The organism is Paenibacillus algorifonticola, assembly GCF_050481745.1.
Lineage (GTDB): Bacteria > Bacillota > Bacilli > Paenibacillales > Paenibacillaceae > Pristimantibacillus > Pristimantibacillus algorifonticola_A.
Map to the genome: position 1 here is coordinate 57,672 of NZ_JBCNGR010000035.1, position 57,671 is coordinate 115,342.

Genomic DNA, 57,671 nt, shown 5'->3' on the forward strand with positions numbered 1-57,671 from the left:
CCCAACACTTTCCCTATTTCTAGCATTCCTTGGGTCAGCTTCACAGGCTTTAATTTGAACATCTATAACGAGGGAACCTTTTTGCTCCCCATCTTTACTATAGGGAAATACTTTCAACAGGATGATAAAATACTGCTGCCATTATCCGGACAATTTCACCATGCTGTATGCGACGGTTACCATGCCGGGATGCTGTATAATGAGCTGCAATTACGTGCTGATACCTGTAAGGAATGGCTGCCTAACGATACTCCATTCCGCTAAGGGACACGTTATGGAATAAGGAAGCGACAACCCGGTGATGCCTTTCTCGATCATCGGGTCTTCTTTATGTGTAAAAGTCAGCCCACTCCTAACTTCGTGCAGTAAGCCGGTTTTGGCTAGGAATAGCTTGCCGACTCTCTCGAACTGCCGTCTTTACTTAAAGTAAAACATTAAAGTACGTATGTTAAGTTTTTTGAAATGAATCGTGCGGTAAATCAAAGGATTGAAGAACCCATCTTAGTTATTGCATCAACGTTGTACAATTAAATTAAAAACGAAAGTTGGAGATTTTTTTGGAAAATGTTAATTTTGCCTGCACGCAGTTTAGGAGCGCAGAGCCCGGCGCAATCATTACTTTCGGCACATATCCTCAGACGGCGAGCGGTGCAGACAGAACGCCGATCAGATGGCGGGTGCTGCAAAATTCAGGCAGCGAGCTGTTCCTGTTGAGCGAGTATATTCTGGACTGCAGGCGGTATCATGGTGAATTTGTTGATATCTCATGGCGTGATTCTGATATGCGCAAGTGGCTTAACGATGAATTTTATAACACGGCATTCAATGACTCCGAGAAGCGGTTCATCAAGACTGCACATTGCGCTGACAACGGAGAGGGGAGTGCGGACACGGACGACAAGGTTTTTCTGCTCAGTGTATCGGAGGTGAAAGAACTGACCTCTAAACGTGATGAAGTCGCTTTAAACGTGAAACGTCGGGCAATAGGAACAGAATTTTCCAAACTAAAAAAGGAAGATGGCTGTCACCTGTATGTGTATGATAAAACCGTTAAAGCTGACTATATCATCGAGAATGGTGAGGAATCAGGCTGCTCTTGGTGGTGGCTGAGAACCCAGCCGTTTAGTTGTTCACGTGCTTATTTTATTGGCCCACGCAGCAGTATACGCAGTTATGGTCGTGTTAACTTAGCTCGTGACGGCGTGCGCCCCGCTTTAAAAGTGACAGTTCCTTAGTTTTTATCAACGAATGTCCGCTACTGCTCATATATCGCTTAAACAAAAAAGATCGGTTTTGGATCACTTGGACGTGATCTGAAACCGATCTTTACTCGTGAATGATACTGTTGAATACCTACTTTCGTAGTTAGGTTAATCTTCAAGTGTAACGGCTGATTAGGCCCAAGTTGTAATCGTTTCAACCGGGAGGCGGTAGGAAGGATAGCCCTCTTTGGCAGCTTTTCCTATAGAAATCAACATGACGGGTTGGAACCGATCCTTGTCCAGACCAAAGGCTTCAGCGATCTGATCCTTATCATAGCCAGCCATCGGGTTGGTATCATAGCCGTGAGCACGGGCAACAAGCATCAGCTGCATCGAAATGAGGCCCGAGTCAATCAGGTTCATATCACGCAGGTCGGATGCGGCCATATTCGCATAATGAGGTTTCACTTGTTGCAATTGCATATCCATAATGTCCTGGGGCATGTATCCAAGCTTCACGGCTTTGCCGAAAATTTCGTCCATATATTCAATATTGTTTGCATCGTAAAATACCGCAATGACAGCCGAGGAGGTTAGAGCTTGCGTCTGGTTGAAGGAGGCCAGCGGTGCAAGCTTTTCTTTGCCTTCAGCACTGTCGATGACAAGGAAACGCCACGGCTGCATGTTAATGGCAGAAGGGGCGCGGGAAGCTTTCGCCAATATTTCGGTCATTTCCTCCCGGCTGATTTTCACTTCAGGATCGTAAACTTTAACGGATTGGCGCTCCAAGACGATTTGATTAAAATCGTTTGTTTTGTGGAATTTGCTGGTGATTTTGCTCATGTGAATTTCTCTCCTTTATCTATTGTTTTCAAAATTGTACTGCAGCTTATCTGCACTATGAGGATTGTAAACTATGAAGTATACTTTATAGCAAGAGCAAAAACGGGGTGTTTAAGTTGAAAATTAGTGAAGTAGCAAAAATGGTTGATCTTCCGATATCAACTATCCGTTACTATGAGAAAATAGGCATTATTACGGATGAGTATATATGGAGAGAACAGAATAACTATCGGAATTACGCTTTAGAAGTTGTTAATCATCTAAATACGGTTAAAAATTGTTTAGCTGTTGGATTTTCAATTCACGATATAAAATCCATGATTTCAAAAAAAGGAATATCAAAAGAGGAACAAACACGCATTATTAAAGGGAAAATTTCAGAAATTGAAGAAGCTCAAAAAAAATTAGAGAATTCCAAACAAAATCTATACGATATTCTTGAATTGGATATTGCGTGTGACGATGGATTTGGGAAACACTAATAGTAGGTCTGCCAAAACGATTTGGCAGGCTTTTTTTTGCTTTGGCGTCATAGGAGGGCGGCAGCTTTAAAATGAGCGGGTGTAATTATAAAGGCAGCATCTACATGATCGAGGTGTTATAAGCAAAGAATTGATATAGTAAACGCTTTCAATATATTGTAATATATCGGGTGAAGTGTAATTACGAAGCAAGGATTCGGGGCTGGTGTTTGTTGCTGCATTCGCAACGGGAAGCAGCAGCAGCTCGGTCATCAGCCCGACGACCGCTGTCTTTGACAAGAATGCCGCCATGTAGGCGAATATTCCAGTTACGCTGACGTTGAACGGCAACACGCTTACTAGTATTAAGAATGGCACAGCTACCCTTATTGCCGGTACGGACTACACCGTATCGGACACAACGGTGACGATTCAGAAGGCTTATCTAGCCGCCCAGCCGGTTGGAACAACGACGCTGACGTTCAACTTCAGCGCGGGAGCGAATGCGGCTCTAACGGTATCCGTGATAAATACCACCTCCAGCGGAAGCGGGGCCATCAAGGTGCAGCAGTATAATTCCACCGTTACGGCAACGAGCAATACGCTGAACCCGCGGATCAAGCTGACGAACACCGGCACTTCCGCCATCAATATGTCCGACGTGTTGCTGCGTTATTATTACACGATTGATGGGGAGATCGCTCAGAACTTTTTCTGTGACTGGTCGCATGTCGGCAGCAGCCATGTAACGGGCACCATCGTCAAGCTGGCGACTTCCCTGACCGGGGCCGACCACTATCTGAAGATTGGCTTTACGAGCGGAGCCGGAAGCTTGGCTGCGGGAGCCAGCATTGAGATTCAGATCCGCGTGTCCAAGTCCGATTGGTCGAACTACTCGCAGACGGGGGATTACTCCTTCGACCCGACCCATACGGCTTACGCCGATTGGAGCAAAAAGACCGGCTACATCGCAGGTGCTCTCCAATGGGGAACGGAACCGTGAACGGCGTAGGGCTGAACTCTTGTCGGGAGGGAAAGAGCCTCTTAACGAAGTCGGAGTATTGAACCTCCGCTTATTTAAATAGCCTCTCTGCATTCGCCAAGGCTGCTTTCCTCCTACTTCTGTAGGGGGAATTTTTATTAAAACCGCAGCTTGAATTGGAAAAAGTATTTTAAATTTAATGAGATATAGGTTCTATTGTCAAGAAACGCTGAGCCTCTCATTTGGTTGGCGTCTTTTGTAAGCCAAGCATTTTCTTCAGCAGATGAATGGCAACCACGAGCAACAGAGGAATTGTAAATCCGGTCAACTTCCAAATTGGAAGAATTACCGTGATGTGCTCGGCCAATTTTGCTTCGCTTCTTTGTAAAAGAAAAGCACTTATCATATTGATAAAAGTCAGAGGTAATATAAATACGTTCTCATCCTTTAATTTACATATACGTACAACTAAATGATTTAATATGAAAATTATAATGCAAGCTTTCATGTAGGAACCGACGATTAAAGCTATCCCAACAATGAATTCGACCCGTTGAATAGGTTGTAGATCAATCATTCGTGCAACCTCTACCATCGAATACTTTCTTTCCCCGGCCAAGGGCCCGAAAACAAGAATGGTTGCTATAGCGACCGCAATCAATAGGATGATGCTGATACCAAACACAATAACCAGCTTTTTATGTAAATTCGGGGTCGGCCGACGAACAAAAGGCAGGAGTAGGGCGAGTAACACCGGTTCTGCGTGGGTGAAACCATATGAAAGGTAGGCGCCATGTAATACAGGTTTTATTCCGTCAGGAAGAATAGGAAAAAGAAATTCTGTGTGATAATTAGGAATAGAAAACAACAAAGTCAAGACGATGAACAGCATCATGATAAAGATGAGAATGGTAAACATTCTACTCATGACTTCAATTCCTGCTCGTACTGTTATGGCGACTGTGGTGAAAATAAAGATATCAAATATGTACTGAGGAGTTTGCCTCATTAAAGAACTGTTAACATATTTACCTACTTCATGTACGATATCAGTACTCATTTCAAATAAGAGCGAAATAAACGGGATCACAATCACAATGGTGGGCCAGGTTCCCAAAACAGCTTGACTGTATTCACTAAAAGATTTTCCGGGATATTCCTTATCCAAGTAAAGAACAAGCAGCAATTGAATCATGGCAACCGTGCCGGAGAGCAGCAGAGATATCCACACACCGTTATGGGCGAATCCAATTAACGGACCGGGAAGGTTTACAATAACTGAGCCAGTCAAATAAACAAAAAACAATACGATCAATTGATCTTGACTAATGGTTTGTTTATTCATAAAGATTATGCTGCTCCTTTCTAAGAATCTTAGTCTAAATACTCAACAATATGTTGAGCCCAATCTTTATACAGCCATGATGCGATGTCATGAAGAAACGGCATTCCAAACCCTCCAACATACTCAACACAAAGATAAATAGAGACAAAAACGATCACACCATATGCGATCTTGTCGCGCAGCACCATATTCTTTATTTTTGAAAGATTATAGAACGTCATTAACAAATAACTCGAAATCACAACAATCATTTTTTCAGCCATCCGTTCTTGCTCCCTCATTGCTGGTCTATGGAAAGCGGTTTTGGTATTGCAGTTCCGCTATTCTTTATTTCAACTTTTACTTTAATGTCGATTTGAGTATTAGCGAAACGCTCTCCCCAATTTTTCTTCCACCGTTTCCATAGGGCTGGATCTTTACGATATATCCGATCTCCTAAACCAATTAGGTCTAATTCCTTTTTTTTCATTCGATTGAAAGTTTCTCTTAAAGATTGTTCAATTGTCCGAGCCACGGCTTCGTTAAATTTTTTTTCATCTTCCGGCGTTTTTAATGTCATGCACCTCATCTCTCCAATAGCTCCTGATACTTGAACGAATACTTGAAGCTGGGCTGCTTCACCTGCAATTTGTGGTTTTAGTTTGGAATGGAAGGATAATATTTCCAGGGAATTATTGCTTGCATCGCCCGAATCGTTTGGAGTTTCGCACGGCACGCGGATAATTCCACTCTTGAACTTATTATTTAACATATGTATCATTTGCGTATCTTGAGGAGAAACGATTCCCTTCCATTTTCCCTTTTGTAAGACTGCCATTCCGGTGGCCACCAGATGCTCTCCTTTGTCTCCGCCTTTAGTGATGTAAGGAGCTAACGAAATCCCCGTCTGGCTGCGTAGACCGATGAATAGTTCAAGTAACGAAGTGTTGGTCGTTTTGTAATTGTGTTGATTGGATTTTTTGGTAACTTGCCACAACTGTTGACTTACTGTTTTTTCGATTAAAGGCTTCATTTTTAAATATTGCGATGCTTTCCCGTGGGAAATAAAAAACGAAGAGCTAAGTCTAGCCTCATGATCCCGGTAAAAGAAATCCAAAACCTCACCGATAGGATATAGTTGTACTAACTGATCTTCTACAATGATAGTCCGCAAATGGCTCCATTGTGCTTTGCGTCCAATTTGAAGGATAATATCACGAATCCCATCAAACATCGTATTACTCTTAGTTTGCACATTGATATAAGAAACATCTCCGCTTTGCTTTCCTTGTGAACCGCCGGAAAGTCCCGGCTTGTATATTTGCACGGTAAGCTCAATCATTCCGTTATCGGCCTTGTCGATGGCAAGGCCTAGGATTAAGGACCGATCTGTAAGTTCTGTCTTGTCCCAGCAACCCGGCAGCAATAGAATGCAGACCATCATACAGGCGGCAAATGCGGTTTTTCGCATAAAAGAGCCTTCTCTCAAAAAAATTGCCTTTTATTTTTTAGATCCGAATAACTTATTGCGCGGTGAACGCAGTAAAATTTTTAACGGCGCACGAATGAGTGTATCCAGTAATTGCTTAGGTTGAAGAGGCGCTAGAGGGGTTAGATAGGGCTGCCCAAGGGATCTGAGACTTGTTAAATGTAGCAAGATCCAGAGAAAACCTATCATCAGACCGAATCCACCCAGGAATGTGCTTAAAATCATGAGCGGGATCTTTATAATTCTTAAAGCAGTAGCCATGTTATATTGAGGAATGGCAAATGAAGCAATTCCGGTTAAGGAAACGACCACGACCATCGATGGAGAGGCAATACCTGCGGATATGGCTGCTTCACCAATAACGAGAGCGCCAACAATACTTATAGTGGAGCCAATTTGTCTTGGCAATCGCGCTCCGGCTTCCCGAAGAAGTTCAAAGAAGAATTCCATTATCGCGGCTTCATAAAATGCAGGGAAAGGAATGCCCTCACGCGCATTCATAAGGGCAAGTAAAAGGACAGTAGGAATCAATTCTGGATGAAAAGTCGTTAAAGCAATATATATGCTGGGCAAGCTTAAAGCAATAAAAAATGCAATTATCCTCATTATGCGAACTAAGGAGGCAATTATACTTCTTTGGTAAAAGTCTTCCGAGGATTGATACATTTCTGTAAAAAGTCCCGGGCATAGTAAAATCGAACCTGTGCCTTCGACGAGCACGATGATTTTACCATCCAACAAAGCTGCAGTAGCGGTATCTGGCCGTTCTGTATAGCGGTATTGAGGGAATGGAGAATAAGTCGAATCCTCAATCCACTCTTCAATAAAAGAGGTGTCAAGAACATTAATTTCCTTCATTCTGGAAATTCGCTCTTTTAACTCAGCTAAGACTTCCAAGTTAACTGCATTTATCAAATAGCCGATATTGACTTCAGTTTTGGTTTCTACCCCAAGCGTGAATTTTTCTAATTTAAAATTAGGGGTTTTTAACCGCTGCCTTAACATACCGATATTCTTTTGCAAGTTTTCAACTGTACTCTCACGTGGACCATGAACTACGGATTCTGCACTCGGTTCGCTTACTTGCCTGGTTGTTATTGAAGCAACTTTGTAAGACAAAGCTTGATTCCAGCCATTAATGAAGATAACAAGATGCCCTGTAACAATATCATCACTAGCTTCTATTAGATCGTGTACAAGCTTGGAGGATTGCGAGGAAACACCGTGGTTGCTGAAAAAGCGAATGACATCTTCAGGAGTGACAGAAATGGCAGGGCCTACTTCATGGGGGACAAGGTCCTGTAGCGATGCTTTCATATAATTTAATGCTTTATTTTCAAATAACGAATCGAAATAAACGGAAAATGCTGTGGATTGGAGCTCTGGTCCAAAGTGCCACTGAAAAACGGACAAGTCTTCGCAGTATTCAAAATGCGTTTCGAGCCATTTTAAATTAGATTCCAATACGGGTGAAATCGGCTGGATATCCGTTTCTGAGCGGGTACTGGCAAAGCTCATTTGGTTCATGCTGTTAACCTCCAGAAGTAAGAACTATGCTTTAATGGTCTTCAATTCTAATAAGATTTATTCATGCTTCGCAGTTTTTTGTTTATATATCGGATGGATTCACGTAAAGAAATGTTAAAAGGGTTTACCTACTGTTCTTCCTTATTTGACACAACATCAAGAAGATTATGCAAACAAGCGATACCGCGCATCTGTTCAACCAATGCATTATCAATGTATTGAAGAGACTCTAGGGCAATTAGCTTAACTTGAGCAATGTTTTTTTTATCAAGACCTGACAATACTTCACGAACAATATCCAAGGAGTACGCTACTCTTTGAACCGTGCGGATGATAAGCACCTTGCGAATATCAGAAGGGCTATATATACGGAATCCACTCTCCTTTTGGCGCTCGGGCCTAATTAACCCTTCCTTTTCCCAATGCCGAATTGCGGAAGCAGATACATTCGCTTCTTTAGCTACATCTCCAATCGTAAACGAATGTTTATTACGATACTTTGGGAAATCTGTCCACTCTTTTAAATCAAGCATCTCAACTGTTCTTTGTACGGTTTCCTTTTCTGTATGAAGGTTTACTTGTGCCTTGTTAATTATCCATAAAGCATCGAGTTTTTCCCCATTTACGATGCGTGGCATAACCTCTCGAATTATATTCATTCCAAAACCAGCGTACATCGCACGTATACATTGAAAATAAGCCTCATGTTCCTTTGTATAGTTGCGATACCCATTTGCCATTCTCTCGACTTTAGGAATAAGTCCCCAAGCTTCATAATGCCTTAATGCACTCGTGCTTATCTTCAATTTCTTTGCTATCTCCATACCTTTCATCTCGATTCCCTTCTTTCAACCTGTAATTAATAGTTAAACCACATGACGGCTTTTTATCTAGAATCAGTATAATACATGGATAAATCTATATGAACATTAGCATTTGCACTAATGTTGTACGATAAAGAGGTAATTGGGTTAATAAGACCTATAAATGAGGAGGTTGAGCACTTGTCAACAAAACGCTTCGGAACCGCGATCCCTATTTTACCCAGCAGATCTATTGACGAACAGTTGGATTTCTACCAAGCGCTAGGCTTCGAAGTGACCTATCGTCAAGCCAAACCAAACCTATACGCTTGCGTCCGTCACAGTATCGTGGAACTGCATTTCTTTGTACTCAAGCAATTGAATCCAGCAAATTCTTATAGCTTGTGCTACGTTCACATTCCTGACGTGGATGCCGTGTATAAGGAATTCAGCGAAAATTTAAAAAAAGCGTACCGGAAAATCCCCACCAAGGGATATCCCAGAATTTCTAAACCGAGCAACCTGATGGAAGATCGCAGATTCCATATCATCGATCCTGCCGGTAACCGCTTGTTGATTGGAACTAAGCATGCCGCCCCAAAGCTAATCGTGGAAGAGAACTCCAAATTTGCTAGCGCGTTCGAAACCTCATACCGGTTGATGTACGCCAAGGACGAACCAGCGGCTGCGGCCAAAGTGCTGGATCTTGTTCTTCCAAAAGCCGAAGAAGCATCGGCAAAGCTTCGATATAGAGCGTATGTATTACGTGCCGACATCGCCCTCTCCATGGATGAACGAGCTATTGTAAATACTTTCGTCCAAGAAGCAGACCGGATGTCGTTATCCGGTACAGTACTTGGAGATGCGACTGAAGAATACGAAAAACTAAAGGAACTTAGAGCCTACTTGGAAGGTGGGGACACGTGCTAAGAGGAGGCGGAGGCGATTAGCCTCCAGTTTCATTCCAATCTAAGGGCAGAACTTAATCCGTTAAGTTGAGTATTAGCCACGCCTTGGTTCTATTCCTACACAAGCTGAAGCCGCTGCTTCTGCAGCGGCTTCAACATAGAGAGGCCTCGTTATAAGCTAAGGCTTGCCTGAAAACGCCAGAGCAAGACTAAAAGAAGCTTCGTGCTTAAGATTGTTTGACAATGCTGTCCCACGATGCAAGCATTTGCTGGCGCTCGCGATCTGACGTAATTAAAGCTTTGAGCTTCTGTATCGTTTGGGGAGCATTCCATTCCGTACGTTTATTGAAGTATTTGCTCGATAAGCCATAGAAAAGATGAGGGAATAGCAGATCCGCATAGATGACGCTGCATTCCTCGGCGCTTAAAGGATGAACCTCACGATAAGCACGCAGCATGGATATGGCTTTAGATGAGCTCCAGCCATGCTTCTTCATCACCTTGTTGAATATTTTGCGAATATCCCTTGCGGGCAAGTCAAAGGTTAAGGAATCCATATCGATAATGGCAAGCCCTTGCCGGGTCTTTATCAAATTGGCTGCTGCAAAATCCTGATGGCAAAGGTTTCTTTGCACGGCTACTTTATTGACCCAGTTGGTGTATGGGCTGCTTTGAATCAAGTGCAGTGCAGCTTTTCCTTGGTCAATAAATTTGTCCACATGCAGAAGAAACAGCCTTTCAAATTCGCTGCTGCTACTGCTAATGCTGCCGCTCTTACCGCTCCTGCTGCTGAGGGCCATTCCCTTGAACCGCTCTAATTGATCGAGATGCTTCGCATAGCTCCGTCCCCAGCTGCCAAGATGCTCCCTTTCATTCGTCGTATAGGTGGATTGAAAACCTCGGGAAGCCATATGAAACTTTCCAAGCTCCTTCATAATGAGAAGGAGATCTCCCGTTGCATAGGAGGGCGATTCGCCTTCCGCTGCGTCTGACAAGACGTAGCAGCTGCCGCTGCTGTCCTCCGCGTAATCCTTTCCATCCGTGGTAGCTACCATGCGAGGGATAGGTGCACCATTTTTCTGCAAATGTCTAATCGCTTGAAGGAGGAAGAGGAGCCTTTGCTTGGAGACGGGCGCCTTCTTCAAAATTTTAGTTCCCGCGCTTGTCGCAAGGCTCCAGGTTGCCTTCTTTCTTTTATCCGAGATGAGCTTAATACTCTTCACTTGAAGCGGATATTGGGACATCAGTCCAGTTATCGTTTGCATAATCGTTACCTGCCCCTTTGCGGAGTTCGTTTGATGCTAGAGCGGCGTTTGATTTTTTCGCGAAGGGGCCTAGTGAACCGGCTTTTAAGTTTGGTAACCGTAATTTTTGATAATGGGGTAGGCTCGCTTCTGTAAGCGTCCAAGTAAATTTTATTTAAACGATCCGCAACATGCTTGAATGTGAAAAATCCTTCGACCATTTCCCTTCCTCTATACGCCATCGTTCGGGCTTCGTCCCTATAAGTAAGCATATAGTTAATAGCATCGGCAAATGAATCTGCACTGTTGTAGGTGCGAACAATATAGCCATTGCGCTTATGTTGAACGACTTCGGCATTGCCGCCACGATCGGTTGTAATGACGGGGACTCCGGCTGCCATCGCTTCATAATGAACACGAGCGAGCGGTTCCTGCCATTGGGAGCTGCAGACAAATACGTCGCCCATGGAAAAATAATTTTGAATTTCGTCAGCTTGAACGAATTTGGTGAAGATGACTCTGCTGCGATAAGGCTCAGCCAGCTTCAATAACCATTGTCCATAGCTATCCACGGTGTTGTCGCTGAACCATTTGCCGCCGACGATAACAAGGACCGCATCCGGATGCTCATCAAGGACACGGTCCATTGCCTCAATGAGCAGGTGAGGTCCTTTCTTGACGCTGAGCCGTCCAACAAACAAAATAACTTTTTTGTTCTGAACGCCGTATTTTTCACGCATTTGATTGCGTAATTGCAAGCCGCGGGAGGTCCAAATGGGATGGTAAGAATCAGGGTCAATTCCGGAGAAAATCGGTTCTGTTTTCTCCTCGGCAGCGGGAATACGCCTGGTAATCGTTGATTTAATATAGTTGCTTACCGTCGTTATTTTGTGCACATATTCCACACAAAGCTCGGCATCGACGTCGGATATTTTGTTGCGCTCAAACATTTCGTTATGCAGGCTGACGACAAAACGGCTAGTCGGGGAGGCTTCCTTATAGTCATTTCTGGGCAACAGATTCAGGCTGGGGTATACCGGCTTAATTCCATTGTCGAGAAGCCCAAGTTGAACCCGCCATCCCGGCTTGCGGTCATGGGCAGATATATTTTGACATCGAAAATATTTGCAGCTCTTGACCAATTGGAGACTGACAGAGGGGAAGAGCTTCAGCTAACGGATGCGTTGAACGTTCTGTGTCAGCAGGATGAAGCGTATGGCTATGTTTTTAAAGAGAAATGGTATGATACTAGTATTGAAAGTGAGTATATTCATGCACAGCGTCATGCTTACAAAATGAACAAGCAGTCTTAAGGGGGATAGGAAGGACCTTCAAACGACGATGAAGCTCGTTTAGGGTTCTCTTTACTCTCTTTTTTCTGTTTTTTGTGTAGACAAAAAGAGCCGCCTTCAGCAGAAGGCGACAGTCAGTACCCAGTGTGAGGATTGCTTAGCTGCTTACTCGAAATCGTCGTCCGAGTTTCTATTGAATTGCTCAGCCCGATTGCAGTTACCATGCGAGCGATGATGATGACCATGCGAACGATGACCATGTGAACGATGACCATGGCAATTGTCATGTGAACGCTCCCCGCCCGTGCGGTTACCATGGGAACGATTGCCGCCGGTGCGATTGCCGCCAGTACGGCTGCCTCCAGTGCGGCTACCGCCAGTACGGCTGCCGCCAGTACGGCTACCGCCAGTACGGCTGCCTCCAGTGCGATTGCCGCCCGTACGGTTACCACCTCTACGATTGCCGCCAGAGCAGGAGGATGAATTGAAGTTTGACATATGCAAACCCCCTTTCTCGTTTATCCTACAATATATGACCGCAATCTATTATTTGTAACGAGGCATTTGATTGTTTTCATAGTCTAAATAAAATTAAATATACGTCGGAGTCTAATATAATTTGGTCCTACTAGAAAATAGCCGGCGGCACCTTAAGACGCGTGTTCCGAAGAATAGACTTGTTTCTTGAGCATGGTATCATAAGATCAAACGGACGGCTGCACAGGATGAAGGAGGATCAGCTATGTATAAGGTGCTTATTGTGGATGACGAAATATTTGTGCGAAAGGGCCTGATCAATTTAATGAATTGGGCCGCCATGCAATTCGAAATATGCGGAGAAGCAGAGAATGGAAAGCAAGCTATTGAGCTAATTGAGCGACTGAAGCCTAATCTGGTTATTGTGGATATCAGGATGCCTATGCTCGATGGTCTCGAGCTGATCAAGCATGTGAAGGAGGAGGGAGACCACCAGCCTCTATTTATTATTATAAGCGGCCATCATGATTTCACTTATGCGCAGCAAGCCCTGCGCTACAATGTATCGGATTATATTTTGAAGCCAGTTGACAAGAAAGAGCTGGGCGCCACTTTGAAAAAGGTGGAAAATACGCTGAATCAAATGCAGCTATTGTCATATACAGGAGAGAAGCCGCTCGCTGATACCATTATCGCAACCTTGCTGCAGACAGAGCCCAACGACCAGGTCATTCAGCAAATTTCCCAGATATTGAAGCTTCCAGCCGCTGCTTCTTACACTTATGTCATTGCAGAAATACAGGATATGCGGCTGCCCGGATCCTTCGATTATTTACCGGCCATACAGACGGCGCTTCAACGGTATATGCAGAGCGAAGGGACGCTTCCGCTCCTTCATGTGCGCGAGAACAATCAGTATGGACTTATTGTCCCACAAGCCTGGCTAATGCAATGGGGCGAAAACGAGCATACGGCCTATGCCTGGCTGCTGGATATGCTTGAGAAAGAGCTGGGAACGACGATAAGCTTATTCATCGGAAGCAGGGAGGAGCATCTTAAGCGCATGGACCAATCCGGAAGCCATGCAAACCAATGCTTGAATTACCGTTTTGCTGCAGGCTCGTGCAGTATTATAATGGCCTCTGAAATGCTTCCGCTGTCCTTATATTATTTTGACGTAGATGAAGAATTGCACAGCAAATTGATTACCGAGATGGAAGAGAATGTGCGTGAGGGCTACGAGACGGTCATCCATACTATTTTTGAACAATTTCAGCAATTGCGTTTTGCTCCAGACGCAGTCGCCAATACCATTAGAAGGTGCATTATTGCAGTCATAAACACCATCAGACAATTTGAAGGGGATGAGAAGGAGCTGCTGCTGCTGAATGAACTGCTGGATTGGCCAAACAAATATCGCAACCTGAAGCAGCTTCGGCATATATGCTTGCGTTTTGTAGAAGAATCGGCTGGCTATATAGCTGCAAAGCGAAGTGAAAAAGGAAAGGGCAGCATTGAAAAAATAAAAAAATATATTGATGCGAATTTTACGGAAAATATAAATTTGAAAGGAATCGCAGCAAAATTTTATATGAATCCTGTTTATCTCGGCCAGCTCTTTCGCAAAAGCTATGGCGTTTATTTTAATGAGTATTTGCTTTCACTGCGCATTGAAGAAGCCAAGCGTCTGCTGCGGCAAACGAACAATCGTATGTATAAAATCGCAGAGCTCGTGGGATTTCCGAATTCAGATTACTTTGCGACACAATTTGAAAAATTGGAAAAAATGACTCCGACGGATTATCGCAATAAGATCATTGGCAGAAAATAAGGAGGCTATGCAGGGTGTTCAAATTTAGTCTGCATCATTTAAAGCTGCGAAACAAACTGATTTTCATCTATATCGTCTGCGTATTTATCCCCATTGTGCTGACGAATATTATGTTTTATAACGTCATGACCAATAAGATAAAAAATCAGAAGAAGGCAGACGCGGAACTGGCGATTACGCAGTTGAAAAAAGAACTGGGCGTCGCCATTGATGATGCGGCAGGCATTACCTATTTGTATTCCATTGATAAATCGCTCATCCATCATCTGAATACGGAATATAAAACCTACGATCAATATATCGAGTCGCTTGCATCCATTTCCAACATTTTCAATCGATCGGACAAGGAATATAAAATGTTGAGCTCGGCTGTCATCATGAGTGATAATCCGACTATTTTGGTCTCTGGCGATATAGTCAAGCTTGATGATGCGATCCGGGCCAGCGACTGGTATCAGCATGTGGAGGATTACAGCAATACGTATCCGTTTTTGCATGTAACGCCGGAAAACATCAGTGTCATTCAAAAAATAGCAGATCAGCGTGATCAAGCCTACGAGCATATTATAAAGATTGATCTTAATATGGAGTACATTGCTCAATTAATAGCACTCTCCAGCTTTGAGGGCGATATTTATATTTTGGACCCAAGCAACGAGGTTCGCTACAGCCATCTTGTTAATGGGCAGTTGGGCGACCAGCTAGCGGCAGGCGACAAATGGACGGTCAATGAGATTAAAAAGCCGGATGAGCCGATTGTTATCCAAAAGCAATATCATGATAGACGTTATATGGAAGGCTGGACGTTATATGGCGTAATGGATGAGAAGAAGATATTGTATGAGGTGCGGCAGTCAGGGCAGTTTATTCTGTGGTTCGCGATCATCAATTTTCTTGTTCCTACCCTCATTATCACAATGGTATCCCGTTCGATCCATACACGAATAAAGGATATTTTAGTGCACATGAAGTCAGTAAGGAACAAAACGATTGGAAGAATCCCCTATAATCGGGAACGGGATGAGATAGGCGAGCTTGCTGTTGAATTTAACCGGATGAGCGAGCGAATAGAAAATTTAATTAATGATGTTTATGTAGCGGATATCCAAAAAAAGGAGCTGGAGATACGTCAAAGACAGGCACAGCTTCATGCGCTGCACAGCCAAATCAATCCGCATTTTTTGTTTAATGCACTGGAAACGGTCCGTATGCGAAGTCTGATGAAGGGGGAAGCAGAAACGGCCAACACCATTCATAATATGGCAAAAATATTTCGCAAGTCGATTTCGTGGAAGCGCAGCTTCGTTACGATACGTGATGAACTGGAATTGATTGAAAGCTTCCTGGAAATCCAAAAGTATCGCTTTGATGATAAGCTTCAGTTCCAAATTGCGGTTGAACAATCATTACTGGAATATGAAATACCGAAAATGACTTTGTTGCCCTTCGTAGAAAATGCCAGCATTCACGGCGTTGAAAGCAGTCCCGGAATCGGCTTTATTACCATTCAAATTGGACAAGACAAGGGCCGGATTTTATTTGTTATTGCCGATAATGGCGGCGGCATGAGCGAAGAAAAACGGGAGGAGCTGCATCATTACTTTTCCGAGGACGTGACAATGGGCGATTCGGTAGGCATGAAAAATGTATTAACACGTTTGAAGCTTTGTTATGGAAATTCGTTTGATTATACGATAGACAGTCATGCGGGGAAAGGCACGCGAATTATGCTGCGTTTGCCGATGGGAAATGAAAATCATTAAACTGGCGGATCAGATCCTTTACTTTACAAAGAACATTCTAAGGTTTGCGGTATAACATTGCTCCCTCAATTCTTTTATAATGAAAGTGCTTACAATTATTGTTGCAAGAGAGGGGACAAAGTGATGATCAACAAGAAATGGCTAAAGACAAGTATGGCAATTATAATGGCTTCGGCATTGCTTATTGCAGGCTGCAGCAATGGTGGAGAAAAGAACGCTGGAAACAATGAAGCAGGTAAGACGGAGGGCTCCGAAGTGAGTACAGAGCCGGTGACCTTTACCTACTTTGGCTTCGGCTCGAACAAGGATGTGCTTGCCAGCGACACGACCATCGGCAAGGTGCTTGAGCAGCAAACAGGTGTTGACTGGAAGATGGAATTTGTCGTCGGCGATGCGAGCACAAAATCTGGCGTTATGATTGCCGGGGGAGAATATCCCGACGTTATATCCCCAGTTGCGGAGCTTGAGAAGCTGATTGATGCAGGAGCACTTATTCCATTAAATGATTTAATCGAGAAGCATGCCCCGAACATTAAACGGGTATATGGCGATTACATGGATAAAATCAAGAGCGAGGACGGAAATATATATATTCTTCCGTACACTGCTAATGTCAACGGATATTTGACTGAGCCTGACATTGGGCAGGGCGCCTTCTGGATTCAACGCCGTGTATTGAAGGAATTTGGCTACCCTGAAGTGAAGACACTCGATCAATATTTTGATCTGATTGAGAAATATCAAGCCAAATATCCTACGATGGACGGTAAAAGTACAATCGGATTCATTACTTCCGCAGGTGTGTCGGGTGATTTCTATTCCATTACAAACGTGCCTATGCATTTAGCCGGGTATCCAAACGACGGCAACGTAATGGTTGATATGAACACCCATGAAGCTAAAGTGTATGCAGCTTCGGAGTTCGAGAAAAAATGGCTGACTGCACTAAATGATATAAACAGCAAAGGCTTGCTTGATCCAGAAACCTTTACAGCTAACAAGGACCAATATCTTGCCAAGCTTACTTCCGGTCGTGTGCTTGGGTATTTCAACTATGGATGGCAGACAGGAGATGCAACCAACAACCTTAAAGCTGCCGGCAATGACGATCTTCGTTATGTAGGGCTCCCAATCGTATTCGACGAAAGTATTAAAGATGCTTATATTGATCCTCCTGCATTCGTCAACAATCGCGGGATCGGGATTTCCGTCAGTGCAAAGGACCCTGTCCGTATTATTAAATATTGGGACAACCTGCTGACCGAAGAGAATCAGAAGCTGGTTCAATGGGGGCAAGAAGGTGAAACCTATTCCAAGAACGAAGAAGGCCGCTTTGTGATGGATAAGCAGCAGCTTGCCAATCGTAATGATAATGAGTTTAAACGTTCGTACGGATGGGCGTATTTTGATTATGAATGGCCGCGTTATGGCAGCAACTCTGTATTTGAGGATGGCAATTCCTATACTGTAGGCAATCAGCCTGAGGTAGCGGCTGCGAATTATACAGAAGGCGATCTCAAATTGCTTGAAGCCTATAAAGTGGAAACCTTCTCCAAAATGTTTGCGCAGCCGGTAGAACGACCATGGTATCCTGCTTGGAGTATTTTGAAGGAGCAAGGCTCTCCCGAACAGATTTATAATCAAAAATCCGAGGATTTGCAAAAGAAATATTATCCGAAGCTGGTGTTTGCATCCAAATCAGCCTATGAATCCATCTGGAATGAGTATGTGAAGGAATTCAGCAAGCTGGACGTTGCTGGCTTTGAAGCCTTTATTACAAACAAGGTGAAGGAACGTGTTGCAGGTAAATGGTAAGCTAGAATAAGCAGCTAATGGGAGATGAGGCGAGTAAAAGGTGGAGCTAGCTTCGCTTTTTACTTCCAAAATATTTCATTATTAGAAATTTATATATAAAGGAGGCGTCTGGAGTGGGGAAACAGACTGAGCTAATTGCAGCAACGGCTACTGGCCGCTTGCACAAAACAAACTTATTGAAAAGACTATCCAAGCAGAAAATGCTAATGCTGATGTCGTTGCCCTTTTTAGCTTGGGTCATTTTATTCAAGTACGTTCCGCTTTGGGGCTGGACAATCGCTTTTCAGAAATTCAAGCCGGCTAAGGATCTTTTTGATCAAAAATGGGTTGGGCTTGATAACTTCAAATTTTTATTTAAAGAAGAGGCCTTTTATCTCGTACTGCGCAACACGATTGTCATGAGCTCCATTAATCTCGTATTAGGATTCATAACAGCTATTGTATTAGCACTGCTGCTTAATGAGCTTCGCAACGTTTATTTCAAAAGAACGGTGCAAACGATTAGCTACTTACCCCATTTTATTTCCTGGGTTGTTGCGGCAAACATTGTGCAAACCGCACTTTCTCCCGAGGGTATTGTCAACATCCTGCTGCTGAAGCTGCAGCTGATTGATCAGCCTATTCTCTGGTTAGGTAAAGGAGAATATTTCTGGGGCATTCTAGGGGTATCTGAAATATGGAAAAATGTAGGCTGGAACACGATTATCTATCTCGCTGCCATTTTAACGATCGACCCTGCGCAATATGAAGCGGCAGAAATGGATGGTGCGTCACGGTTACAGCGTATTTGGCATATTACACTTCCAGGCATGAGACCTGTCATCGTTATTTTATTAATTATGAACCTTGGCTTTATTCTTGAATCAGGATTTGAGCCGCAATACTTGCTTGGCAATAGTATGAACGTGGACTATTCAGAAAATCTGGATATATTCGTTTTGAAATATGGCATGCAGATGAATAACTATGGCTTGGCAACGGCCGCCGGTATGTTTAAAACGGTTGTCAGCTTTATCTTTCTGATCGCAGCGAACCATATTGCGAAACGGTTAGGTCAAAGCAGGCTCTACTAATCCATGTGCAAGGAGGCAAACATTATGAGTCAGGCCAAATCAACGCGTAAAGCATATTTCTCTTCCCCGGATAAAATATTCGATGTGTGCAATATCATTTTTATGCTATTGCTGATCGTTGTAACGCTGTATCCTTTTTTGAATATGTTTGCTCTCTCCTTTAATGATGCCAATGATTCCATTCGTGGGAGCATCTATATTTGGCCTCGTGAATGGACGCTGCGTAATTATGAATACATCTTCAATGAGTCCGCTATTTTTCATGCAACCTTTATTTCTATAGCCCGCACGATCGTAGGGACGGCAGTCTCTGTATTTTGCACAGCGATGCTGGCCTACACCATTAGTCGTCCTGAATATGTTTTCAAAAAGTTTGTGACCATCGTTTTTATTTTTACGATGTATTTTAGCGGAGGCTTAATTCCGAACTACTTGCTGACGAAGGAACTGGACTTGCTGAACACCTTTTGGGTCTATATTATTCCCGGGATTATCGGTGTGTTTAACATGATTGTCATTCGTTCCTTTATAGAAGGCTTGCCCGAAGGAATTATGGAGTCGGCAAGAATAGATGGTGCTGGGGACTTTACGACGTTTATGCGAATCGTTCTGCCTCTCACCGTGCCAGCTCTCGCGACGGTTTCACTATTTGTAGCGGTTTATCAATGGAACTCCTGGTTTGATGTTTTTCTATATAACTCTTCCAATCTTAATTTGAGCACACTGCAATACGAGCTGATGAAGGTACTCTCAACATCAAGCACGACTACCAGCTCGGGCGGAACAGCAGCTGATGCCTTTGCCAATGCACAGGGCAATGTAACGATGGTAACACCGACTTCCATTCGAGCAACGATGACGATTGTTGCCAGTCTGCCGATTATTATTGTGTATCCATTTCTGCAAAAGTATTTCGTGCAAGGGATGACTGTCGGCGGTGTGAAGGGATAACGGAAATCTTTAGACTGCAAGCCAAGTAAAATCAGGCATCCAGGCCTGATTTTACTTGGCTGTTCTTTTTTTTCTGGCAGAGAAGCTATATAAAAGAAACGCTGACTTTACAAAAGCTTAGTATATTCGTTGTTGATTATATAAGTGGTTAATTATATGCTTATGAAAAGGGAATCAGATAACCAGATTTATCAGGAGGTGCCGCATATGGATCAAAAAATTAGACAGATGGCGGAAGCCTATAAATTGTTAGCAGATAAAACGAGGTTAACGATATTGGCTTTGTTAAGAGAGCGAGAGCTTTGTGTCTGTGATATAACCGAAATGATTGGGATGTCTCAGCCGAATGCCAGCCAGCATCTTCGAAAGCTGAAAGCAGCAGGGCTGCTGAGTGAGAAGAAAAAAGGACAGTGGGTCTATTATTCTTTAAACCCGGAGGCAGAAGCTTATGTACAATGTGTTTATGAATATTTGCCTTCCATGAAAGCACAATTAGCAGGCTTGAAAAATAACGGCTGCGGCATTCAGGGGGAAACATGACTGTCATTGCCGTTGTCATTTTTCTGCTCACCCTTGTATTTGTCATTTGGCAGCCGAAGGGGCTAAGCATTGGCTGGTCGGCAACGGCTGGAGCGGTGCTCGCGCTTCTCATGGGAGTGGTGAGCTTCGCTGATGTTGGGGCTGTTGCAGCGCTTGTATGGAATGCGACCCTTGCCTTTGTAGCGATCATTTTAATTTCCCTGATTTTAGACGAAATTGGTCTTTTTGAATGGGCAGCGCTGCATATGGCCCGTCTCGCCAAAGGGAATGGCAAGCTAATGTTTGTGTATATCATTTTGCTTGGAGCTGCGGTCGCTGCATTATTTGCAAACGATGGTGCCGCATTAATTATGACTCCGATCGTGCTTTCCATGGTGAGGGCGTTGAAATTTGAACATAAAATGATTTTGCCTTTTATAATGGCGAGCGGGTTTATTGCAGACACGGCTTCTTTGCCTTTAGTTGTGAGTAATTTAGTTAATATTGTATCTGCCGATTATTTTGGAATCGGGTTTGCTGAGTATGCCAGCCGTATGATCATTCCGGGTTCCTTCTCCATTATGGCAAGCTTAATTGTGCTCTACCTGATGTTTAGAAACAGCATACCGATCAATTACGAGCTGGCTCCATTAAAGAAGCCAGCCGATGCCATCAAGGATAAGAGACTATTCAAGCTTTCCTGGATCATTTTAGCTGTATTACTGCTGGCGTATTTCGGCAGCGAATTTTTCTCCATTCCGGTTTCAATTGTAGCAGGTATGGCGGCTATTGGATTTCTTATTGCAGCCCGTAAAAGTCCAGTTATCCATACGGTAAAGCTTGTTAAGGAAGCTCCATGGACGATCGTCATTTTCTCCTTGGGCATGTATATTGTCGTATACGGCTTGCGAAATGCAGGGCTGACGGATGCCCTTGGAAATGTGATTCAAACGGTTGCGGATGAGGGAATGTTTGTCGCCACGGTGGGAATGGGCTTTATTGCCGCGATATTGTCTTCCTTGATGAATAATATGCCGACGGTCATGATTGACGCGTTAGCTATAAAGGGAACCCAAACGGAAGGGATGCTCCGTGAAGCATTGATTTACGCTAATGTGATTGGCTCTGATTTAGGACCGAAGATTACCCCGATTGGTTCACTCGCCACGCTTCTATGGCTTCATGTGCTTTCGCGCAAAGAGGTGAAGATTAGCTGGGGGTACTATTTTAAGATCGGTGTTTTATTAACGGTACCGACCCTATTTATGACGCTTGCGGGGTTGTCTGCATGGCTATATTTCATCTACACCGTAAACCTTAACGTTTGGATTTCCACTGTTTTGGTAGCAGCCGTCCTCGTGTTGCTTACAGTGATCATGGTGAAATGGCTGGGTAAAAAAAGGAAGTCGCCTATAATGAAAAAGGGGATAAGAAAATGAAAAACAAGCCACTTATTTATTTTTTGTGCACAGGGAACTCTTGCAGAAGCCAAATCGCCGATGGTTTTTTGAAAGCGCTTGGCGGGGATAACTATGAAGTGAAAAGCGCGGGGCTTGAAGCTCATGGCTTAAATCCTCGTGCCGTTCAAGTAATGAAAGAAGCGGGTGTCGATATGAGCAGCCATACGTCCGATGTCATTGACCCTGAAATTTTAAATCGTGCAGATTATGTGATTACTCTTTGTGGACATGCAGCCGAGCATTGCCCTGTCGTTTCTAATCCGAATGTGACCAAATGGCACTGGGGCTTTGATGATCCGGCAAAAGCAACAGGAACAGAGGAAGAGATCATCGTTCAGTTCCGCAGGGTTCGCGATTCAATTAAGCATCGCATTGAACAATTCGTACAAGAAGGCAAGTAGTCCGTTTGATCCATCTTGAAAAAAAAGGAGGCAGCCAAATGAACAGAACAGCTGTAGTGGCGGGCGCCACAGGCTTAATTGGCAAGGAGCTGGTTCAATTGTTGCTTAACGATGCTGCATACAAGGCCGTAACGATTCTTGTTCGGAGGCCAACAGGCATGGAGCATCCCAAGCTCGTGGAGCAAATCATCGACTTCGAGCAACTGCAGCAAGCGGGTGTACAGATGGACGGTGCAGATGTGTTTTGCACACTCGGTACGACAATCAAGAAGGCAGGGAGCCAGGATGCATTTCGAAAAGTAGATTATCAATATCCGCTATCGCTCGGACAATTGGCGAGCAGGCAAGGAGCGAGGCAGCTATTGCTTGTATCTGCAATCGGGGCCAATCCATCATCGCGTACCTTCTATAGTCGTGTGAAGGGGGAAGTCGAAGAAGCGCTGCGGAGCCTTGAGCTTCCGGCGTTGCATATACTCCGTCCTTCGCTGCTGCTTGGCGAGCGAGAGGAGTTTCGGTTTGGGGAACGAATCGCCGCAGCATTGTCAGGCCTATTTTCCCCATTGTTTTCGGGACCGCTCAGAAAATATGCGCCTGTGCAGGCCAGTGCGGTTGCCAAAACGATGATTTTTGCAGCGAAAAGCAATCAGTCAGGCATTCATATTCATGAGAATGAGCATATCGTAAAGCTAAAGCAGGAAAAATAAAACAGCTGCGGTCCAGGACGTTATTTTCAGGTCCGGGGCTGCAGCTGTTTCTTTATTCCAAGGCTGCTCTATAGTTGACTAAGCAGAATACTTGGATAATAATTGAGGTCCTTCACGCTGCCAGATGTTCATAAAGGCTTTGACTACGTCGGGATCAAATTGTGTCCCTGCATTTTTTCGAATTTCCTCTACCGCAAACTCAACATCGAGCTCTCCTCTATATACCCTCTTGGAGGTCATGGCATCGAACGTATCTGCAACAGCCATAATTCTAGCTGCTATTGGAATTTCGGTATGTCCAATACGGCTCGGGTAGCCGCGTCCGTCAAATCTTTCATGATGATGAAGAATCATATCCAGAATGCCGGACCGTTTAAGATGGGAGATATGACTTAGCATCTCATAGCCCGTATTAGGATGCTCCTTAATAATTTCAAACTCTCCGTCCGTTAATCGGGATGGTTTGAGGAGAATATGCTCAGGCACGCCGATTTTCCCAATGTCATGAAGGATGCCGCCAATATAAATGCGTTCGCACGCTAGCTTGGACAGATTCATTTCTTCGGCGATTTTCCTCGAGTAATAAGCCACGTTATCCGAGTGGTCGGCCGTATAATGATCTCTAGAATCCAAGGCTTTAGCTAATGTAAAGGTGAGCTGAAGCATATTTTGCTTCTGTCTATTGTAATACAAAATCATAAACGAAATCGAAGAGGAGGTTAAGAAATACGTAACGACTAAAGTGAAGACTCTCAGGAGGAATTCATCATGAATGAGAAATATCGGCTGCTTCTCCAAATAAACTCGAAAGAAAACGATAAGAACGACGAGCATGCTGCGAATCCAGGCTTCCTTCCAGAAAGAAAGGCCTACCAGTAAGCTGAGCATTAAATAACCAAACTGAAACAATATGTAATTTTCGAAATAAATGTCGGCCGCAATAACAGCAAGAAATGCGATTCCGAATAAGAAGCGGCTTGTATATTTGCTAAGAATAAAGGTTTCCGCTTGATGAGCGATGTAATTTTTCATAGGACTGAGGACCTCTGCAATCATTCAATTCTTTTCTAAATAATGTATCTGGCTTTATAAAATTATATCACATTCGAATGCTCAACCTCCATATGGAATTACTAGTGCTGTATAAACTCTGCTCATCTATATATCTATCTATAAATCGAGACTCTTTGAATAAGGCGGGAAATATATAAGTTTCCAGGTCTACTTAGCATTTAATCTTTTTAATTGGATAAAATATGTAAATGTGTTAACATGAGTATGAAATTGGGCACGGTAGCCGCATTCATTTCGTCGGCAAGCTAATTGATTATATAGTAGAGACGCGCCAAGAGGTGCTTTTCTCAATCGAGGAGATTTCTCGCTGCTCTCATAGCAACTCCCCAATCAGCGTTAATTCGCAAAGATTACTTAGGGGGTTTATTGTCCTTTTATAATTATGACAGCGCTTACATTATTGAATGAGGTAAGTGATCGCTAGAGCTTTTATTTTAATGAAGGAAGGGAAAATGGAGATGCTCAAAATATTGCTGGCAGACGATGAGGTGTTTGTTCGGAAAGGGCTGATGGAGCTAATCCCATGGGAAGAAATGAAGTTCACGGTAGTCGGGGAGGCGAACAATGGCAAGGAAGCGCTGGAAATGATTAAGGAGCTGGAGCCGGATTTAGTCATTACGGACATACGCATGCCGCTCGTGGATGGGCTTGATCTGATTCGAAGTGTGAAGGAGCATCCCCGGCTTGACCCGGTTTTCATCATAATCAGCGGCTATAGTGACTTTAAATATGCTCAGCAGGCTCTGCGCTACGGGGTGCACGACTATATTATGAAGCCTATTGACGAAGAGGAAATGACGGCGGCTTTACGAAAGCTGACCTACAGCATTATAGAGAAAAAGAAGGCATTGCTGGCCGGAGACAAACAGCAAGGCAGCCCCATCCTAGAAGCGCTGATGCAGGGAGCTTTGGACAGAAAGGAGGCAGAGCCATATTCCGCGATGCTAGGCATGCCGGAAGGTGCAAATATGATGTATGTGTTGGTCGACATTTATGCCGCTCCGCAGGAACAGCTGCCAGACATTAAGATGTTTCAGGAAGCGCTGCATGCTATTGAGGCTAGAGAAGGAGATATTCCCGTCATCGAGGTGCAGCCGGGCAAGTTTGGGCTGCTGTTAAACGTGGACCGGATGCATAAGAGGGAGGGGGGGATTGGACCCGCATTGGAAAGGCTGCGCTTAGCCTTTTCCCATCGCCTGAGCCTAGACATCGGCATGTATGTGGGCAATTCCGTCGATCATGTTGCCGAGCTTCGCCATTCCTATCTGGAGGCTAGCGAAGCGGCCCGGCATAAATATGCTGAACGCGGTGTGATTTGGTTCGCTAAAATTAAAGATCTGCCTCTGTATGTTTTTGATATTAATCCAGACGTTGCAAATAAGCTGGTTTTGCAGCTGGAGGAGGGCAGCAGGGATGCGTATCGTCAAACGGCGGAGGACATGTTCCGATTGTTTCGTGAGCAGCGCTTCACCCCGCAAGCTGTAACGGGGTCTCTTTCCCGATGCATCACCGGAATTATAGCTGTTATTAAGGAAATGGACGGCAGCGAGAAGGAGGCTCGGCGGTTAAAGGAGCTGGCCGAGCGGGAGCATGGCAATTGGAGCCTACAGCTGCTGGAGGAGCATTTTATGCTGGCGCTTGCGGAAGCGGAGGACTACATTGCGCTGCTGCGTCAGGAGTGGTCCAAGGGAAGCATCAAGCAGATCAAAAACTATATTGACGCGCATTATAGCGAAAATATCAGTCTCAAATGCATCGCGGCCATGTTTTATATGAATGCCTTGTATCTGGGCCGGCTTTTTCGCAAAAGCTATGGGGTTTATTTCAATGAATATTTGCTGGAGCTGCGGGTAAAGGAAGCCAAGAAGCTGCTTCGACAGACTGACCTGCGCATGTACGAAATCGCCGCCAGAGTCGGCTTTCAGAATGCGGATTATTTTGTCGCCCAGTTCGAGAAGCGAGAGAAGCTGTCGCCGACCGAATACCGGAACATACTGAACACCAAAGAGCTGGGAGGCTGAATTATGTTTAAATTCAATTTGAACTACATGAAACTGCGCGACAAGCTGCTGCTCATGTACATACTGTCCGTATTCATCCCTATCGTTGTCACTAATGTGGTCTTCTACAACGTGACTACAGTCAATATTCGCAGCCAAAAAACCCGTGATGCCGACATGGCCTTAAATAATCTCAAAAACGACCTGCGCGTAACGGTTGACCAAGGCGTAGGTTTGTCCTATTCCCTATATGCCGATCCCCTCTTTAACAAAACAGTTGCAAGGCACTTTTCCAGTCAGTTGGATTACATTGAGACTTATCAATCTTATCTGAGCGGGGCGTTTTCCGATCAAAACGTGCAGGGTGTCCGCTGGTATCAGGTTTATACAGATAATCCTACCGTTTTGTCCTCGGGCTACATCGATCGCCTGAACGAAGCGGTTCGGCAGTCCGACTGGTATATCCAGTCTAAGTCCTCTTCTGCACTTTATCCGGCTTTTGTTTATGCGGACAAGAAGCTCAGCCTCATTCAACAGTTAAATAACTACCACACCGGCGGTATTGAGCAACTGGTGAAAATTGATTTGAACATGGACTTGCTCGCCCAAAAATTAGGAAGCAGTGCCTTTGGTGGCAAGGTTTATTTGGTTGACCCTGAGGGACGGGTGTGCTTTAGCAATGAACGGGTAGGAGAATGGCAGCAGGCAAATGTCCGTTTCGAGGACATCGCGCTTCCTAAAAATTCGCATTTATTCAAGGCCTCTTTCGAGGGGATTAATTATTTGGAGGGGTGGACGCTCCAAGGCGTGATGAACGAGGGAGTCTTCCTTAAAGAGGTCCGCGATTCGCGGTTCATTGTCATTTGGCTCGCATGCATTAATTTTGTGCTGCCCTCCATCATTATCGCTGTGATGTCGAGGTCTTTGCATGTACGGCTGGTGCAGATTCTAATGCATATGAAGAAGGTGAAGACGCAAACGTTTCAGACCATTCCTCACGAAGAGGCGAGAGATGAAATCGGCCAGCTGACGGTGGAATTCAACCGAATGATGGGAACGATCAATAATTTGATTAATGAGGTGTATATTGCAGATATCCAAAAGAAGGATTTGGAGCTGAAGCAGCAGCAGGCGCAGCTTCATGCCTTGCACAGTCAGATCAATCCCCACTTCCTGTTTAACGCCCTGGAATCCGTCCGCATGAGGAGCGTCATCAAGGGGGAGCGGGAAACGGCAAAAATCATTCATCATATGGCTCAAATGTTCCGCCAGTCTATCTCTTGGAGTCGGAAGCATGTGCTGGTGCGTGAGGAATTGGAGCTGATAAGCAGCTTTCTGGAAATTCAGCAATATCGCTTTGGCGGGAAGCTGGACTACAGCATTGTAGCAGACCCGTCAGCGCTTACCCGCCGAATTCCCAAGATGGTTATTTTGCCTTTTGTGGAGAATGCCAGCATCCATGGAATCGAATCGAGTCCCGACAAAGGAATGATTACGATCTCTGTCACCGAGCGGGAGGATAAGCTTTATATTACATTGGATGATAATGGTATCGGCATGTCTCAGGCCAAGCTGGATGAGCTGTTTCATTATTTGGAGGAAAATGACGATATAGGCGAGCGAGTTGGCATGAAAAATGCCTATTACCGTCTAAAGCTGTGCTACCAGAATCGTTTTGACTTCTCCATTCACGCCAGTGAAGGGACGGGAACGCATATAGAAATTGTTCTGCCGCTGGAAACTGGGGAGTCATAATAGCTGGGAAACAATGGGTATGCTTTTCAAAGAAAAAGGTATGGTTTGTAGGGTAATCAAGAAAGCGCTTTCTTGGTATATTGAAAAGGCTTACAAGTTATGGATGGAAGGGGATTTAGTTGAAATGTACAAAAGCAAGGCAGTAATCGCTGGAATGATTATTTTATTAGCGGCGACTTTCGGAGGGTGCAGCCAGGCGGATACGGGTACGCCTAACAGCACCTCTAATAGCAAGTCCTCATTCGATGCTTCCGCAGCAAGCGGAGAGGAGAACCCGCCCGTAACTTTCTCCTACTATCATTTTTCGACAGGCAAGAAGGACACTCTGGCGAGTGAAACGGTCATCGGAAAAGAATTGCAGAAACAAACGGGTGTCGACTGGAAGCTGGAATACGTCGTGGGCGACAGCGCAACCAAAGCCGGAGTCATGATTGCCAGCGGTGATTATCCTGATGTGATCAGCTCTAGTGGCGAAATGTCGAAGCTGATGGACGCTGGAGCTTACATCCCCCTCGACGATCTGATTGAGGAGTACGGGCCCAACATCAAACGCGTGTACGGACCCTACTTCGATAAGATGCGACAGGAGGACGGGAGCATTTATACCTTGCCGTATACCGCCAATCAGGGCGAGTATATCGGCGGTCCCAATATTGGCGGTGGAGCCTTCTGGATCCAGCGCTCGGTGCTGAAGGAGTTCGACTATCCGAAGATCACCACGTTGGATGAATATTTTGATCTTATCAAGCAATACAGGGAGAAGCATCCGACAATCGATGGCGCGGATACGATAGGATTCGTGTCTCTGGCGGGTGTCGCCAATAACTTCTTTACGCTGCAAAATCCCGCGATGCATCTTGCGGGTTATCCTAATGACGGCAGTGTCATCGTCGATATGGAAACCCATGAGGCCAAGGTTGTGGCCGGAACCGACTATCAGAAAAGATGGATTCAGAAGCTGAACGAAATGAACGCGGAAAAATTGTTTGATCCGGAATCTTTCACGATGAACAAGGATCAATATTTGGCCAAGCTGACCTCAGGACGTGTACTTGGCTACTTTAACTATGCTTGGCAGGTGGGGGATGCTTCCAAAAACCTGTTGGCGGCTGGCATTGACGAGAAGCGTTATGCTCCGCTCCCGATTGTATTCGATAAAGGCATTAAAGATCAGTATGTGGACCCGCCAGGCTTTGTTGCCAACTACGCGGTCGGCATTTCCATCAAAGCCAAAGATCCGATTCGCATCATTAAATACTTTGATCATTTGCTGAAGGAAGAGAATCAAATTCTCGTACAGTGGGGGATCAAGGACCAAACCTACAGTGTAGATGACAATGGCCGCTTCTATTACGCAAGCGATGAGCAGCGCAAATACCATGATGATCTTGAGCTCAGTCGTACATTTGGCTTCACCTATTTCGGCTCAGACTGGCCGCGTTACGGCGGGGAGTCCACACTATCAGACGGCAATGCCTTCAGCCCAGGCAATCAGCCTGAGGTAGCCTATGCTTCTTATACCGAAGGCGATAAGACGATTCTGAACGCTTATGGCGTCGGGACGTTCAGCGAGATGTTTATGAAGCCCGAAGCACGTCCTTGGTTTCCGGCATGGTCCATCGCACTGGAGCAAGGTTCTCCGGAGCAAATTTTCACCATGAAGTCCGATGACCTGCAAAGAAGATATTTGCCTGCTCTTATTATGGAGGCACCGTCCAATTTCAACAAGCTGTGGGAGGAGTATATCAGCGAGCTGAGCAAGCTGGGCAAGAACACCTATGAAAATACGATTACCAAGATTGTAAAAGATCGTGTTGCAGGCAAATGGTGAGTCGAACTGAGCAAGGAGTTGGAAGGAGTCATATCAAGTGGGGAAACTGATGGATTCTGTAGATACGGCGCTAGACGTCGATAGATCAGGCTTAAATAAAATCAAGCTGTTTTATTCTCGCCTTATTCAGCAAAAAACGCTGGTTTTTATGTGTATTCCGTTTGTCATCTGGGCATTTATTTTCAAATATTTACCGCTTTGGGGCTGGACCATGGCCTTTCAAAACTTCAAGCCGGCAAAATCCTTCGGGGAACAGAAATGGGTAGGCTGGCAGCACTTCAACCTCTTATTCGCAGACAGCACCTTCTATCGTGTGCTGCGCAATACCCTGGTCATGAGCTCCATCAAATTAGTGCTGGGCTTCGTTACGGCGATTACGTTGGCGCTGTTGCTTAATGAACTGAAAAACATCATTTTTAAACGGTTCGTTCAGACCGTCAGCTATTTGCCGCACTTCATTTCTTGGGTAGTAGCGTCAAGCATTGTACTGACGGTTTTATCTCCGGATGGCATCATTAATTTGCTCATGATGAAGCTCCAGCTCATTGATAGCCCGGTGCTGTGGATGGGCAAGGGGGAATATTTCTGGGGAATTCTTGGAGCGACTGAGGTTTGGAAAGAGGTAGGCTGGAGCACGATTATTTATTTAGCCGCCATTAGCGCAATTGACCCTTCCCAATATGAAGCGGCTGAGATAGATGGAGCCAGCAGGCTCCAGCGCATGGTTAGCATTACGCTTCCCGGAATGAAGCCGGTAATCATTATTCTGCTAATTATGAACATGGGCAATATTCTTGAAGCTGGATTTGAGCCCCAATATTTGCTGGGCAACGGGATGAACATGATTTATTCGGAGAATCTCGACATATTCGTGCTGAAGTATGGTTTGGGGACAGGCAACTTTTCCTTAGGAACGGCGGCCGGCATATTCAAAACGGTAGTCAGCTTCACCTTCCTTTTCTCCGCTAACTTTATTGCCAAAAAAATGGGGGAAAGCAGATTATTTTAAAAGGGGAACAACGCCATGCAAAAAGGGAAATCGTCCCGTTTACGTACTTCCAGCCTAGGGGACCGAGTGTTCGATAGCTGCAACGTTCTATTTATGATAGGGCTGATGATTGTCACGATTTACCCGTTTGTCAATATGGTTGCCGTTTCCTTCAATGATGCCAACGACGCCATCAGGGGCGGGATTTATTTGTGGCCACGGGAATGGACGCTGGATAATTACGAGTATATTTTCGGAGAATCCGACGTGTATCACGCTACGCTCATTTCGGCGCTGCGTACCGTAATTGGAACCGCGGTGGCCGTATTTTGCACGGCGATGCTTTCCTATACGGTCAGTCGACAGGGGTTTGTACTGCGCAAGTTTGTCACGATGTTTTTCGTGTTTACGATGTATTTCAGCGGAGGCCTGATTCCTGGTTATTTGCTTATTCGAGATTTGGGCCTGATTAACTCCTTTTGGGTTTATATTGTGCCGGGCGTGATTGGGGTGTTCAATATGATCGTCATCCGCTCTTTCATTGAAGGTCTGCCGGAAGGCATTCTTGAATCGGCACGGATTGATGGTGCAGGGGAGTTCATTACTTTCATCCGCGTCGTATTGCCGTTGACTGTTCCAGTCATTGCAACCGTATCCCTGTTTGTAGCGGTAGGGCAATGGAACTCCTGGTTTGATGTGTTTCTGTACAATTCCTCCACTATCAAGCTAAGCACGCTGCAATACGAACTGATGAAAATTTTGCAAACATCCACAACGGCAGCCACGGCTACGGCCGGGGATATTTATCAGGCTGCGGGCGACAGCGGAACGATGGTGACGCCGACTTCGATCCGGGCTACGATGACGATCATTGCCAGCGTCCCGATTCTGATGGTGTATCCGTTCCTGCAGAAATATTTTATCCAAGGGATGACCCTCGGTGGCGTTAAGGGTTAAAGAGTACGGATAACGGCTGCCTGGAGTGAAAGCCAAAGGGATAAATAAGAAGGGAGGTGGTCAGGCGGTTGTTTAAACAGCCGGGAAAGTTTATAGGAAAAACTACTATTATAAGGAGATGAAAGCAATGATCTCAAGTCTGAAAAAGCCAATGTTAGCATTATTGGCATGTTTAACAGCGCTACCGTTAGTATTAACCGTTCCAGGTCCTCCTAAGGTTTCAGCAGCAAGTGATGCCGTTATTAATCTATCGTCAGAAAAACAATTAATAAAAGGCTTTGGAGGCATCAACCATCCGGCTTGGATTGGGGATCTGACAGCATCCCAAAGAGATACCGCTTTTGGCAATGGACAAAATCAGCTGGGCTTTTCTGTTTTGAGAATCTTTGTGGACGGTGACAGCAACAATTGGTACAGAGAAGTGCCAACCGCCAAACGTGCGATAGAGCAAGGCGCACTCGTCTTTGCTTCGCCATGGAATCCTCCTACTAGTATGATCGAGACCTTCAATAAAAATGGGGATACTTCAGCCAAACGACTTAAATACGATAAGTACGCTGCGTATGCGCAGCATCTTAATGATTTTGTCACGTATATGAAAAATAACGGTGTGAACCTTTATGCGATTTCGGTCCAAAATGAGCCTGATTACGCCCATGACTGGACATGGTGGACGCCACAAGAGATGCTTCGCTTTATGAAGGAAAATGCGGGCTCGATTCAAAATACGAAGGTCATGGCACCGGAGTCATTTCAATATCTGAAAAATATGTCAGACCCGATTCTGAATGATCCGCAAGCTCTTGCCAATATGGATATTCTTGGCGCCCATCTTTATGGTACAAGCGTTAACAATTTCGCTTATCCGCTGTTCAAACAAAAAGGAGCGGGCAAAGAGCTCTGGATGACGGAAGTATACTATCCAAATAGCAACAATAACTCGGCGGATCTCTGGCCCGAGGCATTGGATGTTTCCCATCATATTCACAATGCGATGGTTGAAGGAGATTTCCAAGCCTATGTATGGTGGTATATCCGCAGACAATACGGCCCGATGAAAGAGGACGGCACGATCAGCAAACGCGGCTATAACATGGCTCATTTCTCCAAATTTGTTCGTCCTGGCTATGTAAGGGTTGATGCTACGAAGAGCCCTGAAACGAATGTGTCCGTCTCTGCCTATAAAGGCGACAACAAGGTGGTTATTGTTGCCATCAACAAAGGCACCTCGGCAGTCAATCAGAAATTTGTCCTGCAGAACGGGAATGCATCGACGGTATCTTCATGGGTAACAGACAGCACTAGAAATCTTGCAGCCGGATCGTCGATTAATGTGTCGGCCGGTTCCTTTACAGGCCAGCTTCCAGCCCAAAGTGTTACAACCTTTGTAGCTGAATTGGGTGGCGGTGGAAACAATAACAGTGGTACTACTTATGAAGCAGAGACGGGTACAACATTGACCAATTCCGTAGTAGAGGCCATAAATACAGGCTACAGCGGCAGCGGCTATGTCAACTTTAATGCAGCAACCGATGCAGCCATTCAGTGGAGCAGCATTTATGCTTCTATAGCAGGAACTAAAAATGTGAAGTTCCGTTATGCGCTGGAGTCAGGGACAAGAAATCTGGACGTTTATGTTAACGGGACGAAAGTAATCAGCAATGCTGCCTTTACAGCGACGGGCGGCTGGACAACCTGGAGCGAGAAAACGCTTCAGGTATCCATGATCAGCGGGAACAATACCTTAAAGGTGGTAACAACCGGTACAGAAGGACCGAATATAGATAGTGTAAATGTTTCGGCCCAGTAGGCTGGTTAAAGGCCCAGGCTCAAGTATGAGGAAAAGGGGGAACAGAAGTTGAAGGAGGATATGGAAAAATGAGAAAGAAGTGCAGCGCTTTATTATTGGTTTTTGCCTTGCTGTTGAGCTGCCTGCCCGAGATGTCTGCATTTGCCGCCAGTGCGACCATTGCAAAAAATATAGGGAATTCCAACCCGCTGATTGACCATCATTTAGGGGCAGACCCCTTTGCATTAACCTATAACGGAAGAGTCTATATTTATATGTCTAGTGATGACTATGAATATAATAGCGATGGATCGATTAAAGACAATTCATTTGCTAATTTGAAGAGCGTATTCGTCATATCTTCAGCAGATATGGTGAACTGGACTGATCACGGAGCTATTCCGGTAGCAGGTGCAAATGGAGCCAATGGCGGTCAAGGCATTGCAAAATGGGCAGGAGCTTCCTGGGCTCCGGCTGCGGCAGTGAAAAAAATAAATGGCCAGGATAAATTTTTCCTGTATTTTGCAAATAGTGCCGGAGGCATTGGTGTTCTCACGGCAGACAGCCCGATTGGGCCATGGAGCGACCCGCTGGGAAAAGCGTTGGTTACAACCAATACACCAGGAATGTCCGGCGTTGTTTGGCTTTTTGACCCAGCCGTATTCGTAGATGACGACGGTACAGGGTACTTGTATGCCGGTGGAGGCATCCCTGGCGGTTCAAATCCAACGCAGGAGCAAAGGGCAAATCCAAAGACAGCCAGAGTATTGAAATTAGGCGCTGATATGACCAGCATTGTTGGCAGTGCATCCATGATTGATGCGCCGTTCATGTTTGAGGACTCAGGCATGCACAAGTATAACGGCGTATATTATTACTCCTATTGCATCAATTTCAGCGGTACGCACCCCGCCGATAAGCCTAGTGGCGAAATCGGCTATATGACCAGCACGAGTCCGATGGGGCCCTTTACGTATGCAGGACATTTTCTGAAAAATCCGGGTTTCTTTTTTGGTGCTGGAGGAAACAACCATCATTCCGTGTTTAATCTTAACAACCAGTGGTATGTGGTATACCATGCTCAAACAGTCAGCCTAGCCCTATACGGAGCAGGCAAAGGCTACCGTTCGCCCCATATCAATAGGCTGGTGCATAATGCGAATGGATCTATTCAAGAGGTTGCAGCCAATTATGCAGGCGTGTCTCAGCTTGCCAATCTCAATCCCTATAACCGAGTAGAGGCCGAAACGATTGGCTGGAATGGACGCATTTTAACGGAGAAATCTTCAGCAGCAGGCGGACCGGTAAATAATCAAAACGTAACAAGTATTAATAATGGAGACTGGATTGCTGTAGGAAACGCTGATTTCGGTGTGAGTGGAGCCACTACCTTTAAAGCAAATGTAGCATCCACCGTGGGCGGGAATATTGAAGTGCGTCTTGACAGTGTAACCGGTCCGCTTGTAGGAACGCTTAATGTGCCTTCTACAGGTGGAGCGCAAAACTGGAGCTTAATAGAAACAACGGTAAGCGGAGCAACCGGTGTTCACAACGTTTTCTTTGTATTTACCGGAAACGGCACAGGCCATTTGTTTAATTTTGATTACTGGCAGTTTACACAAAATGCTGCTAGTACAGGTACTACTTATGAAGCCGAGACGGGTACAACCTTGACGGCCTCCGTAGTAGAAACCATCAATTCGGGTTACAATGGCAGCGGATATGTCAACTTTAATGCTGCAACCGATGCAGCTATTCAGTGGGGCAGCATCTACGCCGCTGTAACAGGAACTAAAAATGTGAAGTTCCGGTATGCGCTTGAATCAGGGACGAGGAATTTGGATATTTATGTGAATGGAACGAAAGTAATCAGCAATGCTGCCTTTACAGCGACTGGCAGCTGGACAACCTGGGGCGAGAAAACGATTCAGGTACCCATGAATAGCGGGAACAATATTTTAAAAGTCGTAACTACCGGGACAGAAGGACCCAATATAGATAGTGTAAATGTTTCGGCTCAGTAATAATAATTGCACAAAGGCTTCGCCTCCTTTACATGGGGGCGAAGCCTTTTTGTTATGAATTCTAATCAGAACGATAGATATCCAACCGCTGTTGCGTAGGAGTGAGCTGTAATTACCTTTATGATAGACATATCGAGGAGGGATGCAGATTGTACGCTAAGCTTTATAAGTATCGATGGCAATATTTAATGATTTTACCGGGCGTGGTCCTGCTGCTGCTTTTCAACTATATCCCTATGGCTGGCATACAGGTGGCTTTTAGGGATTTTCAAATCGGAACATCCATATGGGATAGTGCGTGGGTTGGCTTTGATAATTTCTCCTTTATCCAAGACCCTCAGTTTTTGACCGTAGTCAAAAATACACTCTATATATCCGTGTTGAAATTTTTATTCGGCTTTCCGGCGCCTATCCTGCTGGCTCTGCTGATTAACGAAGTGACGCGGCCGATGTTCAAGCGATTCGTGCAATCGGTCAGCTACCTGCCCCACTTCTTCTCATGGATTGTAGTCGCTTACATTCTTCAATCCTTTCTGACGCTAGACAGCGGCCTGGTCAACCAGTTTATCAACCAAGCGGGCGGGGACTCCATCTTCTTCTTGGGCTCGACGGAATGGTTTCGTCCCATGGTGGTGCTGAGCGGCTTGTGGAAGGAAACAGGCTGGAATACAATTCTTTATTTGGCGGCCATTACGACGATCGATCCGCAGCTCTATGAATCCGCCAAGGTAGAGGGTGCTGGCAAGCTTGCTCAAATTCGCCACATTACCATCCCGGGCATGCTGCCGACGATAGCGATTGTGCTGATCTTGAGCATTCCGAGCCTGATTACCGTGGGCATGGATCAAATTTATCCGCTGATGAATTCAGCTAACCAGGAAGTTGCTGACGTGCTGGACACGTATATTTTACGCAGCGGTTTACAGCAGGGCTACTTTGGCATGGCTACCGCGGTGGGTTTGCTCTCCTCTATTATCAGTCTGGTTTTAGTCGTTGGGACGAATCAGTTTTCAAGAAAAATAAACGGCGAAGGATTATGGTGATGGCGTATGAAGATGAGCAAAGGTGAAAATATTGCCCAATACGTCATCGTAGCGCTGCTCGGTCTGCTGTGCGTATCCGTGCTTTATCCGTTTTTGTATATGCTGGCGATATCCTTGAATGACGGTGCGGATGCCGCCAAGGGCGGGGTGTACTTGTGGCCGCGGAATTTCACACTGATTAATTATGAGATCGTTCTTGGCAATGAGATTATTCGCAATTCTTATCTGATAACGATTGGCAGAACCGTCATTGGAACGGCTGGCGGACTGCTCGTTACGCTGCTGGTGGCGTTCGGCCTGTCTTATCGTGGACTTCCTTTTAGAGGCACCATTCTCGGCTATATTCTGATTACGATGCTGTTCAGCGGCGGCCTAGTTCCGTACTACATTCAGCTGAACAATCTCGGCTTGATTAATACGTTCTGGGTGTATGTCCTGCCGGGTCTCTTCTCTGTCTGGAATATGTTCGTCATGCTGAAATTTATTCAGGGCATACCAGAGGCGCTGGTTGAATCCGCTGAACTCGATGGTGCGGGTCCGCTGCGGATTTTAATGCAGATGATTATTCCGCTGTCGAAGCCGATGCTGGCTGCGCTAGGCTTGTTCACCGCGGTTGGCCATTGGAATGATTGGTTCGCTGGCGCTTTCTTCGTCACGAAGCAGGAGCTGATACCCGTTCAAACCTTCTTGCAGCAGCTTCTAGCTGCGTCGGATTTGTCCGCCGTACTCGGCTCCAATACCAATCAGGAGGCATTAGCAAGAAGCTCGCAGCTGCAAAATATTACGCTGATGTCGATTAAAATGGCCGTCGTAATGGTCAGTGCGATTCCTATTCTTTGCGTGTATCCATTTTTGCAGAAATACTTTGTCAAAGGGGTCCTGGTGGGCTCGGTCAAAGGCTGATTCTTCGGGTATTAAAGCAACATTTATATACCGATTTGCAGTACAATCTTGTATAGGGGGAGTATGACAGTGAAATCTAAAAAGCTTTTCTTAACCGCATTAACCGCTGCCGTATCGCTGACATTAATGGCGGGCTGCTCTAATTCCGCAACCAATCAGGCAGGCAATGCCAATCAGGCCAGCAATTCCGGTACGGCAAGCGAATCGACGGCTAGCGGTTCAACCTCGTTCAAGCTGTGGCTGGGATGGACAGCAACAACGAATAATGACAGCTTGGTCCAGAAATATTGGCGCGAGAAAGAGCCGGGTGTTGATGTTAAGCTGGAGACGACACAGGGCGATGCAATGACAGCGCTTAATTTGAAAATCAATACAGGCGGCTTTGAAGACGCAGCTATTTTTGGCCGAAATGAAACGGTTAAGAGCGCCATGAACCGCTCGAAACAGCTGATGTCTTTGGAGCAGTATTTTGATATGCCGGATAAGTATCCGGGGCTGGCTGCGATTCCGAAGCAGTATCTCGAATTGATGAAGGATGCGGACGGACATATTTGGTCGATACCGACCTGGTTTGACCAAAATCCTGAAGACCCATGGCCGGGCTGGGCATCGCAAGGCTGGTCCGTCAGAACGGATGTGCTGGAAAACGTTGGCATGACCATAGCTGATCTGGCTACTATAGAAGGCGTAGAGGCTTTTCTGAAAAAAGCGGCTGAACAAAAGGATGCGTCAGGTAAATCGCTGCTTCCCCTTTCGTTTCTAATGGATACGAATGATACGCTCAACTGGAGCGATGAGAACGCAATCCTCACCTCCTTTGGCGTCACGACGGGTGGCAGGGGAATCGAGAAAAAAGGCGATGATTTTGTATTCGCTTACGATGATCCGAACTTTAAGGCAGCTTACGCGTGGATGAACAAAATGTACGTCGCCAAGCTGATTGACCCAGAGGTCGTTACGAATAAAAAAGAGCAATATAATGAAAAAAACAAATCGGGACGCGTCGCCCTGAATGCGGGCAGCTTCTGGAATATTCCGACGTCCGTATGGGAGACGCTTGACGGTCCTACGGAGCCGGGCTGGTTTTATGAGGTCGTTCCTTTCCCGAAGGTTCAAGGTGTAGAGAAAGTCGGTATCAACCAGGTCGTCAATCCGAATCCGGGCTATGATGTGTATATCAGCTCCAATACCAAAAATCTGGAAGCGATTTTAAAGTTTTTTGACTACACGCTGCAGCCGAAGCCTGAACAACAGCATGTAATCAATGAAGGACCGGTTGGACTGTACTGGAATTGGGTTGACCAACCGCTTGGCAAATGGGAGTTCACGGATGAAGCCTATAAAACAAGCCGGAATTCGGGTGATGCTGCCCAGAAAGCGAAGGTGACACCGGAGCTGTATATGACTGCATCCTACAGCAACGAATGGTACCCATGGTGGAACACAGCGGATGGCGGTAAAGCAGGGGCAGCCAAAACGATCAAATTCACAGAGGCCATTGGTAAAATGGGAAGTATCCGGGTTGCCGAGCCGTATGATTTGATAGAAATGAAGGCTGGCGGTCTATGGGGAAAATATTCTCCGGAAATTGAAAATATTCGCAAGGAATATAGAGCCAAGCTGCTGATGGCGAATGATAGCGGCCAATTTGAGACGGAATGGACGAAGTTCCAGGAAGCGCTGGAGAAACGCGGCCACTGGAGCGAGGTCAAGCAGGAATGGCTTGCCGCTTACAATGAGCAAGTAAAATGAACAAGTAGAAGCGGGCAAATGAAATAAAGAATTTGCGGAGCATCCCTTCCTATTGGAAGGGGGCTCCCTTTGCGGTTCATGGAGGAGTGGCAGATGAGGCTGAGACAACGTTTCGAGCAGTGGATCATACGTATGACCCGCTCCATGAGTATGAGGAAGAAAATTGTATTGTTCTATGGTGTCATTGTATTTCTTCCGACCGTCCTGCTGGCCATCGGCGCAGGCTATATGACGCTGCATATCGTTCGTGGCAACTATATGCTCACTATTAAAGAGGCGGTTCGCCAGAGCGCGCAAAGCATTGAATTCCGCAAGCAAAGCTATGATCTGCTTGCTACGCGAACAGCAACTGATGGGGAGCTGGTTTCCAGATTATCGAGAGACTACCAGGACATTTCCGAACAGTATGCGACCGTTCAATATGTGGATCGAGCTTTCTTATTTACGAGCAAATATTTGCCCGGAATCGAAAATTTTCGCATCTACCATACGAACGACACGCTGGTACAGGACGGCGGGCTTCTATGGAAACCAGGAGATCGTAAACTATCGGGTTTAATCGAACAGGAATGGTACAAGGAAAGACTTCAATCGCCAGACAATCTCACTTGGACGAATGCGCTCGACGATAAAACCCGGCTAGTTGTTTCTCACAAAATATTAAACCCGTACGGGGACGTCTATGGGATCGTCTATTTGCGGCTTAATTATAATGAAGTGTTTGCTGAATCGTTTGATCATCCGTTTGACGGTGCGGGAGAAATGTACATCGTAGACAGCGATGAGCAGATTATCGCCTCATCAGAATCCAATGAAATCGGCAGCCACTTGTCCGAATCCTCCTTAAGCGAGCATTGGGGCAGTCCGGAAGGAACGGCAGTAACCGCAGATGGCATGGTGTTAATTCGGCAGAAAATCAATTCAGGCTGGACGGTCGCCGCACTTGTACATCTTGATCGGCTGGAGGAGCAGTCCAAACGCATTTTCTACTATATAGTGGGCGGCATCGCTTTTTTTCTCCTTTTATCGACCTTCCTCATTATGGTTGTGCTCAAAAACGTCATTTGGCGGATACGCAAGCTAGGAATGCGCATGATGGATATTTCCGAAGGCTATTTCGAAGCGACGGTGAGAAACCGGGACAACGATGAGCTGGGAGAGCTGGAGGTTCTATTTAATTCGATGTCTGGACGCCTCAGAAAGCTGGTGGAAGAGCATACAGAGGCGATTTTAAAAGAACGCGAGCAGTCCTTCAAAGCGCTGCAGGCGCAGATCAATCCGCATTTTATTTATAATTCCTTAAGCCTGATCCGCTGGCGTGCCATGGACGTGAAGGATGACATTCAAATTCGGACGATCGATGCTCTGACAACCTTTTATCGGCTGGCGCTCAATAACCGCGTTAATGTGACCCGTATTCGTGATGAGCTTGAGCATCTAAAGGCTTATGTCGAAATCCAGCAGCTGCGTTATCCCGATCAGGTGCACGTAGAATGGCAGGTGGAGACGGACGTTCTTGATCTGTATTCGATTAAGCTCATTTTGCAGCCCATTGTGGAAAATTGCTATTTGCACGGCGGTATTACAACAAGGAAGGGGGCCTTCATACAGATCATGATTAACAAAACCGAGGATGCCATTGCGTTTCAGATTTTTGATAACGGGAAGGGCATTAAACGCGAGAAGCTGGAACGGATCAAGGCAGGCAGCTATATCGGTACGAAAAACGGATTCGGAATGAACAATATACGCGAACGGCTGGCGCTCTATTTTGGCCAAGAGGGATGTTTTGAAATTGAAAGCATGGAGGATGAGTGGACGGCCGTGACCATTCATATTCCGATCTGCAAGGAAGCTCCTGAAATTAAAAGGGGGGATGGAGCATGATGCAAGCACTGATCGTTGATGACGAGCCGATGCAGGTTCAAGGACTTGTCCGCCACATTGACTGGGAGGCGCTAGGGTACGAGCAGCCAATGACCGCACAATCGGGTGAGGAAGCCATTGCCATAATGGCAGAAGCTCATGTGGATGTTCTGATCACCGACGTGTCGATGCCAGGAATGACGGGGATAGAGCTGCTGGCCAAGTGCAAGTCGGACTACCCGAAGCTTGCGTCCCTGCAGACGGTGATGATAAGCGGCTACGACGAATTCGAATTTGTTCAGGAAGCGATTCATCTGGGGGCAAAGGCCTACGTTCTCAAGCCGATTAAGACGGACGAATTGGAAGCGAAGCTTGCGGCATTTCGCGATTCACTTGAGAAGAAAAACCATATTGAGCTGGAGACAAGCAAGCTGAAAGAAAAAGTGACGGAAAGCTATGAGGTGCTGCAGGAGCATTACGTCAAAGATTTGATAGAAGGTGCGATTCAAAGTGACGAGCTGCTCGAATCCTGGTGCCGTCTGCTCGATTTGCCGTCAGAAGACTGGCAGGCTACGCTGTTCCTGTTCGGCTATGACCGTCTGTTTCCGTCCAATCCGCATGACGCCAAGGAGCGAATTATGCTCAGCGAAGGGCTCATCAAATGTGTCAAAATGGGTCTGTCCGAGTTTGCAGGCACGTATATCGGCAAGACTGGCGCGGACGAAGTAGCAGTCATATTATTGAATGCCTCTCCGATTGACCGTGTGAAGCTGGAGAAGCAGCTTTCTTTTATCCAGGATGTTCTGAAGGAGCAGTACAACGCTTCCGTTACCGTCGGAATCAGCAGGGAATGCCAGACTTGGTCGGACATTCCGCTGTTATATAAAGAAATCAAGCATATGATGGCAAGCGCCAGAATGGCCGGATATGGGCAAATTTTGTATTTCGACCACGCTGAAATGATTGAATATCACGATTTTCGATTGTACGAGGAATATTTTCCAGAAATATTAAAGCTGCTTGATAGCGGGGAAAGCGAGAACGCTATCGTCTATTTCAACCATGCGTTTGAGATGCTGCTGGCGCAGAAGCCCATGTCTTTTTCATATGTGCAGGCCTTTGGCATGGGATTAATTAGTGAACTGATCCGCAAATTGAAGCGCACAAAGGAAACGGACGCCGAGATGAATATTCTGCTGTGGCAGCGGATGATTGACTGTAAGGATGTGGAGGAAATAAGAACGGTCGTAATGGCCTTCCTCGCCCAGTATATCCAGCTGAAGCAGAAGGAGCAAACCGTTCAGCAGCATAACCTGATCCAGAAGGTGTCCCGCTATTTGGAGGAGCATCTGCATAATAACGTAACGGTGAAGCAGCTGGCGGAGCAGTTTCATCTGAACTCCAGCTATTTGAGCGTATTATTCAAAAAAGAAATGGGTCGAACGATATCAGATTTTGTCCAGGAAGCGCGTATGAACAAGGCCAAGGAACTGCTCCGGGACCCAAACATCAAGATATATGAAGTGTCGGAGCAGGTTGGATTTCAAACGGCGGCCTATTTCACCTTTTTATTCAAGAAGCTGACTGGAACGACTCCGCAGGAGTTTAGAGATTATTATTATGAGGAGTGATATTTTGCTGACATCAATCAACCTGGAGGGCGAATGGAAGCTGCAGCTGGACAAGGACAAGAGCAGGTTGTCGCAGCCGTTTACAGATTCCATTAAGCTGCCCGGAACGACATCCTACGCCCGGAAAGGTCCGAGGAACGAAACGAAGTTAGTAGGGGCCTTGACCGATGAGTATTCGTTCGAAGGGTATGCATGGTATTCGAGAGAGGTAGAAATTCCCGAGGGGCTTGCTGAAAAGACGTGTTTTCTCTATCTGGAAAGAACGAGAATGACGACGGTATGGGTGGGCGACCGCGGGGTCGGCTCGCGGGACAGCCTGAATACGCCGCATCTCTACGAATTGACGGGACTGCTTCAAAGCGGTCCGCAGACGATTACCATCCGTGTCGACAATACGGATTATCCAACGAAGGGCGGCCATATGACTTCCCCTGATACGCAGACCAATTGGAACGGAATTACAGGCGGCATCGAGCTTCATTTTTATAACGCTTCGTATTTGACCGATATCCAGCTCTACCCAAATTTGTCCGCGCGCTCCGTGAAGGTGGAAGCTGGCGTGCAGGGAGCGTTCAACGGCAGCCTAACGGTATCCGCAGCCAGTTGGAACTCCGAAACTGTGCATACGGTGGCGGAGAAGGAGTATAGCTTCACTTCCCAAGTCATTTCACTTGAATATGCATTAGGGCAGGACGCGCTGCTATGGAGCGAAGCCACTCCTCATTTGTATACCGTAAGCATCTGTTTGAAGGATGAGACAGGCGAAATCGTTGACCAGCAGCAGCGGAGCTTCGGCCTGCGGGAATTTAGAACGGATGGAAATAAATTTACAATTAACGGCAGCAAAACGTTCCTCCGGGGCAAGCATGACGGATTGATTTTTCCTCTAACGGGATATGCGCCGACGGATGTCGAGGAATGGCTGAGAATTCTTGGGATTTCGAGGTCCTACGGCATTAACCATTACCGCTTTCATACGTGCTGCCCGCCTGAGGCTGCGTTTACCGCAGCGGACATGCTGGGGATTTACATGGAACCGGAGCTGCCTTTCTGGGGGACGATTACCGAAGCGACGGATGAGCGCCATAACCAGACGGAGCAAGACTACTTGATTAGCGAGGGATATGCCATTCTCAAGGCGTTCGGCAATCATCCGTCCTTTGTCATGATGTCGCTGGGCAATGAGCTGTGGGGCAGCAGAGCCAAAATCGATGCGATTTTGCAAGCCTATAAAGCGTTCGACAGCAGGCCGTTGTATACACAAGGCTCCAATAATCATCAATTTTCTCCTGCTGTTCTTGAACATGATGATTTCTTCTGCGGGGTGCGTTTCTCGAAGGAGCGGCTGTTCAGAGGTTCTTATGCGATGTGTGATGCCCCGCTAGGCCATGTTCAGACCGACGTTCCGGGTACGTTAAAGGATTATGACGACCAAATTATGCCGCCAGATTTTCAGCATAACGAGGGCGCGTCGGGTGAAGCTGGAGGCGTCATTCAAATCCAGTACGGCACGGAAGCGAAAGCTGTCCAGCTCGGCGACGCCTCGGGGGAATGGATTCCCCACATTCCGGTCATTTCCCATGAGATTGGGCAATACGCGACGTATCCGAATTACGATGAAATAGAGAAGTATACAGGCTCGCTGAAAGCGGAAAATTTTATCATTTTTCAAGAGCGCCTCAAAGAGAAAGGGCTGGATCATCTGGCCAGATCATACTTTGAGAGCTCGGGGCAGCTGGCAGTAGCCTGTTATAAGGAAGAGCTGGAGGCTGCTTTTCGCTCCAGAAAGCTTGCCGGCTTTCAATTGCTCGACCTTCAGGATTTTAGTGGACAAGGAACGGCGCTCGTTGGCATATTGGATGCCTTTATGGATTCCAAGGGGCTGATTACGCCGGAGGAATGGCGGACCTTCTGCAGCGATGCCGTCCTTATGGCGAGGTTTGCTAAATACAACTATACGTCGACCGAACGCTTCGAGGCTCATGTGGAATTGTGCTGGTATAGAAATCAGCCACCCGGTGCAATCAAGCTTCAGTGGGAGCTGGCGGATGGACAGGGGGTACTGGCGTCCGGTGCAGCTGAGGTGGAAATATTGGAGCAGCAAAATGACATTGATATTTGCGAGCTGAGCATTGAAATGCCCGCCGTCGCTGTTATGACCAAAGCTGTGCTTTCCCTGCGGATTTTGGAGACGGATATTCGCAAGTCCTACGAGCTCTGGATTTATCCGCAGCAGGTGGAAGCGGAGCTGTCCAAAGTCCATCGTTTTGAGTCGCTTACGGCCGAGGCTCTTGCTTTATTAGAGCAAGGGGAGAAGGTATGGCTGATGCCGAAGCCGGAACATTTAAGCCATGGAATCGAAGGCTTCTATAGTACGGATTTCTGGTGCTACCCGATGTTTCGGTCCATCTCGGAGAGCATGAACCGTCCGGTTCCCGTCGGCACAATGGGGCTTCTCGTCGACAACAGCCACCCGGTCTTCCGGGACTTTCCGTGCGAGCCGCATTCAACTTATCCTTGGTGGAGCATCGTATCCCATTCAAAGTCGATTATTATGGACGGCACGAGCAGGGAATGGAGCCCTATTGTACAGACCATCGACAATTTTGAGCGCAATCATAAATTAGGTTTTCTGTTCGAATGCCGCGTAGGAAAAGGCAAGCTGCTTATTTGTTCGCTCGACGCGGATAAGGTGCTAGAAACACCGGAAGGAAAACAGTTTTTGTCCAGTGTGATCAAATATATGGAATCAGAGCAGTTCAAGCCGCAGTACGAAGCCAGCGTGACAGAGCTGCTGGAGCTTATTCAATAAAGAAGTATAGGGGAAAAAGAATAACCGCTTGCCTGCTCTGGAATGGCAAGCGGTTATTTTGCTTGCCCGCGAAGACCGTCGCATAGAATCGACACGACGCGGTCTGGAAAAGTCCCACCGTCCCCGGTCGCTTGCAAAATGCCAATAAGCAGCACCTTGATATCCTCAAGGCGAGCATCAGCCCGAACGGAGCCGTTTTGCTTGGCACGGGCGAGCAGCTTGTCGATCCCTTGCCAAAAATCTCGCGCAACGTCCGAACGGCCAGCCTCTACATTCAGACTGCTGACAAGGGCATCGGTGATCGCCTTATTTGCAATCCCCTCGCGTATGATGGTTGCAAAATATTGAAAGAACGCTTCGCCCGGATCGTCGTGGGCAAGCCATTGCTGGGCTTCTTCCATAAGCCTCGCCTTGTGGCTGACAATGACGGCTCCAAACAAATCCTCCTTCGTTGGAAAATGCCGATAGACGGTTCCTACGCCCACGCCTGCGCGCCTTGCGATTTCATCCATCGAGACGGAGATGCCCTCGGTCATAAAAACTTGATGGGCGACATGGAGCAGATTATCCCGATTTTTTTTGGCATCTGCCCGCAATGCCTTCTCGGGAGGCGCGGCGATGAAGGACACTGTAGGGTCAGCTTCTACAGCTGGAATATTTTTTTTAGACATTTTCGCATAACACCTCTTTATAAATATTACATCAATAGCGATTTGTTGACAAACGGAGAGTGTTCTCCGTATAATATTGAAAACGGAATGAATCCTCCGTTTATGGCGAGAAAGTAGGGGATTAAAAACATATGCAAAATTCACCGAGCAAAAGCGCGCTGTTGGTCATGGATATGCAAAACAGCGTTGTGTCGAGGTTTGTAGCTAGCGAGGAGGCACTGCTTCCGTTCCAAAAAGCGATTGAAGCTGCGCGCAGTCACGCTATTCCTGTTATTTACGTACGTGTTGCTTTTCGTGCAGGCTATCCCGAGATTAGTGCTAGAAACAAAATGTTCGCAGGTATTGCCAGTCGGTCCGGAGCCGTGGCGGCTCCAGAAGCGATGATGCAGATTCATGAATCGGTGCAGCCTCGACAAGGCGAGCCGATAGTGACGAAGGTCCGAGTGAGCGCGTTCGCCGGAAGTGACCTTGAGGTCATTCTTCGCTCCCAACAAATCGACACCCTCATTCTCAGCGGTATCGCCACAAGCGGCGTCGTTCTATCGACATTGCGGGAAGCAGCAGATAAAGATTTTGCCCTTACGGTGCTTTCCGATGCCTGTATCGATGCCGACCCCGAGGTTCATCGCGTTCTAACCGAGAAGGTATTCCCCCAGCAGGCCGAGGTGGTACCTGTCGAAGCGTGGGTGGCTTCTTTGCCAGCTAACTCATGACCATGTAGCACAAGAACATCATCTGGTACGAGTGGTATCGCTTGATACATATAGGTGCTAAAATAAGTACATGACAAATGAAAGGATGATCGAATGTGGCGGTTAAGACCGAGAAAGAAAAGATGTTAGCAGGAGAATTATATATTGCTACAGACCCACAACTATCTAAAGACCGGGAAAACGCTAGGAAACTGACCCGGTTGTTTAATCAAACCTTAGAGACAGAGCATGTTGAACGGATAGATCTTCTCAAACAGCTTTTCGGCTCAACAGGGGAAAATATATATATCGAACCGACGTTTCGCTGTGATTATGGGTACAACATCCATGTAGGCAACCATTTTTATGTTAACTTTGATTGTGTGATCTTGGACGTTTGTGAAGTCCGTATCGGGGAAAATTGTTTTATAGCACCAGGCGTACATATCTATACTGCCACTCATCCTTTAAACCCATTTGAACGTGTCTCTGGGGCAGAGTTTGGAAAGCCTGTAACGATTGGAAACAATGTTTGGATAGGGGGAAGAGCAGTTATAAATCCAGGCGTTACTATTGGTGATAATGTAGTTATAGCTTCTGGAGCAGTAGTGACCAAAGATGTTCCTGACAATGTTGTCGTAGGTGGCAATCCTGCAAAAGTCATTAAAAGCATAGACATTTAAACAGTTCCTCAAAAGAAAACCACTCCATTTTTGGAGCATACCCCTTGTTGTAGACATTGGAAAAACACCCTGGTGTTTAAACCGATGAACACAATAGGGGGTGCTTTGCATAGGGTGACAAAAATGGGTAGAAGTAAGTCACGTATAGCTTTCTTAGCGTATCTTAAATAAGGACAAGTTTTGATATAATGGCTGAGGAGGGGGGAAGAACATGCACACGATAGAGAGCTTAATGAAGCAATTAGAGCAGCTGGGCATTGACGGCCAAGGAACGCTGCTCGTCCATTCGTCGATGAAAAGCATGGGGCCAGTCGAGGGTGGCGCAGACACCGTCCTGGATGCGTTCACCGCCTATATGAAGGATGGGCTGTTGGTGCTGCCCACCCATACTTGGTCCTACATCAATGCGGATAATCCGAAATTTTACGTGGATCAGTCGCCTTCCTGCGTCGGAATTTTGCCTGAGCTTTTTCGCAAGCGGCCTGGTGTGGTGCGCTCGTTGCATCCCACTCATTCGGTGGCAGCATTAGGCCTGGATTCAATAGCGTTCACAAATGACGATCATCGTTTCGATACTCCCTGCGCTAGAGGCTCTGCATGGGGAAAGCTGCTCGACCGAAGAGCGACGATATTGCTGGTTGGGGTCGATTTAAAGCGCAACACCTTTATTCATGGCGTCGAGGAATGGGTGGACATACCGGGCAGAATGACCGATAGCCATGAGATGCTGTTCACGGTATTGCCTGATGGAACAGAAATATCGGTACCTTCCCGCCGGCATTGCGGGCTGTCGTGGTCGCAGCATTTTTGGAAGGTAGACGGTGTGCTTGAAAGTAAAGGTGCCATGCATAAAGGTCGTCTGGGCGATGCCGTTGTAAGGGTCTGTGATGCGGCTGCGGTAGCGGAAGTAATAACGGAAATGCTTAAGGAAAATCCGGATTTGTTCTCGGATAATTATCCATTGAATCATGAATAGAAATGTAAGAAAGGGCCATCCGGTAAAGGCTGGCCCTAAGGCAAGACCCTCGTAAAACTTTCGGAATCTCTCCCCAAAACAACGTTTTCTCCTGCCATAGTTTAAATATGAAACGTTCAAGCATCGGCAATACAAAGGAATGTATGAAGAAATAGGACATAGGTTGGTTGGACTGCGATTGTGTGGGCTAGCTCGCGGTCTTGACTGTATGATAAGATGTGGTTAATTTAACCAAAGCTATTTTATAATATCGTAGCTGTCGAATCAAAAAAGGAGAAAATTTGTGAGCCCATTAGCATGGTATGATCTCTTTTTATTCATCCTCTTGTTTGTCGTATATATTTATGTATTTGCTACCGTTAGGATTACGAACTTACATAAGGTGTACTTCTTATTTCATTTTTTAATGATGCTTTGGCCGGTGTGTCAATTTGCCACAGATTTGACTGACGATCCGCGGTTGCAGCTGTTTTATGTGAACATGTCTTTTGTGGCACTCTCCTTGTTGGGGAGCGGTTGGCTTCTGCTCACGATCTTTCTTACCGGGAATGCTGATAAGCTGGGATTTAAAAGACTATTTCTATTGTTCGCGCCGGCGGTTATTGCAGCAGTTGGTGTCATTATAAATCCGTTTAATCTTTTTGTAGCTCCGATGAGGGGCGGTTACGTCGATAGAGCATATGGCATATGGTTCTGGATTGTGATCGTTATTCTATTGAGCTACTTTTTTGCTTCTCTCTTTGTTTTGTTTGGGGCATTACACTCTTCAAGAACGTCACACATGATCAAAAATCAAGTAAAGATCACGCTGTGGGGAATATTCGTGCTGGCCTCTTTTGCAGGTATAGACGCTATTCTTAATGTGGTATTAAAGCAGTGGCTGCCGATCATTCCTGGATTTACTTCTCTAGGCATTTTTCTTTCGGATCTATTTTTCGTATATGTCATTAAAAAATACAATGTGTTTGATCTTGTTTCCATCGCGCATGAGGACGTAATCAATACGATTCCATATGGAATCCTTGTATTAGATGAGAATGAATCCATTATTGAAGTTAATAAGGCTTTACGATTATCTATGGATTTAAAAGTGGGTGACAATTTTGATATGCAGACATTTCTTGGAACTGTTCATGTAGAGGGCAGCAGCAAGGAGTTTCTGGAGCATTATAAGCAGAAGGAAAATACGTTGTCTCAAATTGAAATTGTCACCCAGCGCGATATCGAACGTCGTTTTATCGTACAAGCTTCCCCGATTGTTGATTCTTACCCGATGCAAATCGGTCATATTATTACGTTCCAGGATGTCTCGCAAGAGCGCTTTTATGTTCAAGAAATGAATCGTCAAAATGAGATCCTCCAGGAACGCAATCATTCTCTGGATCGCATTCGTAATGAGTTATCCGAAGCCAATCGAAAGCTTGAAGAATTAGTCCTTACGGACAGTTTAACTAACTGCTACAATCGCCGATATTTGACCCAACAGTTGACTCATGAGGTCATAACCAATATTCAATATAAAACGCCATTTTCACTCATACTGTTTGATATTGATTTCTTTAAAGCGATCAATGACCGCTTTGGTCATGTAATAGGGGATGAGGTTCTTTTTCGTACAGCACAAGCAGTCAAACAATCCATTCGCGGCACCGATATTTTAGCCCGATATGGTGGGGAAGAATTTATGATCTACCTTCCGCATACAGAACGCCAGTTAGCTGAGCAATTAGCGGAACGGGTGAGATTAGCGGTAGAGTCGAACTGCATTTTGGTAGAACATGAAGTTAAGCAGGTTTCGATCACGGTTAGCGTAGGCATTTTATCCATTGAGGACTTTGATCATGAGCATGTACCGGACAATCCGGAAGGCTATTTAATTCAACTTTTTGCTGCAGTGGATAAAGCCCTTTACCAAGCGAAGCAAAATGGACGCAATCGAATCGAATTCGCAGATTTCCAGAGTGTTACGCACGCTAAGTGAATCATTGTGGCACAAATTGACTTTGATTCTGTAGGTGAGGTATACTCTTTGTGAATCAGGAAAAGGATTTTTTATTAAAATATGGTATAAAAGGGTTTTCGTGGCTTTCGAAATGAATGAGCTTCTCTTCGTCAATTTTCACTAGTTTTGTCCCTGGCCGAATCGTAGATTACCACACGTATTCTATATGTTGGAAGGAGATGGTGGCATTGAGTTCAAGAGACACGATCGAGCAGATGATGTTTACACCGGAGTTTAAGCAGAATCCCTACCCCGTCTATGAAAAATTACGAGCAAGCAATCCTATTTTCAAGCAGTTTTTCCCGAATGGCCATTATGGCTGGATCGTAACCAAATATGAAGATGCTGTGGAAGTGCTCAAGGACCCGCGCTTTATTAAGGACATAGCCAAAGTCAGCAGCATTGAGCAAACGAGTGTCATAGGCAAAAATATGCTGTTCTCGGATCTGCCGGATCATAAACGCCTACGTAGCTTTGTGCAAAAAGGCTTCACTCCCCAAATCATTGCGGGGAAGCGAGAACACATTCAGAAAATAGCCGATGAGCTTCTCGATGCGGTGGCCGCTGGACATACCATGAATCTGATTGACGATTATGCGTTTCACCTTCCGATTATTGTCATTTGCGAAATACTAGGTATCCCTGCTGAGGATCGCGAGCAATTTCGAAGCTGGTCAAATACCATTATTGAAGCCTCCTTTGAGGAGAGCAGCCGGGAAGCCTCTTTGCAGGCCCAAGATGAATTCGTAGCTTATCTTAAAGAGCGGTTCGACTTTGTACGGGAACATCCCTCAGATGATTTGATCAGCCAACTGGTGGTTGCGGATGAAAGTGGGGATCAGTTGACGGAAGGTGAACTATATGGGGTCGTTACCCTGCTCATTATTGCTGGTCATGAAACAACGGTCAACCTGATCGGCAATGGCGTGCTTGCGCTCTTGGAACACCCGGAGCAGCGCGAGCAGCTGTTGCAGCATCCTGAATACATTCATGGCGCTATTGAAGAAATGCTGCGCTACAACGGGCCTGTCGAATTCAGTACGGGCCGCTGGGCAAGCGAGGATCTGGAATTCAAAGGTCATATGATGCAAAAAAATGACATGGTCATCGTAGCTCTTGATTCTGCGAACCGTGATCCCGAGCATTTTAATCAGCCCGATGTATTCGATATATCCCGTGGCAAAAGCCAGCACCTGGCATTCGGCAAAGGAATTCATCTCTGCCTGGGCGCGCCTCTCGCAAGGCTGGAAGGAGAAATCGCCATCAACACGCTGCTTCGGCGCTTCCCGAGGCTGGAGCTTCAGGCTAATATTGCCGAATTGGAATGGAGACCAGGGATGATTGTGCGCGGAGTTAAAGAAATTCCGCTATCCATTTAGCAGTCTGGCAATTACTCATACAAGGGAGTGGAGATAACAATGATTAGCAAGGTCGGGCAAATCATGCTGTATGTAAACAACCAGGATGCGGCACGGGATTTTTGGACAGAAAAGGTTGGTTTTCATGTCGTTTCGGAAGAAGACAACGGTCAGGGCATGCGCTGGATTGAGATCGCTCCGGCCAAAGGGGCACACACAACGATCATTCTCCACAATAAGGCATTCGTTGAAAAAATGTCGCCCGGTTTAAATTTGGGTACGCCTTCTTTAATGTTTTTCTCGGATCATCTCGATCAATTACATAGCGACTTATCCAATAAACAGGTTACAGTCGGACCAGTAGTGGAAATGCCATCCGGACGGGTATTTAACTTTGCCGATCATGAAGAAAATTATTTCGCAGTAATGGAAAAAAAGTAAATACAGCTCAATAGAGCTGAACCGATACCACTGTAGGTGGCCGACTGTAATAGTCGGTCGCCTTTTTTATTTCCTTTTTTGGCACACCCCAAAAAGTTATTGTTGTTTGGTTGTATAGACGGCTATGTCATTTGCCCTTAAGATAGAGCTATTCTATTCATGAACAGATGCACGCTTTGAGTTTGAGCAACAAACAGGGGGGTGTAGAATGAACGGAAAATTTAAGCTGAACCCTATGCGGGCTTCAACCTTTTTACGAAAATTATCTATTAAGCATCGACTGTTAATTGCCTTCCTGATTACCTCGCTTCTGCCCGTCGTCTCCGTAGCGCTTTATTCAAACCTTAGATATGAGGCGTCCATTTCAGAAAAGCTAAGCACATCCACCCTTCAAGTGCTGTCCGAATCCGCAACGAATGCATCCAGAGAGCTTGCGCAATACGAGACCCTTAGTGAATCCATTATTATAAACAGCCTGATACAAAGCGGGCTCCAGCATATGAACAGCATGACGGATTTTGAGAAATACGGCTTGCAGACCGATATTAAAGATGCTTTGGGGGAGCAAGTCTTTCGCCTAAGCAATATTTCGAATGTCGTAATTTTGACTAATGAGGGCGACATCTTTTTTGATCTGGGCTATGAATGGTATCCGAAAAACCAAATAGCTGATTCCCTGCAGGGCATAACGGAAACGGCTGGCAACATAAAGTGGACGTATCTGCATTCCAACCGGGGCTCGGATAAAATTGCTTTGAGCCGCATTATTTTTTCCCAGGATAATCTGAATCAAACGTTGGGCTACCTCGTTATCGTCATTGATGAGAAGGTGTTCTCGCGCAATACTTTTGAGCATGTGGACCTTGGGGAAGGAGGCAGGCTCTACATTACGGATCATAACGGCGTCGTCGTGTCCTCCGTATCGCCTTCGATTCCCCATGGACAGGCGTATAACCAGCAAGAAGTATTTAGCACCATGATGTCCAATGGGCCCAGCAAAACCTTTTATGCGAAAGTCGATGGGGAACGCGTACTCGTAGGCAGCGCCTATATCCGGTCAGCAGACTGGCATATGATTGGCCTGATTCCGCATTCGTATATCATTTCGGAGCTTTCTGCGATTAGAGGAAGCTTGCTGTATATTTGCTTGTTCATCCTGCTATTGGCTGGACTGCTGGCCATGTGGATTTATCGCAGTATTAATCGGCCGATGCGAGATTTGCTCCAATATGCGACCCAGATCAAGCTTGGCAGGCTGGAAACCCGGCTCGGCCCAACACATTCCGATGAAATGGGGCGATTATCCGAAACGATCAATCAAATGGTCGCACGGCTCAAAATGCTGATTTATCAGGTCGAGGCGGAGCAGCAGGCGAAGCGCGAGGCGGAGCTTAGGATGCTTCAAGCTCAAATCAACCCGCATTTTCTGTTCAACACATTAAACTCCTTGAAATGGAGCGCAATGATGAGCGGGAACGAAAATGTGGAGCAAGGGATCGCGTCTTTATCCGAGCTGCTCCATAATACGATTTTGGATACCGAAGAAATGATTACGCTGGGCAAGGAAATCGACAACTTAATGCATTATGCCGTCATCCAGCGCATGAGATATGGCGACTCGTTTAAACTCGCATGCCGCATGAGTGATGATCAGCTCTATCAGTGCCAAGTTCCGCGCTTCATCCTTCAGCCGATTGTAGAAAATTCAATCTTGCATGCGGGCAGCGGGGAAGGCCGCAGAGTACATATTACCGTAGACGGCTCGATTAACGAGGGCAGGCTGCTGCTTCAAATTTCCGATGATGGCAAAGGCTTCGATATGGCCGAGGTGCAAGAGCGGAAGCATTCCCATGACAAGCTGTCAGGGATAGGGATGAGCAATGTAGAGGAGAGAATTCGCCTTCATGTAGGAAAGCAATACGGGATTAAAATCTCAAGCGAGCCAGGCCGCGGGACGCAAACATTAATCAGCTTGCCAATGACGATGAAGGAAGGGGTGCCCCATGTATAAAGTCATTATCGTAGATGATGAGATGATCGTTCGTCATGCCGTCAAAACCATCATTAAATGGGAGGATAGCCGCTTTGAATACGCAGGCTCTGCTTCGAGCGGGGTATCGGCGATGGAGCTCGTACGAAGATCCAATGCGGATATCGTCATTACCGATATGAAAATGGCTGAAATGGATGGCCTTAAGCTGATTAAAAGCTTGCTGGCGGACGGATTTAAAGGCGAAGTTCTCGTCTTAAGCAACTATAATGATTTTGATCTCGTGCGCGAGGCGCTCAAGTTCGGCGCCTACGATTATATGCTCAAGCTTACGTTGAAGACCGAAACGTTCATGCAGACGCTTGAAGAAATAGCGGCTAAGCTGGATGCCAAACGGAGTTATTTTAAACCTCAGACAACTACTGCAGAGCAGGCTGATGGCGAGCTGGCGCAGCTGTATCATTTGTTGAAAAAGCATGATCAAGAAGAGGAGCCTCAGCTGAACGGGAATATTTTTAATCAAAAGGAAAGGCAAGCGATCTCGCGTCTTCAAGGCTTATGCGGTTATACATTTACGCTATACATGCCAAAAGGCGAGCACGCGAATCATCAAACGCTAGACTTTCATGAAACGTTAGAGAGGCTTGCCGAAGGGCTGTTCCCGAACAAGCATTTTTTATTTGTATTTCATCCCCGTCCGAACCGTTACACCTTAATCATCTCCACTCCCTTGCTCCAAAATATCGTCGATCCTGAAGAAATAGCCCAACGCTTGATTAAACTGTCGGAAATGTATTATGGCCAAGTGATTAGCGTCATTTATGGCCGGCCGGCAACGTCATTTAAACATCTCATCGAGCAAATGAGCTTAAATAGGCAGGCCGAGGCGCTTCGCTTTTATACGGCGTATCAAACAGGGTGCCAGTCCAATGCCAGGCTTGCCGCAGATACGAATGAGCGGTTTCGTGAAGCAGAAGCCCAAATGCGGGAGAGCCTGCGCGGCTCTGGCGACGGTGCGATTGATCGGTGGGTGGAAAAAGCTTTTTTATTGATGGAATGCGCCGCCGAGCAGGGCATTCATGCGAAATCGCTGAAGCGCATAGTAGCAGGGGGCATTTGGGGACTTTCTAATGTGGCAGCCTTGCAAATGGACACGCCTTGGAACGAGAAGGGCTGGATTGAAAAAGTCGAAGCAGCGGACTCCGATTCCAGCTTAAAGCTCATCATTAAAGAGCTTTCGGATGAAATTCTGGTCTCCTTAGGACAAGGAACACAGCTTTCTGCATCAACTTCTACTTTGCGTCAGGAAATACGGCAAGCGTTGGCCTACTTAAATAAACATTTTGCGGATCGCGTGTCGATTTCGGATGTAGCGTCTTATGTGGGACTGTCTGAGCCGTATCTTTGCCAGCTGTTCAAGGCAGAAACGGGGAGCAGCATTTTGACCAGGCTCAATGAAATCCGCATGAACAGAGCCTATGAAATGCTCCTGTCTGGCAAGTATCTCGTGAAGCAGGTTGCCATTGAGGTGGGCATTCCAGATCCGTTTTATTTTAATCGCCTTTTTCGAAAACGCTACGGCCATCCCCCGAAAAATGTAAAAAGGATGCCGCCCGTATAATCATGAAAATCTTAAAATTGTCCATACTCATCCGCTCTTTTGTTCATTTAGCGACGCTCCTTGCGAACTTATAATGAAGTTCATTACAAATGAAAGGGGTCACTAAATCAATGGGAAAAAAGAATGGGTTTGCTTTTGCAGCAGTAGCGATCGCCCTTACTACGACGTTGGCCGGCTGCGGATCGGGCAACAGCCCGGGCAATGAAGCGACACCGCCATCCTCTGCCGCCCCAGCGGCTTCGGATACAGCTGCTGCATCTCCGTCTGAAGGTGCTTCGCCAGCAGGCGGCAAAACGTTTGAAAATCCAGAGCTGGACGTTGCCGTCTTCCAAGGCGGCTATGGCCGGGAATTTTGGGATAGCGCTGCCGAGGCATTTATGCAGGATTATCCCGGCACCAAAATCAACATTACCGCCAGCCCGAAAATCGGCGAGCTCATTCGGCCGAAAATCGTTGCGGGCAATCCGCCCGATTTTATGTACATTTCCGGCAGCGACAATACGCCGCTTGTGAACGGGCTGATTAAAGACAAGGCGCTGCTTGATTTGACGGAAGTATTCGAGGAATTGACGCCAGAGGGCACCCCGCTTAAGGATAAAATTCTCGATGGCGTTCTGGATTCCCGGGCAACGTCCCCGTATGATGATGGCAAGGTGTATTTGGCCCCTTATAACTTTGGCGTCATGGGCTTGTGGTATAACAAAGCGCTGTTCGAGGCGAAAGGGATTACGCCGCCTAAAACATGGGATGATTTCTTTGCGGCAAATGCGGCGGCTAAAGCGAACGGACGCGCTTTATTTACGTACCAAGGCATTTATCCAGGCTACCTGGAGGAAATGATCGTTCCTGCCATATATGCAGCGGGCGGCACGGAAGCGCTGAACCAATTTTTCGACTACGATCCTGAGTTTTGGAAAAGTGATACGTATAAGCAGGTATGGGGACTCATGGAGAAAATCGCAACCGAAGACAATGCTTTGATGACGGGCACCGTGGCGCTTAATCACACGCAATCGCAGACCGCCTTCCTTCAAGGCAAAGCGATGTTTATTCCAAATGGCAGCTGGTTTGAGGATGAAATGAAGGATGCGCCGCGCGAGGAAGGGTTCAGCTTCGGTTATTTAGGCGTTCCTTCGTTTGGAGCAGACAAACCGGTATCCGCCCTGACGAATGTGGAAACGGTAGTCATTCCGGCGAAAGCTAAAAACCCAGAGCTTGCCAAAGAATTCCTCAAATACTTGTACACGGATAAGATCGTTCAGCTCAATGGCGACAAGGCAAAAGCAGTTATGGCGGTTAAAGGCGCGCCGGATCTCGTTAAATCGTATATTACGGAGACGACCTACAACGTTTATAAGGCGGCGGATGACGGCATGCTTGCGGTCAATGGCGCCTTTAAGCCGGTCGCCAAAGGCAGCAAATTCAACCCAAGTGATGAAGTTTATAAGCCCTTTTCCTCGATTATGAGCAAGCAGATGACGTTGGATGAATATGCTGCCAAGCTGTATAAAGTGTATTCGGAAATTCAGAAGGAGCTGGAGGCTGCTGGAGCCTAACAAGCTGCAGGTAGCATGTTGCAGGTAGCATGGTGCAGGCTGTAGGCTGCAGGCGGGATGAGATGAGGTTTTACCTCAGGCTCATCCTTTTTTTTATATTTGCTAGTTTATGATTCATAAACCTGTAGGATTTTATGATTTCATGCATTTTTCGATGAACACCTAAAAATCCTCTATATCCATCTGC

General features: G+C 46.1%; 48 protein-coding genes (1 of these 48 only partly in view). 37 read left to right on the forward strand and 11 right to left on the reverse strand.

The features are described 5' to 3' along the window. Both catA and ABEW34_RS24700 read left to right on the forward strand, forming a co-directional pair. Positions 1-264, forward strand: partial view of a type A chloramphenicol O-acetyltransferase gene (catA, locus tag ABEW34_RS24695; RefSeq protein WP_430162280.1) — the 3' end only. 408 nt of this gene lie to the left of the window's left edge; the window shows 264 of its 672 coding nt (coding positions 409-672); the start codon falls outside the window, past its left edge; its stop codon occupies positions 262-264. Between the two features lie 293 nt (positions 265-557). Further along, on the forward strand, positions 558-1,235 hold the full coding sequence (locus ABEW34_RS24700; RefSeq protein ID WP_430162282.1) for a DUF6273 domain-containing protein: 678 nt from the start codon (positions 558-560) through the stop codon (positions 1,233-1,235). Positions 1,236-1,394: 159 nt separating this feature from the next. Here ABEW34_RS24700 and ABEW34_RS24705 read toward each other — a convergent pair whose 3' ends face one another. Beyond that, on the reverse strand, positions 1,395-2,045 hold the full coding sequence (locus ABEW34_RS24705) for a nitroreductase family protein (protein WP_430162284.1): 651 nt from the start codon (positions 2,043-2,045) through the stop codon (positions 1,395-1,397). Positions 2,046-2,161: 116 nt separating this feature from the next. Between ABEW34_RS24705 and ABEW34_RS24710 the strand changes: the two genes are divergently transcribed. Then, entirely contained in the window at positions 2,162-2,527 is a 366-nt protein-coding gene (locus ABEW34_RS24710) for a MerR family transcriptional regulator (protein ID WP_430162286.1), read from the forward strand. A 301-nt stretch (positions 2,528-2,828) separates the two neighbouring features. Continuing rightward, complete coding sequence (locus ABEW34_RS24715) at positions 2,829-3,509, forward strand: X2-like carbohydrate binding domain-containing protein (RefSeq protein ID WP_430162519.1); 681 nt, start codon at positions 2,829-2,831, stop codon at positions 3,507-3,509. Between the two features lie 217 nt (positions 3,510-3,726). On the opposite strand, the gene ABEW34_RS24720 is transcribed toward ABEW34_RS24715, so the two are convergent. The 5 genes from ABEW34_RS24720 to ABEW34_RS24740 form a co-directional block, all read right to left on the reverse strand. After that, positions 3,727-4,833 carry a GerAB/ArcD/ProY family transporter gene (locus tag ABEW34_RS24720; protein ID WP_430162288.1) on the reverse strand — a complete coding sequence of 369 codons (1,107 nt, stop codon included), beginning with the start codon at positions 4,831-4,833 and terminating at the stop codon, positions 3,727-3,729. Between the two features lie 29 nt (positions 4,834-4,862). After that, complete coding sequence (locus ABEW34_RS24725) at positions 4,863-5,096, reverse strand: hypothetical protein (RefSeq protein WP_430162290.1); 234 nt, start codon at positions 5,094-5,096, stop codon at positions 4,863-4,865. 14 nt (positions 5,097-5,110) lie between these two features. After that, positions 5,111-6,283, reverse strand: coding sequence for a Ger(x)C family spore germination protein (locus tag ABEW34_RS24730; RefSeq protein ID WP_430162292.1), 1,173 nt, complete (start codon positions 6,281-6,283; stop codon positions 5,111-5,113). Positions 6,284-6,313: 30 nt separating this feature from the next. Next, positions 6,314-7,828 (reverse strand): spore germination protein, encoded by a 1,515-nt coding sequence (locus tag ABEW34_RS24735; RefSeq protein WP_430162294.1) that lies wholly within the window; start codon positions 7,826-7,828, stop codon positions 6,314-6,316. Between the two features lie 128 nt (positions 7,829-7,956). Next, positions 7,957-8,661, reverse strand: coding sequence for a MerR family transcriptional regulator (locus ABEW34_RS24740; protein WP_430162296.1), 705 nt, complete (start codon positions 8,659-8,661; stop codon positions 7,957-7,959). Between the two features lie 171 nt (positions 8,662-8,832). On the opposite strand from ABEW34_RS24740, the gene ABEW34_RS24745 reads away from it, so the two are divergent. Further along, a complete protein-coding gene (locus tag ABEW34_RS24745; RefSeq protein WP_430162298.1) occupies positions 8,833-9,561 on the forward strand; it encodes a bleomycin resistance protein in 729 nt (242 codons plus the stop codon). A 205-nt stretch (positions 9,562-9,766) separates the two neighbouring features. Here ABEW34_RS24745 and ABEW34_RS24750 read toward each other — a convergent pair whose 3' ends face one another. Further along, on the reverse strand, positions 9,767-10,804 hold the full coding sequence (locus tag ABEW34_RS24750) for a CotS family spore coat protein (protein WP_430162300.1): 1,038 nt from the start codon (positions 10,802-10,804) through the stop codon (positions 9,767-9,769). Between the two features lie 5 nt (positions 10,805-10,809). Continuing rightward, positions 10,810-11,799 carry a glycosyltransferase family 4 protein gene (locus tag ABEW34_RS24755; protein WP_430162302.1) on the reverse strand — a complete coding sequence of 330 codons (990 nt, stop codon included), beginning with the start codon at positions 11,797-11,799 and terminating at the stop codon, positions 10,810-10,812. A 51-nt stretch (positions 11,800-11,850) separates the two neighbouring features. Here ABEW34_RS24755 and ABEW34_RS24760 point away from each other — a divergent pair, with 51 nt between their 5' ends. Further along, positions 11,851-12,096, forward strand: a complete 246-nt coding sequence (locus tag ABEW34_RS24760; protein ID WP_430162304.1) for a sugar phosphate nucleotidyltransferase — start codon at positions 11,851-11,853, stop codon at positions 12,094-12,096. A 113-nt stretch (positions 12,097-12,209) separates the two neighbouring features. Here the strand turns inward: ABEW34_RS24760 and ABEW34_RS24765 are convergent, their stop codons facing one another. Next, the gene (locus ABEW34_RS24765) at positions 12,210-12,527 is read right to left on the reverse strand and encodes a hypothetical protein (protein WP_430162306.1); all 318 of its coding nucleotides are present in this window, start codon (positions 12,525-12,527) and stop codon (positions 12,210-12,212) included. Between the two features lie 290 nt (positions 12,528-12,817). Between ABEW34_RS24765 and ABEW34_RS24770 the strand changes: the two genes are divergently transcribed. From ABEW34_RS24770 to ABEW34_RS24810, 9 genes are all read left to right on the forward strand, one after another. Then, on the forward strand, positions 12,818-14,383 hold the full coding sequence (locus tag ABEW34_RS24770) for a response regulator transcription factor (protein ID WP_430162308.1): 1,566 nt from the start codon (positions 12,818-12,820) through the stop codon (positions 14,381-14,383). Positions 14,384-14,397: 14 nt separating this feature from the next. Then, the gene (locus tag ABEW34_RS24775) at positions 14,398-16,146 is read left to right on the forward strand and encodes a sensor histidine kinase (RefSeq protein WP_430162310.1); all 1,749 of its coding nucleotides are present in this window, start codon (positions 14,398-14,400) and stop codon (positions 16,144-16,146) included. A 123-nt stretch (positions 16,147-16,269) separates the two neighbouring features. Then, positions 16,270-17,961, forward strand: coding sequence for an ABC transporter substrate-binding protein (locus tag ABEW34_RS24780; protein WP_430162312.1), 1,692 nt, complete (start codon positions 16,270-16,272; stop codon positions 17,959-17,961). A 200-nt stretch (positions 17,962-18,161) separates the two neighbouring features. Beyond that, the gene (locus ABEW34_RS24785) at positions 18,162-19,034 is read left to right on the forward strand and encodes an ABC transporter permease (RefSeq protein WP_430162521.1); all 873 of its coding nucleotides are present in this window, start codon (positions 18,162-18,164) and stop codon (positions 19,032-19,034) included. 24 nt (positions 19,035-19,058) lie between these two features. Continuing rightward, positions 19,059-19,985, forward strand: a complete 927-nt coding sequence (locus ABEW34_RS24790; protein WP_430162314.1) for a carbohydrate ABC transporter permease — start codon at positions 19,059-19,061, stop codon at positions 19,983-19,985. 207 nt (positions 19,986-20,192) lie between these two features. Beyond that, the gene (locus ABEW34_RS24795) at positions 20,193-20,525 is read left to right on the forward strand and encodes an ArsR/SmtB family transcription factor (RefSeq protein ID WP_430162316.1); all 333 of its coding nucleotides are present in this window, start codon (positions 20,193-20,195) and stop codon (positions 20,523-20,525) included. Further along, positions 20,522-21,943, forward strand: a complete 1,422-nt coding sequence (locus ABEW34_RS24800; protein WP_430162318.1) for an arsenic transporter — start codon at positions 20,522-20,524, stop codon at positions 21,941-21,943. Before ABEW34_RS24795 ends, ABEW34_RS24800 begins: the two co-directional genes overlap by 4 nt. After that, positions 21,940-22,365 carry an arsenate reductase (thioredoxin) gene (gene arsC, locus ABEW34_RS24805; protein ID WP_430162320.1) on the forward strand — a complete coding sequence of 142 codons (426 nt, stop codon included), beginning with the start codon at positions 21,940-21,942 and terminating at the stop codon, positions 22,363-22,365. Before ABEW34_RS24800 ends, arsC begins: the two co-directional genes overlap by 4 nt. A 38-nt stretch (positions 22,366-22,403) precedes the next feature. After that, complete coding sequence (locus ABEW34_RS24810) at positions 22,404-23,069, forward strand: oxidoreductase (RefSeq protein ID WP_430162322.1); 666 nt, start codon at positions 22,404-22,406, stop codon at positions 23,067-23,069. Between the two features lie 78 nt (positions 23,070-23,147). On the opposite strand, the gene ABEW34_RS24815 is transcribed toward ABEW34_RS24810, so the two are convergent. Further along, a complete protein-coding gene (locus ABEW34_RS24815) occupies positions 23,148-24,101 on the reverse strand; it encodes an HD-GYP domain-containing protein (protein WP_430162324.1) in 954 nt (317 codons plus the stop codon). 494 nt (positions 24,102-24,595) lie between these two features. Here ABEW34_RS24815 and ABEW34_RS24820 point away from each other — a divergent pair, with 494 nt between their 5' ends. From ABEW34_RS24820 to ABEW34_RS24880, 13 genes are all read left to right on the forward strand, one after another. Next, entirely contained in the window at positions 24,596-26,164 is a 1,569-nt protein-coding gene (locus ABEW34_RS24820) for a response regulator (protein WP_430162326.1), read from the forward strand. Positions 26,165-26,167: 3 nt separating this feature from the next. Continuing rightward, a complete protein-coding gene (locus ABEW34_RS24825) occupies positions 26,168-27,898 on the forward strand; it encodes a sensor histidine kinase (protein WP_430162328.1) in 1,731 nt (576 codons plus the stop codon). Positions 27,899-28,022: 124 nt separating this feature from the next. Then, positions 28,023-29,729 carry an ABC transporter substrate-binding protein gene (locus ABEW34_RS24830; protein ID WP_430162330.1) on the forward strand — a complete coding sequence of 569 codons (1,707 nt, stop codon included), beginning with the start codon at positions 28,023-28,025 and terminating at the stop codon, positions 29,727-29,729. 49 nt (positions 29,730-29,778) lie between these two features. Then, the gene (locus ABEW34_RS24835; protein WP_430162523.1) at positions 29,779-30,738 is read left to right on the forward strand and encodes an ABC transporter permease; all 960 of its coding nucleotides are present in this window, start codon (positions 29,779-29,781) and stop codon (positions 30,736-30,738) included. Positions 30,739-30,753: 15 nt separating this feature from the next. Then, positions 30,754-31,674 (forward strand): carbohydrate ABC transporter permease, encoded by a 921-nt coding sequence (locus ABEW34_RS24840; protein WP_430162332.1) that lies wholly within the window; start codon positions 30,754-30,756, stop codon positions 31,672-31,674. 127 nt (positions 31,675-31,801) lie between these two features. Continuing rightward, positions 31,802-33,484, forward strand: a complete 1,683-nt coding sequence (locus ABEW34_RS24845) for a carbohydrate-binding protein (protein WP_430162334.1) — start codon at positions 31,802-31,804, stop codon at positions 33,482-33,484. 68 nt (positions 33,485-33,552) lie between these two features. Further along, on the forward strand, positions 33,553-35,487 hold the full coding sequence (locus ABEW34_RS24850; protein ID WP_430162336.1) for a carbohydrate-binding protein: 1,935 nt from the start codon (positions 33,553-33,555) through the stop codon (positions 35,485-35,487). A gap of 149 nt (positions 35,488-35,636) precedes the next feature. Beyond that, entirely contained in the window at positions 35,637-36,530 is an 894-nt protein-coding gene (locus tag ABEW34_RS24855; protein WP_430162338.1) for an ABC transporter permease, read from the forward strand. 6 nt (positions 36,531-36,536) lie between these two features. Beyond that, complete coding sequence (locus tag ABEW34_RS24860) at positions 36,537-37,433, forward strand: carbohydrate ABC transporter permease (RefSeq protein WP_430162340.1); 897 nt, start codon at positions 36,537-36,539, stop codon at positions 37,431-37,433. A gap of 69 nt (positions 37,434-37,502) precedes the next feature. Then, positions 37,503-39,185, forward strand: coding sequence for a hypothetical protein (locus ABEW34_RS24865; RefSeq protein ID WP_430162342.1), 1,683 nt, complete (start codon positions 37,503-37,505; stop codon positions 39,183-39,185). 93 nt (positions 39,186-39,278) lie between these two features. Further along, entirely contained in the window at positions 39,279-41,072 is a 1,794-nt protein-coding gene (locus ABEW34_RS24870) for a cache domain-containing sensor histidine kinase (protein ID WP_430162344.1), read from the forward strand. Then, on the forward strand, positions 41,069-42,682 hold the full coding sequence (locus ABEW34_RS24875; protein WP_430162346.1) for a response regulator: 1,614 nt from the start codon (positions 41,069-41,071) through the stop codon (positions 42,680-42,682). The genes ABEW34_RS24870 and ABEW34_RS24875 overlap by 4 nt, the downstream gene beginning before the upstream one ends. Before the next feature lie 4 nt (positions 42,683-42,686). Then, positions 42,687-45,494 carry a sugar-binding domain-containing protein gene (locus ABEW34_RS24880; protein ID WP_430162348.1) on the forward strand — a complete coding sequence of 936 codons (2,808 nt, stop codon included), beginning with the start codon at positions 42,687-42,689 and terminating at the stop codon, positions 45,492-45,494. Positions 45,495-45,547: 53 nt separating this feature from the next. On the opposite strand, the gene ABEW34_RS24885 is transcribed toward ABEW34_RS24880, so the two are convergent. Continuing rightward, the gene (locus ABEW34_RS24885) at positions 45,548-46,165 is read right to left on the reverse strand and encodes a TetR/AcrR family transcriptional regulator (RefSeq protein ID WP_430162350.1); all 618 of its coding nucleotides are present in this window, start codon (positions 46,163-46,165) and stop codon (positions 45,548-45,550) included. A gap of 131 nt (positions 46,166-46,296) precedes the next feature. Between ABEW34_RS24885 and ABEW34_RS24890 the strand changes: the two genes are divergently transcribed. From ABEW34_RS24890 to ABEW34_RS24930, 9 genes are all read left to right on the forward strand, one after another. Continuing rightward, positions 46,297-46,878, forward strand: a complete 582-nt coding sequence (locus ABEW34_RS24890; protein ID WP_430162352.1) for a cysteine hydrolase family protein — start codon at positions 46,297-46,299, stop codon at positions 46,876-46,878. Positions 46,879-46,973: 95 nt separating this feature from the next. Further along, on the forward strand, positions 46,974-47,540 hold the full coding sequence (gene maa / locus ABEW34_RS24895; RefSeq protein WP_430162354.1) for a maltose O-acetyltransferase: 567 nt from the start codon (positions 46,974-46,976) through the stop codon (positions 47,538-47,540). 211 nt (positions 47,541-47,751) lie between these two features. Then, positions 47,752-48,516, forward strand: coding sequence for an AAC(3) family N-acetyltransferase (locus tag ABEW34_RS24900; RefSeq protein ID WP_430162356.1), 765 nt, complete (start codon positions 47,752-47,754; stop codon positions 48,514-48,516). 283 nt (positions 48,517-48,799) lie between these two features. After that, positions 48,800-50,497, forward strand: coding sequence for a diguanylate cyclase (locus ABEW34_RS24905; protein ID WP_430162358.1), 1,698 nt, complete (start codon positions 48,800-48,802; stop codon positions 50,495-50,497). A gap of 209 nt (positions 50,498-50,706) precedes the next feature. Further along, positions 50,707-51,897, forward strand: coding sequence for a cytochrome P450 family protein (locus tag ABEW34_RS24910; protein ID WP_430162360.1), 1,191 nt, complete (start codon positions 50,707-50,709; stop codon positions 51,895-51,897). A 39-nt stretch (positions 51,898-51,936) separates the two neighbouring features. Further along, positions 51,937-52,317, forward strand: a complete 381-nt coding sequence (locus ABEW34_RS24915; protein WP_430162362.1) for a VOC family protein — start codon at positions 51,937-51,939, stop codon at positions 52,315-52,317. 208 nt (positions 52,318-52,525) lie between these two features. Next, complete coding sequence (locus ABEW34_RS24920; RefSeq protein ID WP_430162364.1) at positions 52,526-54,328, forward strand: sensor histidine kinase; 1,803 nt, start codon at positions 52,526-52,528, stop codon at positions 54,326-54,328. Beyond that, positions 54,321-55,928: a response regulator transcription factor gene (locus ABEW34_RS24925; RefSeq protein ID WP_430162366.1), complete on the forward strand. Its 1,608-nt coding sequence runs from the start codon at positions 54,321-54,323 to the stop codon at positions 55,926-55,928. The genes ABEW34_RS24920 and ABEW34_RS24925 overlap by 8 nt, the downstream gene beginning before the upstream one ends. Before the next feature lie 110 nt (positions 55,929-56,038). Next, a complete protein-coding gene (locus ABEW34_RS24930; protein WP_430162368.1) occupies positions 56,039-57,484 on the forward strand; it encodes a carbohydrate ABC transporter substrate-binding protein in 1,446 nt (481 codons plus the stop codon). The last annotated feature ends 187 nt before the right edge of the window (positions 57,485-57,671 follow it).

Excerpts from the sequence above, each read along its gene's own strand:
- ABEW34_RS24835 (WP_430162523.1), top strand. The coding sequence starts at position 29,779 with ATGGATTCTGTAGATACGGCGCTAGACGTCGATAGATCAGGCTTAAAT.
- ABEW34_RS24725 (WP_430162290.1), bottom strand. The coding sequence starts at position 5,096 with ATGGCTGAAAAAATGATTGTTGTGATTTCGAGTTATTTGTTAATGACG.
- ABEW34_RS24825 (WP_430162328.1), top strand. The coding sequence starts at position 26,168 with ATGTTTAAATTCAATTTGAACTACATGAAACTGCGCGACAAGCTGCTG.
- ABEW34_RS24795 (WP_430162316.1), top strand. The coding sequence starts at position 20,193 with ATGGATCAAAAAATTAGACAGATGGCGGAAGCCTATAAATTGTTAGCA.
- ABEW34_RS24920 (WP_430162364.1), top strand. The coding sequence starts at position 52,526 with ATGAACGGAAAATTTAAGCTGAACCCTATGCGGGCTTCAACCTTTTTA.
- ABEW34_RS24740 (WP_430162296.1), bottom strand. The coding sequence starts at position 8,661 with ATGAAAGGTATGGAGATAGCAAAGAAATTGAAGATAAGCACGAGTGCA.
- ABEW34_RS24810 (WP_430162322.1), top strand. The coding sequence starts at position 22,404 with ATGAACAGAACAGCTGTAGTGGCGGGCGCCACAGGCTTAATTGGCAAG.
- ABEW34_RS24820 (WP_430162326.1), top strand. The coding sequence starts at position 24,596 with ATGGAGATGCTCAAAATATTGCTGGCAGACGATGAGGTGTTTGTTCGG.
- ABEW34_RS24750 (WP_430162300.1), bottom strand. The coding sequence starts at position 10,804 with ATGCAAACGATAACTGGACTGATGTCCCAATATCCGCTTCAAGTGAAG.
- ABEW34_RS24780 (WP_430162312.1), top strand. The coding sequence starts at position 16,270 with ATGATCAACAAGAAATGGCTAAAGACAAGTATGGCAATTATAATGGCT.
- ABEW34_RS24900 (WP_430162356.1), top strand. The coding sequence starts at position 47,752 with ATGCACACGATAGAGAGCTTAATGAAGCAATTAGAGCAGCTGGGCATT.
- ABEW34_RS24770 (WP_430162308.1), top strand. The coding sequence starts at position 12,818 with ATGTATAAGGTGCTTATTGTGGATGACGAAATATTTGTGCGAAAGGGC.
- ABEW34_RS24860 (WP_430162340.1), top strand. The coding sequence starts at position 36,537 with ATGAAGATGAGCAAAGGTGAAAATATTGCCCAATACGTCATCGTAGCG.
- ABEW34_RS24850 (WP_430162336.1), top strand. The coding sequence starts at position 33,553 with ATGAGAAAGAAGTGCAGCGCTTTATTATTGGTTTTTGCCTTGCTGTTG.
- arsC (WP_430162320.1), top strand. The coding sequence starts at position 21,940 with ATGAAAAACAAGCCACTTATTTATTTTTTGTGCACAGGGAACTCTTGC.
- ABEW34_RS24730 (WP_430162292.1), bottom strand. The coding sequence starts at position 6,283 with ATGCGAAAAACCGCATTTGCCGCCTGTATGATGGTCTGCATTCTATTG.
- ABEW34_RS24845 (WP_430162334.1), top strand. The coding sequence starts at position 31,802 with ATGATCTCAAGTCTGAAAAAGCCAATGTTAGCATTATTGGCATGTTTA.
- ABEW34_RS24885 (WP_430162350.1), bottom strand. The coding sequence starts at position 46,165 with ATGTCTAAAAAAAATATTCCAGCTGTAGAAGCTGACCCTACAGTGTCC.
- ABEW34_RS24800 (WP_430162318.1), top strand. The coding sequence starts at position 20,522 with ATGACTGTCATTGCCGTTGTCATTTTTCTGCTCACCCTTGTATTTGTC.
- ABEW34_RS24815 (WP_430162324.1), bottom strand. The coding sequence starts at position 24,101 with ATGAAAAATTACATCGCTCATCAAGCGGAAACCTTTATTCTTAGCAAA.
- ABEW34_RS24870 (WP_430162344.1), top strand. The coding sequence starts at position 39,279 with ATGAGGCTGAGACAACGTTTCGAGCAGTGGATCATACGTATGACCCGC.
- ABEW34_RS24705 (WP_430162284.1), bottom strand. The coding sequence starts at position 2,045 with ATGAGCAAAATCACCAGCAAATTCCACAAAACAAACGATTTTAATCAA.
- ABEW34_RS24735 (WP_430162294.1), bottom strand. The coding sequence starts at position 7,828 with ATGAACCAAATGAGCTTTGCCAGTACCCGCTCAGAAACGGATATCCAG.
- ABEW34_RS24930 (WP_430162368.1), top strand. The coding sequence starts at position 56,039 with ATGGGAAAAAAGAATGGGTTTGCTTTTGCAGCAGTAGCGATCGCCCTT.
- ABEW34_RS24840 (WP_430162332.1), top strand. The coding sequence starts at position 30,754 with ATGCAAAAAGGGAAATCGTCCCGTTTACGTACTTCCAGCCTAGGGGAC.
- ABEW34_RS24785 (WP_430162521.1), top strand. The coding sequence starts at position 18,162 with ATGCTAATGCTGATGTCGTTGCCCTTTTTAGCTTGGGTCATTTTATTC.
- ABEW34_RS24915 (WP_430162362.1), top strand. The coding sequence starts at position 51,937 with ATGATTAGCAAGGTCGGGCAAATCATGCTGTATGTAAACAACCAGGAT.
- ABEW34_RS24830 (WP_430162330.1), top strand. The coding sequence starts at position 28,023 with ATGTACAAAAGCAAGGCAGTAATCGCTGGAATGATTATTTTATTAGCG.
- ABEW34_RS24790 (WP_430162314.1), top strand. The coding sequence starts at position 19,059 with ATGAGTCAGGCCAAATCAACGCGTAAAGCATATTTCTCTTCCCCGGAT.
- ABEW34_RS24875 (WP_430162346.1), top strand. The coding sequence starts at position 41,069 with ATGATGCAAGCACTGATCGTTGATGACGAGCCGATGCAGGTTCAAGGA.
- ABEW34_RS24890 (WP_430162352.1), top strand. The coding sequence starts at position 46,297 with ATGCAAAATTCACCGAGCAAAAGCGCGCTGTTGGTCATGGATATGCAA.
- ABEW34_RS24925 (WP_430162366.1), top strand. The coding sequence starts at position 54,321 with ATGTATAAAGTCATTATCGTAGATGATGAGATGATCGTTCGTCATGCC.
- ABEW34_RS24720 (WP_430162288.1), bottom strand. The coding sequence starts at position 4,833 with ATGAATAAACAAACCATTAGTCAAGATCAATTGATCGTATTGTTTTTT.